The sequence below is a fragment of the Micromonospora sp. MP36 genome (assembly GCF_008119785.1).
Lineage (GTDB): Bacteria > Actinomycetota > Actinomycetes > Mycobacteriales > Micromonosporaceae > Micromonospora.
The window spans coordinates 57,672-98,409 of record NZ_VSFA01000018.1; the positions used below are offsets into that span (position 1 = coordinate 57,672).

27 protein-coding genes (1 of these 27 running past the window's edge) are annotated in these 40,738 nt (G+C 70.5%); 10 read left to right on the forward strand and 17 right to left on the reverse strand.

Going from position 1 to position 40,738, the window contains the following annotated elements; genetic code table 11:
• From FXF52_RS16080 to FXF52_RS41670, 9 genes are all read right to left on the reverse strand, one after another.
• Positions 1 to 1,083, reverse strand: partial view of an FAD-binding oxidoreductase gene (locus FXF52_RS16080; RefSeq protein ID WP_148797713.1) — the 5' portion only. The gene continues 75 nt to the left of window position 1, outside the view; 1,083 of the gene's 1,158 nt are visible here — the first part of the coding sequence; its start codon is at positions 1,081 to 1,083; its stop codon lies beyond the left edge, outside the window.
• 34 nt (positions 1,084 to 1,117) lie between these two features.
• Positions 1,118 to 1,813 carry a GntR family transcriptional regulator gene (locus FXF52_RS16085; protein ID WP_148797714.1) on the reverse strand — a complete coding sequence of 232 codons (696 nt, stop codon included), beginning with the start codon at positions 1,811 to 1,813 and terminating at the stop codon, positions 1,118 to 1,120.
• Positions 1,810 to 2,811, reverse strand: a complete 1,002-nt coding sequence (locus tag FXF52_RS16090) for a proline racemase family protein (RefSeq protein ID WP_148797715.1) — start codon at positions 2,809 to 2,811, stop codon at positions 1,810 to 1,812. Before FXF52_RS16090 ends, FXF52_RS16085 begins: the two co-directional genes overlap by 4 nt.
• A complete protein-coding gene (locus FXF52_RS16095; RefSeq protein WP_148797716.1) occupies positions 2,808 to 3,713 on the reverse strand; it encodes a dihydrodipicolinate synthase family protein in 906 nt (301 codons plus the stop codon). Before FXF52_RS16095 ends, FXF52_RS16090 begins: the two co-directional genes overlap by 4 nt.
• Complete coding sequence (locus FXF52_RS16100) at positions 3,710 to 5,071, reverse strand: aminopeptidase P family protein (RefSeq protein ID WP_148797717.1); 1,362 nt, start codon at positions 5,069 to 5,071, stop codon at positions 3,710 to 3,712. The genes FXF52_RS16095 and FXF52_RS16100 overlap by 4 nt, the downstream gene beginning before the upstream one ends.
• Positions 5,064 to 6,359, reverse strand: coding sequence for an alpha/beta fold hydrolase (locus tag FXF52_RS16105; protein WP_148797718.1), 1,296 nt, complete (start codon positions 6,357 to 6,359; stop codon positions 5,064 to 5,066). Before FXF52_RS16105 ends, FXF52_RS16100 begins: the two co-directional genes overlap by 8 nt.
• Positions 6,360 to 6,605: 246 nt before the next feature.
• Entirely contained in the window at positions 6,606 to 9,203 is a 2,598-nt protein-coding gene (locus FXF52_RS16110) for a M64 family metallopeptidase (protein ID WP_187413524.1), read from the reverse strand.
• Between the two features lie 154 nt (positions 9,204 to 9,357).
• Positions 9,358 to 11,484, reverse strand: a complete 2,127-nt coding sequence (locus FXF52_RS16115) for a Xaa-Pro dipeptidyl-peptidase (protein ID WP_148797720.1) — start codon at positions 11,482 to 11,484, stop codon at positions 9,358 to 9,360.
• Between the two features lie 266 nt (positions 11,485 to 11,750).
• A complete protein-coding gene (locus FXF52_RS41670) occupies positions 11,751 to 11,921 on the reverse strand; it encodes a hypothetical protein (protein ID WP_187413525.1) in 171 nt (56 codons plus the stop codon).
• A 25-nt stretch (positions 11,922 to 11,946) separates the two neighbouring features.
• On the opposite strand from FXF52_RS41670, the gene FXF52_RS16120 reads away from it, so the two are divergent.
• Positions 11,947 to 12,471, forward strand: coding sequence for a CGNR zinc finger domain-containing protein (locus FXF52_RS16120; RefSeq protein WP_148797721.1), 525 nt, complete (start codon positions 11,947 to 11,949; stop codon positions 12,469 to 12,471).
• A gap of 26 nt (positions 12,472 to 12,497) precedes the next feature.
• Here FXF52_RS16120 and FXF52_RS16125 read toward each other — a convergent pair whose 3' ends face one another.
• Together FXF52_RS16125 and FXF52_RS16130 are read right to left on the reverse strand one after the other, a co-directional pair.
• On the reverse strand, positions 12,498 to 13,460 hold the full coding sequence (locus tag FXF52_RS16125) for a LuxR C-terminal-related transcriptional regulator (RefSeq protein ID WP_187413526.1): 963 nt from the start codon (positions 13,458 to 13,460) through the stop codon (positions 12,498 to 12,500).
• A 202-nt stretch (positions 13,461 to 13,662) separates the two neighbouring features.
• On the reverse strand, positions 13,663 to 17,394 hold the full coding sequence (locus tag FXF52_RS16130) for a S8 family serine peptidase (protein ID WP_148797723.1): 3,732 nt from the start codon (positions 17,392 to 17,394) through the stop codon (positions 13,663 to 13,665).
• Positions 17,395 to 17,745: 351 nt separating this feature from the next.
• Here FXF52_RS16130 and FXF52_RS16135 point away from each other — a divergent pair, with 351 nt between their 5' ends.
• The gene (locus FXF52_RS16135) at positions 17,746 to 19,731 is read left to right on the forward strand and encodes an NPCBM/NEW2 domain-containing protein (protein ID WP_222870540.1); all 1,986 of its coding nucleotides are present in this window, start codon (positions 17,746 to 17,748) and stop codon (positions 19,729 to 19,731) included.
• Between the two features lie 97 nt (positions 19,732 to 19,828).
• Here FXF52_RS16135 and FXF52_RS16140 read toward each other — a convergent pair whose 3' ends face one another.
• Positions 19,829 to 21,280 carry a Gfo/Idh/MocA family oxidoreductase gene (locus FXF52_RS16140; protein ID WP_222870541.1) on the reverse strand — a complete coding sequence of 484 codons (1,452 nt, stop codon included), beginning with the start codon at positions 21,278 to 21,280 and terminating at the stop codon, positions 19,829 to 19,831.
• 235 nt (positions 21,281 to 21,515) lie between these two features.
• On the opposite strand from FXF52_RS16140, the gene FXF52_RS16145 reads away from it, so the two are divergent.
• The 5 genes from FXF52_RS16145 (at position 21,516) to FXF52_RS16170 (ending at position 29,176) form a co-directional block, all read left to right on the forward strand.
• Positions 21,516 to 22,394 (forward strand): SIS domain-containing protein, encoded by an 879-nt coding sequence (locus tag FXF52_RS16145; protein ID WP_148797726.1) that lies wholly within the window; start codon positions 21,516 to 21,518, stop codon positions 22,392 to 22,394.
• 43 nt (positions 22,395 to 22,437) lie between these two features.
• Positions 22,438 to 23,352: a 1-phosphofructokinase family hexose kinase gene (locus tag FXF52_RS16150; protein WP_148797727.1), complete on the forward strand. Its 915-nt coding sequence runs from the start codon at positions 22,438 to 22,440 to the stop codon at positions 23,350 to 23,352.
• Entirely contained in the window at positions 23,352 to 24,242 is an 891-nt protein-coding gene (locus FXF52_RS16155) for a class II fructose-bisphosphate aldolase (protein WP_148797728.1), read from the forward strand. Before FXF52_RS16150 ends, FXF52_RS16155 begins: the two co-directional genes overlap by 1 nt.
• Positions 24,243 to 24,402: 160 nt before the next feature.
• Positions 24,403 to 25,191, forward strand: coding sequence for a DeoR/GlpR family DNA-binding transcription regulator (locus tag FXF52_RS16165; protein WP_148797729.1), 789 nt, complete (start codon positions 24,403 to 24,405; stop codon positions 25,189 to 25,191).
• Positions 25,192 to 25,429: 238 nt separating this feature from the next.
• Positions 25,430 to 29,176, forward strand: a complete 3,747-nt coding sequence (locus FXF52_RS16170) for an NPCBM/NEW2 domain-containing protein (RefSeq protein WP_187413527.1) — start codon at positions 25,430 to 25,432, stop codon at positions 29,174 to 29,176.
• A gap of 111 nt (positions 29,177 to 29,287) precedes the next feature.
• On the opposite strand, the gene FXF52_RS16175 is transcribed toward FXF52_RS16170, so the two are convergent.
• Complete coding sequence (locus tag FXF52_RS16175) at positions 29,288 to 29,767, reverse strand: hypothetical protein (RefSeq protein ID WP_148797730.1); 480 nt, start codon at positions 29,765 to 29,767, stop codon at positions 29,288 to 29,290.
• A 171-nt stretch (positions 29,768 to 29,938) separates the two neighbouring features.
• On the opposite strand from FXF52_RS16175, the gene FXF52_RS16180 reads away from it, so the two are divergent.
• The gene (locus FXF52_RS16180; protein WP_148797731.1) at positions 29,939 to 30,370 is read left to right on the forward strand and encodes a hypothetical protein; all 432 of its coding nucleotides are present in this window, start codon (positions 29,939 to 29,941) and stop codon (positions 30,368 to 30,370) included.
• Positions 30,371 to 30,379: 9 nt separating this feature from the next.
• Here the strand turns inward: FXF52_RS16180 and FXF52_RS16185 are convergent, their stop codons facing one another.
• Together FXF52_RS16185 and FXF52_RS16190 are read right to left on the reverse strand one after the other, a co-directional pair.
• A complete protein-coding gene (locus tag FXF52_RS16185) occupies positions 30,380 to 31,804 on the reverse strand; it encodes an ATP-binding protein (RefSeq protein ID WP_148797732.1) in 1,425 nt (474 codons plus the stop codon).
• Entirely contained in the window at positions 31,801 to 33,459 is a 1,659-nt protein-coding gene (locus tag FXF52_RS16190; RefSeq protein WP_148797733.1) for an FAD-dependent oxidoreductase, read from the reverse strand. The genes FXF52_RS16185 and FXF52_RS16190 overlap by 4 nt, the downstream gene beginning before the upstream one ends.
• 129 nt (positions 33,460 to 33,588) lie before the next feature.
• Here FXF52_RS16190 and FXF52_RS16195 point away from each other — a divergent pair, with 129 nt between their 5' ends.
• Positions 33,589 to 33,996 carry a Fur family transcriptional regulator gene (locus tag FXF52_RS16195; protein ID WP_255472018.1) on the forward strand — a complete coding sequence of 136 codons (408 nt, stop codon included), beginning with the start codon at positions 33,589 to 33,591 and terminating at the stop codon, positions 33,994 to 33,996.
• 34 nt (positions 33,997 to 34,030) lie between these two features.
• Positions 34,031 to 36,247 carry a catalase/peroxidase HPI gene (gene katG, locus FXF52_RS16200; protein ID WP_148797735.1) on the forward strand — a complete coding sequence of 739 codons (2,217 nt, stop codon included), beginning with the start codon at positions 34,031 to 34,033 and terminating at the stop codon, positions 36,245 to 36,247.
• 156 nt (positions 36,248 to 36,403) lie between these two features.
• Here katG and FXF52_RS16205 read toward each other — a convergent pair whose 3' ends face one another.
• On the reverse strand, positions 36,404 to 38,755 hold the full coding sequence (locus FXF52_RS16205; protein WP_148797736.1) for a family 20 glycosylhydrolase: 2,352 nt from the start codon (positions 38,753 to 38,755) through the stop codon (positions 36,404 to 36,406).
• A 427-nt stretch (positions 38,756 to 39,182) separates the two neighbouring features.
• Positions 39,183 to 40,421 carry an ROK family protein gene (locus FXF52_RS16210; RefSeq protein ID WP_222870543.1) on the reverse strand — a complete coding sequence of 413 codons (1,239 nt, stop codon included), beginning with the start codon at positions 40,419 to 40,421 and terminating at the stop codon, positions 39,183 to 39,185.
• Positions 40,422 to 40,738 lie beyond the last annotated feature (317 nt).

Here is a 40,738-nt window from a genome sequence, read left to right on the forward strand (position 1 = left end):
CACGAACGCCTGGGCGATCAGCCTGCCGGTCCCGGCGGACAGGCCGACACCGGCGCCCTCGTGGCCGCAGGCATGCCAGAGGTCGGGCGCGCGGGGGTCGGGGCCGATGACCGGCAGGTGGTCGGGACAGTACGGGCGGAAGCCGAGGTACGTGCGCATCGCGCGGACCTCCCGAAGGATCGGAAACAGTGCGATGGCCTTGGCCGCGAGGGTGCCGATCGCGGTGCCGGACACGGTCCGGTCGAAACCGACCCGCTCCCGGGACGCGCCGATGAGGATGGTGCCGCCGGCGGTCCCCTCGACGACGGGCGAGGTTTGCAGGGCCGCGTCGGAGCTGGCCACGTCGCCGACGTACTCGGCGGCGTACACCTTGTGGCGGATCGTCCGGGGCGGCATCGGCTGGGTGACCAGGACGAAGCCGCGCCGGGGCAGCACGGGGACGCGTACCCCGGCGAGGTCCGCGAGGTCGCCGGCCCACGTGCCAGAGGCGTTGAGCACCGCCCCGGCGGGGATGTCGCCGTCGGTGGTTCGCACGCCCGTCACCCGGGTGCCGTCGCGCAGGAACCCCGTCACCTCGGTGCGCGTACGCACCTGCGCGCCGCGCTCGCGGGCCAGCCGCAGCAGGTGCGCCGCGACCAGCATCGGCTGAACCTGGGCGTCCTGCGGGTAGAAGGCGCCCCCGACGAGTTCCGGGGAAAGATGCGGCTCGTAGTCGCGCAGTTCGGTCCGCGTGACGTCACGGACCTCGACACCGCCCTGGCGCTGCTGGACGGCGAGCGCGCGCAGCGATGCGACACTCTGCTCCGACGCCGCGACGACCAGGCCCCCCTTGGCCTCGAACTCCCACAGGTGGGCGTGTTCCGCGAGCTCCTCGCGCCAGACCCGCTGCGAGTACAACGCCAGGTCGAGCTCGGGGCCGGCCTCCTTGTCGGACACCAGCAGGTTGCCTTCGCCGGCGCTGGAGGTGCCCCCGGCGATCGCGCCGCGATCGACGACGACCACCCGGACCCCCGCCAGCGACGCGAAGTATGCGCTCGCGGCGCCCACGACGCCGGCCCCGACGACCACCAGGTCCGCGGTCATGCCGCCGCCCGGAGACGCGGCGGCGCTGCGCTGATCATTCGCTCTGTCCCGGCGCGTCCTTGGCGCCACCTGCCCACAGGCCTCGCACGTGCCTGATGTGCCGGTGCATCAGCAGCTCGGCCCCGGACGGGTCGCGGGCCTCGATGAAGTCCAGGAGCTCGTGGTGCTCGGCAGCCGAGCGGCCCAGCCTGCCGCTCTTCAGCAGCGGGGTCAGGCCGAGCAGCCGGGTCTGCGAACGCAGGTCGGCGACGACGTCCACCAGGAACCGGTTGCGGCTGTAGCCGAGCAGGGTCAGGTGGAAGACGTGGTCGGCCTCGATGTAGCCGACCAGGTCGCCCTGCTCCGCCGCGTCGACGATGGACTGCGCGAGCGTCCGCAGTTCGGGGATGTCCTCCTTCGGGATCACCGCCACGACGTCCCGCACGGTCGGCGGCTCGATGAGCAGCCGCACGGCGGCCAGGTTGTCGAGGTCCTCCTCGGACATCTCGGTGATCCGGAAGCCCTTGTTCGGGTGGGGGACGACCAGGCCCCCCTTCACCAGATCGAGCATGGCCTCCCGCACCGGGGTGGGCGAGACGCCGAGCTGCGCACCCAGCGCGGGCGCCGAGTAGACCACGCCGGGCTCCAGCTTGCCGGAGATGATCGCGGCGCGCAGGGCCTCCCGGGTCCGGTCGCGGAGGTTTTCCCTGCGGCCGACGCCGGGCAGTTCCGGGACGGGCGCCGGGCTCACAGCAGGAATCCCGCGGGGAACGGGTCGGTGGGGTCGAGGTGGAACTGCGAGGTTGCGGTGATCCACGCCCGCCCGGTGATCGACGGCAGCACGGCGGGCAGCGACCCGACCGTGGTCTCCTCGAGCAGCCGGCCGGTGAAGCGGGTGCCGATGAACGACTCGTTGACGAAGTCCTCACCGATGCCCAGTTCGCCGCGCGCGTGCAGCTGGGCCATCCGGGCGCTCGTGCCGGTGCCGCAGGGGGAACGGTCGAACCAGCCGGGGTGGATGGCCATGGCGTGCCGGGACAAGGCGGCGGTCGAGCCTGGGGCCTTCAGATACACATGGTGGCAGCCGTTGATGTCGTGGCGCTCGGGGTGGACCGGACGGTCCTGCTCGTTCACCGCTTCCATGATCGCCATACCGGCGGCGAGCAGGTCGCCGGCGCGGGACCGGTCGAAGGGCAGCCCCAGGTCCGCCAGATCGACGATCGCGTAGAAGTTGCCGCCGAAGGCCATGTCGTACGCGACGTCGCCGAAGCCCGGCACCGCCACCTTCCGGTCCAGCGCGTAGGAGAACGACGGGACGTTCTGGATGGTGACCGACTCCGCCGCGCCGTTGCGCACCGCCACGGAGGCGACGACCAGCCCGGCGGGGGTGTCGAGCCTGATCGTGGTCACCGGCTCGACCACGGGCACCATCCCGGTCTCCACGAGCACGGTCGCGACCCCGATGGTGCCGTGGCCGCACATCGGCAGCAGGCCGGTGACCTCGATGAAGAGCACGCCGTAGTCGGCGTCGGGACGGGTCGGCGGTTGCAGGATGGCGCCGCTCATCGCGGCGTGGCCCCGCGGCTCGTACATCAGCAAGGTGCGGATGTCGTCGCTGTGCTCCATGAACCACAGCCTGCGCTCGGCCATGGTCGCCCCGGGGATGGTGCCCATGCCGCCGACGACGACCCGGGTGGGCATGCCCTCGGTGTGTGAGTCGACGGCGTGGAACGTGCGGCGGGATCTCATCGGTAGCCCTTGCCGAGGACGGCCTCGGTGTCGGCGATGATCCTCGCGGCGATCTCGGGCGCCAGTGGCAGTCGCGGCGGGCGGCAGGCACCGCCCTTGCGGCCGGAGACGTCCATCGACAGCTTGATCGACTGGACGAACTCGGTCTTGGAGTCCCAGCGCAGCAACCGGTGCAGGTCGCGGTAGACCGGCAGCGCCTTGGCGAGGTCGGCGGGGTCGCCCGAGGTGGCCAACCGGTAGAGCTCCACGGTGGTCTTCGGGATCATGTTCGGGTAGCCGGCGATCCAGCCGACGGCTCCGGCGAGGCCCAGCTCGAGCAGCACGTCGTCCGCGCCGACCAGGACGTCCAGGCCGGGTGCCAGCTCGGCGATCTCGTACGCCCGGCGGACGTCGCCGGTGAACTCCTTCACGCCGACGATCAGGCCCTCGTGGAACAGTTCGGCGAGCAGCGCGGGGGTCAGGTCGATCTTGGTGTCGATCGGGTTGTTGTAGGCGACGACCGGCAGCCCGGCCCGGGCGACCTCGCGGTAGTGCGCGACGACGGCCCCGCGATCGGCGCGGTAGGCGTTCGGCGGCAGCAGCAGGACGGAGGTGGCCCCGGCTGCGGCCGCCTGCTCGGCCCAGCGGCGGGCCTCGAGCGCGCCGTAGGCGGCGACGCCGGGCATGATGCCGAACCCGGTGGGGGCGGCCTGGACCGCCACCTCGACGACCTTCGCCCGTTCCTCCGGGGTCAGCGTCTGGTATTCGCCGAGCGAGCCGTTGGGCGTCACCCCGTCGCAGCCGGCGGCTGCGAGGAACCGGACGTGCTCGGCGAACGCGTCGTAGTCGACGGAGAGGTCGTCATGGAAGGGCAGTGCGGTCGCGACGTGAACGCCACGCCACGGCCTGGCGGGGGTGGTCATGCTGGGTCCTCCTCGGGTCGTATCGCAGTGCCGGACATGGTTTGCGCTGCCATCCACTTCTCCAGCCCGCCGGCGTCCAGCGGCAACGCGCGGGACAGCACCTCCCCGCCGTCCGGCGTGACCAGGAGGTCGTCCTCGATGCGCACGCCGATCCCGCGCAGCTCCGGCGGCACGGTCAGGTCGTGCGCGTGGAAGTACAGCCCGGGCTCGACGGTGAGCACCATGCCCGGTGCCATGACCGCGCCCTGATAGGCCTCCGGTGCGGCCCGGCCGCAGTCGTGCACGTCCAGCCCCAGGTGATGGCCGATGCCGCACACCAGATAGCGCCGGTGGTGCTGGCCGCTGTCGGAGAGTGCCTCGTCCACGGAGACCGGCAACAGTCCCCAGTCCGCCAGTCCCCGCGCGATCACCTCCATCGCCGCGTGATGGAAATCGGTGAACCGGCGGCCGGGGCCCACCGCCGCCAGCCCGGCCCGATGAGCCCGTTCCACCAGGTCGTGCACCTGCCGCTGGACGGGAGAGAAGCGGCCGGCGGCGGGGAGCGTGCGGGTGACGTCGGCGGTGTAACAGCTCCTGACCTCGACGCCCATGTCGAGCAGGAGCAGCTCGTCCGGCAGCACCGGGCCGTCGCAGCGCACCCAGTGCAGGGTGGGCGCGTGCGAGGCACTGCCGACGATCGTGGCGTAGCCGGGGCCGTTGCCGTACGCCCGGGCGTACCGGTCGAAGGTGCCCTGCAGCCACCGTTCCCCCGGCCCGGCGATCGCGGTGGGGACCTCGCGGACGACCGCGGCGAAGCCCTCGACCGTGCGGTCCACGGCCTCGCGGAGCTGCCCGATCTCCCACTCGTCCTTGTACATGCGCAGTTCGGCGAGGGTCCGGCTCACCTCCTCGTCCCGGGTCACGTCCTCGGTGAGCTCAGCGAGCGGCCGGACCTCGACGCCCAGCGCCCGCGCCCAGTCGGCCAGTCCGGGAGCGGCCCCGACCCACAGCTCGCCGTACCTGGCGTCGGTGAAGAAGCCGGGTTCGCCGGGTCGGGCGGGCGGCGGCAGGTAGAGCGTGGCGTCGCCGTCGCGCAGCACCACGACGGCGTTCTCGATTCCGCAGCCGGTCACCCAGACGAAGTCGCTGTCCGGACGGAAGTCGTACGTCGTGTCGTTGCTGCGCACGGGCGCCTCTCCCGCGGCGAGCACGATCGTGCGGCCGGGAAGCGCCTCGGCCAGCCGGGCCCGATGGTCGGCGGCCGCCTCGGCGGCGCCGGGCACGACCGGCGGGGTGCGATCCGGCACGCCCCAACCCGTGTTCATGTACTGGGTGAACGTCGCGATCTCGGCCAGCTTCGGCGGCCTGCCGTCACGCATCGGTGACTCCTCCCCCTTGTTCGCGGACCAGCTCGGTCAGCCGGGCGAAGACCCTGCCGTCCGCACGGACGCCGTCGTGTTCGTACTCGTTGGTGACCCAGGTCTGGACGTTGCCGACCCGGGCGGCGGTGTCCAGTTGCAGCCCGGCGTCGACGTACATGTCGTCGTGGTAGACGGCGGCCGCCACCGGGATCTCGTTGCCGGCCAGCCGGTCGAGGTCGTAGAGCTGCGGCCACTCCTCCCGGGCGGCCAGCAGCTCGACGGCGCCGCGGAACGGCCGCAGCTCGGCGATCTCCTCGAACATCCAGGGATAGATCATCTCGCCGGTGAACAGCAACGGCCTGGCATCCTCGGCAAACTGCGGATGCCGCGCGCGTTCGGCCTGCGCCGCCCAGCCGGTGGCGGCGGGGCCGTGTCCGTAGATGCTCTCCTGCAGGGCCGCGAACAGCGGGTTGTCGCGGTAGGCAGTCCGCTCCAGCACCTGCTGTAGAAACGTCGCCGACAGCTCGTCGCCCGAGAATGTCTCGTCGAGCAGCCAGTGCATGCGCTCGTATCCGGGCTTCATGCCGAGGTCGATGCCGAGGGACTGCAACCGCCGTACGGTGAGCACGTCGCCGTCGGGCAGCAGCACCTCACCCTCGGCCAGCCGGTCGGCGATCCGGCCGACCTGCGCCACCTGGTGCGGGTAACGCCGGTAGAACTGCCGGTTCTTCGCCTCGACACGAGGATAGGTGCGCCGGTAGACCTCGGCGGCCGACGGGTCGAGGCCGGGCAGGCCGCCGGTGACATAGCAGGCGCTCAAGCCTTCCGGGGCCTTCGACAGGTACGTCAACGTGATGAAGCCGCCGTACGACTGCCCGAGGGTGGACCAGCGGCGGCCACCGAAGACGGTCTTCCGCAGGTGCTCGTGGTCGGCGACGATCGCGTCGGCCCGGAAGCAGGCGAGAAAGTCGGCAGCGTCCGCAGCGGTCGCGAACCCGCTCATCCGGCGGCCGTCGACGCGGGTGCTGCGGCCGGTGCCACGCTGGTCCACCAGGACGACGCGCTGGTCGCACAGTGCCTGGCCGAGCCAGCCGGAGCGGTCGAGCGGACGCGGACCCTTCCCGCCGGGTCCGCCCTGCAGGTAGACCAGGCACGGCAGGTCCTCGCCGGCCCGTACCGGATCGACGATCTCACGAGCGAAGAGCTGGATGGTGCCGCGCGCCGGGTCGGACCAGTCCAGCGGCACCTCGGACACGTGGTCGCGGACGCGCATGCCGGGGATGGTGTAGCTCGCCGTAACGGTCATCGAGTCGCCCGCTCCTGCCGGCCGCGCTCGGTACCGAGCCGCCCAGATGCCATCAACATCCCCCAGTAAGGTGTGCCATTGCACTGATCCTAGCCGTCGCCGAGGAAACCGCATAGAGGGGGCAGCGGCGGGAGCAGCCGCTCATCCCAGTAAAATTGCACCAGGGTGCCGGGCGCGACGAGCAGCGATGGGCCAACGGAGCGGTGGGCCGGTTACCGACCCACCGCTCGTTTCCGTTGCCGCGCACTACAGGGCGGCGCAGTCACCGCCCTTGGCACCGTTGACCGTGTTCGGTGCGCCGAAGTCCTTCACCGCCGCACTGTTGCCCGTGCAGCTCAGCGATCCGTTGACCCGGCTACCGACCAGGATCGGCCCGTACGCGCCGGCCAGCCGGCTGAACCGGTCGTTGGCGGTCACCTGGACGTTGTCCGACAGGGTCAGCGAGCCGTTGAAGGTGCTGCCGGCGATCGTCACGTCCCGGGTGGCTCCGGTGATCCGGGCGGGCCCGTTCACCGTGCTGCCGAACAACTGCACCGCCGCGGCGCCCGTCGAGGTCAACCCTCCGTCGATCGAGCTGTCGCTGACCACCAGCGAAGCGCCGGCACGCACCGACACCCCACCGGCCACCTGGGCACCCCGGAGGCAGGTCACGCCCTCGCTGACCACGACCCGCGGCTGCTGGCCGGTCAGCGTCCTCGTGCAGTCCGGCGACGAGCCGGGCAGCACGGTGGCCCGGTACGCGCTCGGCTCGCCGACGTTGCCGGCCGCGTCGATGGCGCGGTGCTCGACCAGGTGCGTGCCGAAGCCCGGCACGAACCCGCCACCCGGGTGGTCGTCCGGCAGGGTCTGTTCGAAGGCCGCCTTCGACAGCCCGCCGGTGCCGAGGTTGCCGTACGTCAGCGCCTTGATGTTCGTGCCCGAGTGGCGGAACTGGAACGGCGACTCGGGCATCGGCTGCTCGGGGAACCCGAAGTAGTTGAACCAGCCGTCCTTGTTCAGCCGAAGCTGACCAACGACGTAACGGTCCTCGGCGTAGCCGGTGTGGTCGTCCTGCGGGTCCAGCCACATGTCCCAACCGTTGAAGTACACCGGATGCTCCATGCTGTCCGCGAGCCGGGTCAGCGGCGCCGACAGGGTACGCGGAGCGCTCGGCCGCGCGTTGTCGACGGTCCATTCGATCCGGTCGGAGACCCCACCCGGATCGGCCGGGTCGGTCACCACCGCGGCCAGCCGGTAGGTGCCCGCCGCCAGCTTCAACGCGCTGAGGTCGAGGTTGCGGCTGTTGTGCGGGTTCGGCAGCGCCTTGCCGTCGAGCGACCAGGTCACGTCGAGGATCCGGTCGTTCGGGTGGTTGGTACGCACGTAGACCACCTCGTCGCCGGCGACCGGCTGGGTGTTCGGCGTGGAGCCGGTGATGGTCGCGGCCGGCGACGACGGTGCCACCTTGGTGTCACCCACCGTCCACTGCCGGGTCTGCACGAACCGCGCCCCGTTGTAGCCCGAGTTGGTGGCCGTGTTGCCGGTCGACGGGTTGCGGACCCAGTCGATGCCGTCCGGCCCCACCGGATCCCGCACCTCGACATGCACCACGGTCCCCGCGGGCAGGTCCAACTCGCCGAGGTCGAGGTCGCGGCTGTTGTGCGTGTCGAGCACGGTGCCGTTCGGGCCACCGATCCGCCAGGTGACCTGGAGCTCGTGGTAACGCGGCTGCCCAGGCTCGACCCACAGCACGCTGTCGGACGCCACCGTGCCCAGTGGGGTGTGCCGGACGTTCATCTGCCCGGAGTTGCGCATCCCGGTCACCCTGGCGACCATGTGCTCGAGGCCGATCTGGTCGAAGTCGAACCCGATCCAGCGCATCATCGAGTGCTCACTGGGCCGGCGCTGCCCGCACGGGTACGTGCCGCCGCCCTCGTGCACCCCGATCGTGCCACCGGACCGGCTCTCCTCGCCGACCCAGCGCCACCACTTCTGCTGATCCTCGACCATCTTCTGCGGATCGCTGTAGATCGTGTGGTGGAAGCTGCTGGGCTCACCGCCGGTGTAGCAGGGCCGCACCACGTCACGCGAGGAGTACGGGTACTCGTCGGCCAGCGTGCCGAGCGAGTGGCCGATCTCGTGCAACGAGATCAGCGGGCCCTGCGGGGAGCCGCCGGACGTCGTCGCCTGGGTGCCGCCGATCCCGCCATAGGTGAACGTGTTGAAGATCGCCAAGGTCTGCAGGTTCTGCGCGGTGCGCGGGATACCCAGGACCGGCGCGACGTAGGTGTCGATGATCCGGTTGTGCGCCTGGGCGCCGGTCTCGCACGGGTTCACACCCGGTGGGTAGTAGGCGGCGTAGTTCGCGCAGTTCACCGGCGCCCCGCCGTAGACGGTGCCGCGCGACAGGGGATCGTTGCAGCCGTTCTGGAAGATCATGCGCAGCGCGGTGTTCTTGGCGTCGATCGGACCTTCACGCTGGCCGGTGTCCCGGATCGTGCCGTCCGGGTGGCGTACCCGGCCATCCGGGTCGCACCGGACGCCGTAGTCGATCGAGGCGATCTCCACCGCGTACACGTTGATGTAGTCGCGGTAGGTCCGGAACGGTTCCGTGGCCCACATGACGGCCAGGTTGCGGTCCACGTCCTTCAGGAACAGGCTCTGCTGGTCCCACTGGTAGCCGTCACCGAGAATGATCAGATTCAGCCGCTCGGCGGCGGGTCCGGTGACCTGTATCGGATGCACCTTCGGGCTGGGCAGCGGCATCGGCGGGCCGTCCGCCGGGGCGCCGCTCGCCGGTCCGGCGCCGGTCAGCAGGCCGGCCACCATGGCGAGCGCCGCGAGGATCGCGACCTTGAGTCTCACTGGCTGTCCACCTCACCTTCAATCCGCCGGCGATCCCGTACGGCCACCGGAAGCTGCCTCCGGCACCGATCAGGAATCACCGGACACCTGACAGACCTTCCGTGGGCGCCAGCCGTCCAACGAAACGTGCGGCGCCCACCGAAGTGCTACTTCGTCACCTGCCGACGCGCGACCTGGCTGCCGCCGACACAATGGACCCACGCTGCCCCGACGTGACCACCCCAGCCGCGACCAACTGGTCCACCACCTGGTTGACATGAGTCACGAACTGGCCGTGGTTCGACCACTGCTCCCCATCGAGGAGGTGGTCGTTGATGGTGCAGTTGCCAGCCAGCGGGTGATTGGGCACCCCGCTGTCGACGCCGCCGACGACCACCGTCGTCCGGGCGTCGGTGCTCACGCAGACCGGCATCGCCAGCGGGCCGCCGACCACGGGCAGCCGCAGCGCCGTCGCGGCCAGGTCGACGTTGAGCACGGTGCCTGGGGCCGGGTGCAGCGTGAACTCGTGGTCGGTGGAGAAGACCATCAGGCCGATCCGGTAGCCGGCCGGGATGACCTGGTCGTCCGGCTGCAGCGGCACGGTCACGTCGACGAACTCTCCGGGCACGAGCGGCTCGCTCCGGGTGAGCGAGTGGCGATTCTGCGGGTCCGCCCAGCCACGGGTGATGATGCTCGTCGTGGTCCCCCGGGTGCTCGACTCGCAACCCGATCCGCCGGTCCAGGGCAGCCGCACCAGCGCCACCGACAGGTTGGCCGCCGGCTTGCTCGCGCTCATCCGGAGCGTCACCTCCGCCGTACCGGAGATGTGCACCGGCGCGGTGAGTTCCGGCGTCGCGTAGAGCAGCCGATGGTCGGACACCGTGGTGGCCAGGGCGCCGGCATTGCACGCGGTGTTGCCGGCATCGACCAGCGACTCGACGCCACTGCCGGGCCGAGCCAACGAGGTCAGTTCGCCGGTGGTGTTGCCGCCGGGCTTCAGCACCATGGTGACCGGCGCCGCGGCCGGGTTGGGGTAGTCCGCGTACGGGGTGAGCTGGCTGGCACCGGTCTCGTTACGCACCACCCAGGCCCGGGCGTCGTTCTCGACACCGTTCTGGACCCCGTACAGGTAGCGGGTGAACCACCGGTTGCGCATGTCCAGCGGCGGGGCACCGCCGTGCCCACCCTGGTGGTAGTACGCCTGCACCGGCGTGCCCTGCGCCTTGAGCGCCTCGAGGATCCGCACGCTGTGCTCAGGCACCACGTTCCAGTCGTTGAACCCGTGCGCCATCAGGGTGGCGGCCTTGACGTTCCCGACGGCGTGGAGATAGTCCCGACCGGCCCAGAAGTCGTTGTAGTCGCCGTTCGCCCGGTCCTGGTAGCGGTTCATCTCGCCGACCCGGATCGTGTCGATGCAGTACGCGCGGCGCTCCGGATAGCCGCTGTTGATGTAGTCGAACAGGTAGTCGATGTCCTCGCCAACCCAACCGCCGGGATTCCGGACCAGCCCGTTGGAGCGGTAGTAGTGGTAGTACGACGTGTTCGGCGCGATCGGGATGATCGCCTCAAGACCGTCGACACCGGTGGTCGCGGCGGCGAGCGGCAGAGTGCCGTTGTACGACGTACCGGTCATGCCGACCTTGCCGGTCGCCCAACCGGTCGCCGAGACCTCCTGATCCCCGTTGACGCTGGTGTAGCCCTTCGCGCGGCCGTTCAACCAGTCGATCACCGCCTTCGGCGCCAGCGACTCGTTGGGTGCCCCGACCGTCGGGCAGCCCTGCGACAGCCCGGTACCCGGAGAATCGGAATGGACCACGGCGAACCCGCGCGGCACCCAGGTGTTGACCTCGCTGGTGGACACCGAGGTCCGACCCGGCTGGTGGGCGATCGGTGGCGGTGAGAGCCGGGCCGGTGGTTGCGCACCGAGCTCGTGGCGCACGTTCCAGAAGTACTGCGACTGGCTGGACGCCGTACCGGCGTAGTAAGGGCTGCTCTCGTAGACAACCGGCACCTTCAACCCCTGTTCGGTCTGCGCCGGCCTGGTGACGTCCACGTGCATGCGATCGAGCTTGCCGTCGCCGTCGGAGTCGAACTCGGTTTCCACCCACAACCGCTGCCGGATCCAGCTGCTCGAGTTCGAGAAATCCGGAACGATCTGAGCCTGCCCGTCGACAAAGACCGGCCCGACCCCATCCGGGCTGGCCGCGGCCGGTCCGGCAACCCCTGCCGAGAGAGCCAGCGCCACCGCACAGGACACAGCCGTGAGGCCGACCGCCCGCGGGCGCAGCTTTCGTCGCGCCATCAAGAGTCCCTTCTATCGGCAGCTGGCGATCCCGAAGGGCCCGGGCCGCCCGCCACAGTCGGTAGTTCGACCCGGCTCGTATCGACGTGAGTGAGGCGTGCTCGGTCTGGCGACCGCCGCCGCCTTCATTCACCGATCTCACTGCCGGCCACCCGACCGTAGCTGCCAGCTCGGGCTGGGATCACCAGACACCTGACGAAACTTCTGCGGCGTTCCAGCCATCCAACGTCGCAACGGGGGTGGGGCATCCCGTTGCCGGACCGGACTCAGCGACGCGGGCGGTACGTCGACAGGGGCCGGGTCTCGACCGGGATTCCGGCCTGTCGGCCGGCACGGATCCGCCACAGGCCGCAGTGGCAGGACTGGTAGTACAGAGTCCCCTCGCTCGTCCGGTGCCGGGACCGGGTCCGCCAGACGTGCCCGTTGCTGTCGCTCATGACCACAGCCTGCTGTAATGGCCTTATGCATCTCAACCCTTACGGCGCCGATCCGGTACGGCTGGCCGTTGACCTGGCCAACCAGCCGCCCCGTTCGGTGCCGGAACTCGCCCGCCGATGCCAGGCGGCCGGGGTGGTGATGGACATGCCGGTACGCGACGACGACCTCGCGGTCGCCCTCCGCCTCGTCGAGGAGTGGTCCGAGATCGTGGACGCCACCTCGGCGGACGAGCGGGCGGTGCTGCTCAACCGGATGCTGGCCAGCGCGTCGACGTACCCCCGGCTCACCAACCACGCGGACGGACCCTGGCACCTGCACTACCGGGACGACGGCGTGCCGTTGTCGGCAGTGCTCCGCGCCCTGATCAGCGTCGGCACCGCCCTGCACCTGACCAGTCGCGGCATGGACCGGCTGGGCCGATGCGCCCTCGACGGCTGCCAGACGATCTACGCCGACCTGTCCCGGACCGGCCGGCAGCGCTACTGCTCACCGAGGTGCGCCAACCGCGACGCGGTACGCCGGCACCGGGCCCGGAGCAGCCGACGTTGATGTCGGCGGTCGGCACCGAGACGGGATCAGACCCAGCCGCGTCGACTGGCCTCGACGCCGGCATGGAACCTGGACTTGACGTGCAGGGCGGTCAGCACTTCCTGGACCCGGCGCCGGACGGTGCGGGTGGTTGTGTTCAACTGTCGGGCGATCGCCTCGTCCTTGAGCCCCGCCGCCAGCAGCTTGAGCACCTGCAGTGCCTGCCCCTCCAGGGTGACCGCGTCCGCGCCGAGTGGCACCGCCCGACTCCAGCACGCGTCGAAGAGCAGGACAAGCCCGTCGAGCAGGGGCGACGGACGCAGCACGATCGCGGACACGTTCTGCGGCTCGCGGTCCATCATGATCACCGCGATCTTTCGATCGGCGATGATCCCACGAAACGGCACGTCCGGATGCAGGCGGGCCTCCAGACCCCGCAGCGCGGCGAACTCGTCCGCCAACTGCTGGGGAAGGTCGACGGGGTCACACATCACCCGGAACCGGATGCCTCGGCTCAGGATCGACTCCTCCGTCGGCGCGGGGCCCGGCGTGTACGGGCGGTGGTCCAGCAGCGCGACCTCCTCGGTCGCGTCCCGGAGGATCTGGTGGTAGCGCGCGCCGACGTTCTCCCACCCCTGCACGTACTCGGTGACCTGCCCGACCCCGGAGTCGCGGTGCGCCTGGCGGAAGCGGTCCTGCAGGTTGGGAAGCGCGGTGCGAACGTCGTGCAGCGTGCGTTCGCGGGCACGAACGAGGTCGCGTAGGGCATGGTCGGGTTCGGCGGCTGACCACCGGTCGGGAATCCCGGTGAGTGCCATGGCCTTGGCTCGCAGCACGAGACCGTGGTCGCGCAGCCACGTGAGGTTGGCGATGGTGTCGTCGGCGTCGAGACCGCAGGCGACCGCGAGGTCCGCAGTGGTCGCGGTCGGCCGCTCCAGCAGGGACAGGTAGATCGCGGCTGCGGCCTCCGGCATGCCGAGCCCGGCGGAAATGGACTCCCTCGACGCCACCTGCCCGCCTCCTCCCGCTTCCCGGCCGACCAGGCACGCGAAGCGAACGTCGATCGCCTGGTGGCAGCCGAGACGCATTATGTCAGCAGGTGGTGGGCGACCTAACCGGCGAGATCATGTTCGGGATACGGGCGAGGGGCCTGGCCCAGTGGGACCAGGCCCCTCGACGGGCGGTGGATCGGCTGCGAGGGTTGTCAGGCGATCATCGCTCGATGCCGAACGCCCTCTCGACGGTCTGCTCGACCTGGTGGCCCTTGGCGTCGGTCGCGGTGGCCCGCAGGCTCACGTAGCCGGAGGAGCCAGCGGCCGTCGGCGTCGTGAAGCGAGCCGCGTACGTGCCGGTCGTGCCGGTCGGCGTGAGGGTGAGGGCCGTCCACGTCTTGCCGTCGTCGTAGGAGGCCCACACCTTGACGTCGACGACGTCCGCGCCGCCGGCCAGCCACGGCTTGGCGTTGACGGTCAATGTCTGCGGGACGCGGGGCTTGACCCGGTTGTCGAGGCCGGTGTCGACGTCGTAGGTGACCTGTGGCATCGAGATCGGCGTGTGCGAGGCGGTGCTGCCACCGGTCTCGAAGCTCCACTTCGTGGTCGACCGCGTCGCGAAGCCCCACCCGGGCAACGACCGGGAGGCATCGAGGACGGCCTCGTACTTCGCGTCGCCGCTCGGGATCCGGAAGAAGTTGTACCAGTAGGTGCCTCGCCCGACCTCGGTTCCGTCGCGCGTGAGCTTCATCGAGTAGGTGTCGCGGTAGTCGGCGAACTCGGTGTGGGTGGGGTCGCCGTCGAAGAACGGCCGCGCCGCGAGCGTCAGGGTCGCCTGGTTGTTCCAGCTCTGGTAGCCCTGCTCAAACCACGACGACTGGGTCGAGTCGATCGTCGGGTTGTTGACGACCTTGAACCAGTCCACCGTGCGGTGGCTCCCGGGCTGGTAGGTGCGCCAGGTCTGGTCGTAGCTGAGGAACCCGGTGTCGCCGAGGGCGACGGCGGTCTGCACCTGCATGTTCGGGTCGGCGGTGACCCACTGCTCCTGCACCGCCCCGAGCCGGGTCGGGATCTCACTGGTCACCCAGTAGTAGCTGCCGGCGCGGCGGTTCCAGATGACGCTCACCGCGGTGTCGACGTCGCGGGCGTAGTTGTTCGCCGTGATCCGGGCGGTCCTGCGGCTGTCGACGGGAATCCGCAGGTCACCCTCGGCGACCGAGGCGAAGGGGGTGGCCAGGCTGTAGGCGAACGGGCTGTACGGCGTACCCGCGAGCTTGACGACGACGTCGTCGCGGGCCGCGGCGAGGCGGGCCAGCGCCGCGCCGTCCTCGCCGTACAGGGCGAAGGCGGGGACCGCCTGGGAGCCGGCCTGTGCCACCAGGCGGCCCGGCTTCGCGTTGCTCACCGCGACCGCCGCGGCGCCGCGCTTGGCCGCGGTCTCGATGACCTGGCTGATCGGCACGTCGGAGCGGGTGGCGAGCACCAGCTTGCCCTTGGCGTCGACGCGGTTGAACTCGGCGGCCGTGCCCGACCCCACAACGGCGAGTTCCAGGGACGCGCTGCCCTCGAACGTCCGGGCACCGTCGAGCTGCGTCGGATTGAGCGTCACGTCGCCGGCGCCGGCGACGGTGGCGGTCAGCTGCGGCGCGACGAGGGTCGAGTGGACCATGATCTCCTGCGAGCCGCTGGTCGGCGCCGCCGACGGGAAGAGCTGCACGTGCTTGACGTCGGGGGAGATAAGGGTCATGACGTCGTGGTAGCCACCGCGGCCGTTCCGCGTCTGGTAGCCGATCGCGCTGCCGAGGAGTTCGGTCGGCCGTCCGGCGTCGACCTGGACCTCGGCGGCCTGTCGGGCGTCGAGGGTGTAGCTGACATCGCTGCTGGTGAGGTCGACGAACGGCCGGTAGGAGGCGGCGGCGCTCTCGATCCACCAGCCTGACGCCTCGGGGGTGTAGATCATCGTCTGGACGCTGTAGACGCCCGGCTTGACCCGTGCCGTGGCGACGCCGTCGCGGAACGGGACGCGCTGGATCAGGCCGGGGACGCTCTCGGGGAGCAGGAGCGCCTGGCTCGGCCCGCCCGCCTTGGCGCCGTCCCGCGCGATCCCGGTGATCTTGAGCTCGCGGAGGAACGGCTCCAGGTAGACGGCGAACGGGACGCGCAGGCTCGCGGTCGAGTCGGCCGAGACCGCCGTGACGAACCCGCTGTAAAGCCGCTCCCGGGTCAGCCCGTTGGGGTCGAACGTCAGGGTGACCGTGGCCGTGCCCCCGGCGGCGACCGTGATCGTGGACTGATCCACGGCGAGTGTGCCGGCCGGCAGCGAGCCACCCGTGGCGGCGACGCCGGTGGCCGTCACCGAGAAGGTACGGCCGGTCGCCGCCTCGTTGTGGATCGTCACCTGCCGGCGGATCGGCTGGTAGGCGCCGTCGGCGGCGTACCGCACCGCGCCGAGGTCGAGCGTCGCCGGGGTGGCTTTGGCCTGCTGGGTGGCGGCGCGGGCGATGTTCAGCCGCCCCGAGCCGCCCTGGTCGGCACGGTAGTTGCCCTGGTCGGTCGAGTTCACCAGGGCGGTCTTGAGCTGGTCCGCGGTCCAGGTGGGGTGGGACTGCTTGAGCAGCGCCGCGGCGCCCGCGACGTGCGGCGTCGCCATCGAGGTGCCACTCGCCGTGGTGTAGAGGTCGTTGACGGGGGTGCCCATGGTCGTCCCGCTCGCCCGGGCCGCGACGATGTCGACGCCCGGTGCGGTCAGCTCGGGCTTGACGGCGTAGTCGCCGATCCGCGGTCCCGTGCTCGAGAAGCCTGCGAGGGCGTCGGACTTGCTGACCGCACCGACCGTGAGGGCGCGCGCCGCGGAGGCGGGCTCGCCGATCGTGTTCGGGCCGCTGTTACCCGCGGCGACGACGAAGAGGGAGCCGTACTGCTCCGTGAGCCGGTTCACCGCGGCGCTGATGGGCCCGTTGCCGTCGTCGGGCACCGGGGTGCCGAGGCTCATGTTGATGACGTCGGCGCCATTCTCGGCCGCCCACTCCATCCCGTCGATGATGCTCGAGTACGTCCCGGAGCCCGAGTCCCCGAGCACCTTCCCGTTGATAAGGTCGGCGCCCGGCGCCACACCCTTGGCGCCGTTGCCGGCTCCGCTGCCGCCGATCGTCGCGGCGACGTGCGTGCCGTGCCCGAAGTGGTCGCCGGCGTCCGGCGAGTCGGTGAAGTTGCGGGCCGTCGAGACGCGTCCCTTGAGGTCGGGGTGGGTCGCGTCGACGCCGGTGTCGAGCACGGCGACCTTGACGCCCTTGCCGTCGTAGCCCGCCTGCCACAGCGCGGGGGCCCCGATCTGGGGGACCGAGTCGGCGAGGGTGACCTTGACCTTGGCGTCGAGCCAGATCTTGCCGACCCGGGCGGCCTTGCGCTCCGTCGCCGTGTCGTTGGCGCGCCAGAAGGCCGATGCCTGACGCTTCGACACCCGCGCCCCGAGGGAGTGGATACTCTCCAGCTGGTTCCCGGCCTTGGCCGTGGTCGGGACGTTCGGCTCGGCCCGGCCGGCGCGGTTGTCGAGCAGGAGCGGCAGCGAGTCGGTCTTCGCGTCGTCGTAGCCGCTCTCGACGAGGCCCTCGACGTCGAACAGCGCCAGGTCCACGGCGTTGCTCGTGACGGCCTCGTTGGCCGCGACCGGCACGACGTAGGTCGCCTTGTCGGTGTGGGTCACCTCTGCGGTCCCGCGGGACGGCCCGGTCGGGTCGAGGCTGATCGCCGGGTGGTCATCGCCGGGCCGGGTCGTCAGGGTGACGACGTCACCGGTGACCAGCGTCAACCGGTGCTGCGTGAGGTCCTGTTTCGTCGGGGCCTTGTTCGCCGCCGGGGCCGATGCGCTCGCGGGTGCGGCGCTCACCGTCGCCGCGATCACGGTCATCGCGAGCGTCGCCTGCGCCCACGGGCGTCTGTTGCGTGCTGACATGCCGTTCCTCTCGATCCATACCGCCCTGAAAAAGGAGGCGGTATGGCATCCGAGGATTCCGATCCGACGGCCTCCAGAACAGGCGAGAGCGCGTCACCTTCCGGAAGATGTCCGCTTGAGGAAACGCCTCCGGGAACGCCGACAGCTGACCGAGGCGACCCGCTATGACGCTCGACCGGTCCGCCTGGCGCCCGCCGGCCCGGTCGCCACTGCCGCCGCCACCGTGACCGGTGAGGGCTGGCTCTCGTCCCACGGGTCGAACATTTTCACACACGTCTTGACGCATCCGCACACATTCATTTACGTTCCTACATGTCTCTGCATCGCACCAGCCTCCCCACAGGAGCCGCCATGCGAACAGTTGCCACCACCACCCTTGGTCTCGCCCTCGCGATGACCGTCACCCTCCCGGCGTCCGCCGCAACACCGATCCACGAAGCGGCCGCAGCGCCGATGGCCGAGCCGATCCTCGCGGCGACGCCACCGCTCGGTTGGAACAGCTGGAACACCTTCGCCTGCAACATCAACGAGAAGCTGATCCGCGACACCGCCGACGCGATGGTCTCGTCCGGGATGGCCGCGGCCGGCTACGAGTACGTCAACATCGACGACTGCTGGGCCGAGAAGGACCGCGACCCGGCGACCGGAAAGTACGTCGCGCACCACGAACGGTTCCCCAGCGGCATCAAGGCACTGGCGGACTACGTCCACGCCAAGGGGCTCAAGCTCGGCATCTACACCAGCGCCGGGACCGAGACCTGCGCTCGCACCATGCCGGGCAGCCTCGGCCACGAGGAACTGGATGCCCAAACGTTCGCCGACTGGGGCGTCGACTACCTCAAGTACGACAACTGCAACAACCAGGGCGTCCCCGCCCAACAGCGGTACCAGGCGATGGGTGACGCGCTGAAGAAGACCGGGCGGCCGATCGTCTACAGCATCTGCGAGTGGGGCGCCAACCAGCCGTGGCTGTGGGGTGACTCGGTCGGTGGCGACCTGTGGCGTACCACCGGCGACATCACCGACTCCTGGCCGAGCGTGATGTCGATCCTCGACCAGCAGGTCGGGCTCGAGGCGTACTCCGGGCCGGGCGCCTGGAACGACCCGGACATGCTCGAGGTGGGCAACGCTGGCCTGACCCAGGGCGAGAGCCGCGCGCACATGAGCCTGTGGGCGCTGCTGAACGCGCCGCTGATCGCGGGCAACGACATCCGCTCGATGCCGGCGTGGGCGCGCAACCAGCTGACCGATCCGGACGTGCTCGCGGTCGACCAGGACTGGAGCGGGCGCCAGGGCGCGAAGCTGCGGGACGACGGCGACACCGAGGTCTGGACCAAGAAGATGTCGGACGGTTCGGTCGCCGTCGTCCTGCTCAACCGGGCCTCGACGCCGGCCGTGATCGGCACCACCGCGGCCGAACTCGGGCTGCCGCCCGCCAACACCGGGTACGCGGTGCGGAACCTCTGGACCAACACCACGTCCGCCTCCGGTGGCGCCGTCCGCGCCCAGGTCCCCGGGCACGATGCGGTGATGCTGCGGGTCAGCGCCGGCGGCACGGGACTGCCGCCGATGGTCGTGGTCGAGGCCACGCCGGGGAAGCCGTATGTGGACGGCACGGAGGCGAACACCGTCACGGTGCAGGTCCACAACGACGGCACGACCGCCGTCACGAGGGCCCGGCTGCTGCTGACCGCGCCGGAAGGCTGGACCGCGACGGCGACCGGGCCGACGCAGCTCGGCTCGATCGGTCCCGGCACGACCGGTACGGCTACCTGGTCGCTCACCGCGGACCGGCCCGACCTCGGTCCGGTGAACCTGACCGCGAGCGCCAGTTGGACCTGGCGAAACCAGGTGTACAGCGGCACGGCAGCCGGGCGGTTCACCGTGGCGACCGCACCCCCCGCTGACTCGTCGCACCTGTCCGACCTGACCTGGCTGTACGCCGAGAACGGCTGGGGCCCGGTCGAGAAGGACAGGAGCAACGGCGAGACGGCCGCCGGGGACGGTAAGCCGTTGACGATCGCGGGCACCGTCTACCCGAAGGGCCTCGGCACCCACGCGCCGAGCAGGATCGGATACTTCCTCGGGTCGCACTGCAGCCGGTTCACCGTCACCGTCGGGATCGACGACGAGGTTGGTGACCGGGGCCGGGTCGGCTTCGAGGTGTGGGGAGACGGTGTCAAGCTCGCCGGTGCGGAGGCCACCGGAGCGGGCGCCGGCGTGCCGCTGGACCTCGCGGTCAGCGGGGTGGACGTCATCGAACTTCGTACGGACACCGTCGACGGCCCCAACTACGACCATGCCGACTGGGCGGCCCCGGTGGTCACCTGCACCTGAACCGTTCCGCGTTGATCGGTCCGACGGCAGGCTCCGCACCTTGCGGAGCCTGCCGTCGGCACCTGCTGCTCGGATCACTTCACCGGAGCGGGTCGCCTCAGCTCTTCTCCAGCACCGGGTCCTTGGGCTTCGGCCGGTCGAACGTAGGTCGCGCCTCCTGCCAGTGGCCGCGGGTGAAGTCGGGCACCTTGACCGGGTGCATCCGGCCGGTCTTCAACGACTCGTGGCTGAGCGGGATCACCGAGCACCATGCCGCCGAGTCGTAGACGTCGATGTCGGGCGTCATGCCGAGCCGCATCGTCTGGACGAGCCGCCAGATGGAGATGAAGTCGCCGCCGCCGTGGCCGCCGTACTGGCCGGCCAGGCTCTCCAGCGTCGGCCACAACCAGTGGTCGTGCTGCCGCAGGAGCGTGTTGTACTCGTTGCCGGTCCGCCAGCTGTGGTTGGTGTGCCCGAGCGACTCGAGGTAGACCCGGCCGTTGTCGAGCTCGATCGTCCCTCGGGTGCCGGTGAGCGTGGTTTCCCGGCTGTACGGGTGCGGGGAGTTCACGTCGTGCTCGACCCGGATGAACCGGCCGCTGGTCGTGGTGACGAAGCAGGTGTGCCGGTCGCCGGAGATGTAGGGCTCGTCATCCCACGACGAGTGGTCGGGGCCGACCCGCGGGTCCTCGGCGCGGAAGAGGGCCAGCGCCTTGGGCAGGGACGCCACGGAGATCAGCTCCTCGAAGCGGTCCCCACGGTTGATGCCCAGGGTGGCCGACACCGGCCCGAGGCCGTGGGTGGGGTAGTGCGAGGCGTTCATCCGGGTCTGCCAGCGGCGCCGCCAGTGCTCGGGGTAGTAGGCGCCGCCGAACGTGTACGGCCAGCGCAGGTCGTGGACGTATCCGCCGGAGGCGTGCTGCAGGTCGCCGAAGAGCCCCTGCCGGGCCATGTTGAACATCGCCATCTCGGGGCGGAAGTAGTTGACGTTCTCCAGCAGCAGGCAGTGCTTCCTGGTCCGCTCCGAGGTGCGGACCAGGTCCCAGATCTGGTCGAGGTACGGCGCGATCGGCAACTCGACGGCGACGTGCTTGCCGTGTTCCATGGCGGCCTTGGCCATGGGGTAGTGCCACTCCCACGGGGTGGCGATGTAGATGAGGTCGATGTCGTCGCGCTGGACCAGGTTGAGGTAGTCCTCCTCCCCCGCCGAGTAGCCGGCCGGGGGCGTGTCCTGGAAGCCTTGCTGCACGATCCGATCGATGGTGCGATTGACGCGCTCGGGACGGATGTCGCAGACCGCGGTGACCGTGCCGACCGCGCCGAAGCGCCGGTCCTGGTCGCCGCCGCGGTTGCCGAGGCCGATGAGCCCGATCCGGACTCGATCGAAGCCTTCGAACGGCACGTTGGTCATGCTCTTCTCGTCGCTGCCGCGGCGAGGTTCGGTGCCGGTGGAGCCGTCGGCCGCTGCGGGGGTGCCCACGGCGCCGCTCAGGCCGGCGGCGGCACCCAGCACGACACCAGACCGGAGCAGGTCACGACGGGACGGATTGAAGTGAGCGGATGGGGCCACGTGATCACTCCTCTGTGACGGAGACTGATCGAACCTGCCTACTTGCTCTCGATAGCGAGCAGTGTCGGTCAAAAGCTCATCGATGACAAGGCCCATCGATGCGACGTCCGCTGATCGTGCGGGACGGCGAGGGACGGATTGCTCAAGAGGCGATCGCCGATTTACGCTCGGATCGCTGCCGAACTGCGCGGTTTCGCGCTCGGATGGTTCGTCGTGAGCAGCAGGTCGGAGTGTCATGACGCACGTCGATGAGGAAATCGCCAGCCAGCCCGACTGCTGGCAACGGGCCATCGCGCTCGCGGGCTCATTCGCCGAGCAGTTGCCGCGCCGCGGCGAGCGGGTCGCCGTCGTCGGCTGCGGCACGTCCTGGTTCATGGCGATGGCGTACGCCGGACTGCGCGAACGAGCCGGTCATGGCGAGACGGACGCGTTCGCGGCGTCGGAGTTCCCGAGGCAGCGCCGCTACGACCGGGTGGTGGTGATCAGCCGTTCCGGCACGACCAGCGAGGTGCTGAACGTCCTGCGCGGCCTCGCCGGCGACACCCGCAGCACCGGCATCATCGGCGACCCTCGGTCTCCGGCTGTGACCCTTGTGGACGACGCGGTCTGCCTACCGTTCGCCGACGAGAAGTCCGTGGTGCAGACCCGGTTCGCCACGACCGCGCTGGCGGTGCTGCGCGCACATCTCGGCGAAGACCTGGACCAGGCGGTCCGCGACGCGACGGCGGCCCTGACGGCACCGCTGCCACTGGACCCCACGGCGCTGGAACAGGTGACGTTCGTCGGCCGGGACTGGACGGTCGGCCTCGCCCACGAGGCGGGGCTCAAGTGCCGGGAGGCCGCCCGCTTTTGGGCGGAGGCGTACCCGGCCATGGACTACCGGCACGGCCCGATCGCCATCGCCGCCCCTGGCCGGGCGGTGTGGGCATTCGGGGACGTGCCGGCAGGGCTGCCGGAGCAGGTGGTGGACACGGGCGCCACGTTCGTCCACTCGGTACGCGACCCGATGGCCGATCTGATTCTCGCGCAGCGGCTGGCCGTCGCGCTGGCCCTGCACAGAGGGCTCGACCCGGACGCGCCGCGCCACCTGACCCGATCGGTGGTCCTGTCGTGACCCGCGACCAGACCGACGGTCCGGTGATCGACAGGCGGCCCGGATGATCCTCACCGTCACGCTGAACGCCGCGCTCGACGTGACGTACCGCGTCTCCGCCCTTGTTCTGGGCGGCACCCACCGAGTCGCCGAGGTGGCCGAGCGGGCGGGCGGCAAGGGTGTCAACGTCGCCCGCGTACTGCGCACCCTGGACGCCCCGGTCGTCGCCACCGGGCTGGCCGGCGGTGCCTGTGGCACCCGGATCCGGTCCCTGTTGACCGCCGAGGGGGTACGGGAGTCGTTCGTGCCGATCGCGGCCGAGTCCCGCCGCACGCTGGTCGTGGCCGAGCCGGACGCGGCGACCGGGTTGTGGGAACCCGGGCCGATGGTCACCCCGGACGAGTGGGCGGCCTTCCTCGGCCGGTTCGCCGACCTGGTCGGCGGCGCGGAGGTGGTGGTGCTCTCCGGCTCCCTCCCACCCGGGGTTCCGCTCGACGCGTACGGCACGCTGATCGGGGCGGCCCGCGACGCCAACGCCCGGACGGTGCTGGACAGCAGCGGTGAGCCGTTGCGCCACGGCCTGAACGCGTGCCCGGATCTCATCAAGCCGAACGCCGAGGAACTCGCCGGCCTCGTCGGGCACGCGCTCGGCGGACCGGCTGCGGCCGCCGACGCGGTACGCGCACTCGAGGCGCGTGCCGTGGTGGCCTCGTTCGGCCCGGAGGGGCTGCTCGCCCGGACCGAACAGGGCAGCTGGCACGCGTTCCTGCCGTATCCCGTCGCCGGCAACCCGACCGGAGCGGGGGATGCCTGCGTCGCCGCGCTGGCCCACGGCATGCTCCACCGTCAGCCCTGGCCGGAACAGCTCGCCGAAGCGGTGGCGCTGTCCGCGGCGGCGGTCCGGGCACCGGTGGCGGGAAGTGTGGACCTGTCCGACTACCGGCGGCTGCGCCGGGCTGTGACCCTCAAGGAGCTGTGATGCCGCTGGTACCGACCGAACAGGTCGTCGCCGCCGGGCCGGTCTGCGCGTTCAACGCGATCAGCCTGGAGCACGCCGAGGCGATCGTCGCCGGTGCGGAGGCCGCGGGGCGACCGGTGATCCTGCAGATCAGCGAGAACGCCGTGCGGTTCCACGACTCTCGGCTCGCCCCGATCGCCGCGGCGACCCGAGCCGTCGCGGCGATGGCGGCTGTCGACGTCGCGCTGCACCTCGACCACGTCGTCTCCCCCGACCTGTGGCGCCAGGCCCCGGAGCACGGGTTCGGCTCGATCATGGTCGACGCGTCGAGGTTGGCGTATCAGGAAAATGTCGCGACGACCCGGGCGGTTGCCGAGTTCGCCCACGCCCGGGGGCTGTGGGTCGAGGCCGAGTTGGGCACGATCGGCGGGAAGGACGGCGAGCCACCGGTGGACCCGCACGCCCCGGGTTCCCGTACCGATCCCGCCGAGGCGGCGTCGTACGTCGCGCAGACCGGGGTGGACGCCCTCGCCGTCGCCGTCGGTTCCACGCACGCCATGACCACCCGCAGCGCCGTACTGGACCACTCCCTGATCGGGCGGCTGCGTGCCGCGGTCGCGGTGCCGCTGGTGCTGCACGGCTCGTCCGGGGTTCCCGACGCGGAGCTGCGTCGGGCCGTCCTCGGCGGAATCATCAAGGTGAACATCGGTACGGCGCTGAACGTGGCGTTCACCGACACCGTGCGCGACACCCTGGCCGCGCGCCCCGAGCTCGTCGATCCGCGCCGGTATCTCGCGTCAGCCCGAGGAGCGATGGCCGAGACGGTGACCCGGTTCTGCCGACTCGTGTCCGGCGACGCCACGCCGCAGCCGACGGTGGCCGGACGAGCGCTGGCCGTGACCGAATCATGAGCACTGCGTGGCATTACGTGTTCGCCGCCTCGATCGTTAGCATCGTTCCCGTGGTCATCCTCTTCGCGCTGGTAGAGAAGCGCCTGGCTGCGGGTCTGACGGCGGGAGCCGTGAAATGACCTCGACCGACGCCACGACCGGGGCCGCCGCAGGGAGCGGAATGGCCGATCGCGCTCGCCGGCTGCAGGCTCTGCTGGCGATCCTCGCCGAGCGCGGCGGGCGGCTGTCCGTCCTCGAGGCCGCCACCGCCCTGCAGGTTTCCGAAGCGACCGTCCGCCGTGATTTCACCGCCCTGGCCGAACAGCATCTGGTGACCCGCACCCATGGCGGCATCGTGGCCAGCTCGGTCGCCTACGACCTGCCGGTCCGCTACCGCCACCGCGGCGACCACAGCACCAAGGAACGCATCGCCGCCACCGCCGCCGGGCTCATCGAACCGGGCAGCGTGGTCGGGCTGAACGGCGGCACCACCACCTCGGCCACCGCCCGGCACATCGCCGCGCGGCCCGACCTGACGCAGGCCACCCACCGGCCGGCGCTGACCGTCGTGACGAACGCGCTGAACATCGCCACCGAGATGGTGCTGCGGCCGTCCCTGCGCACCGTCATCCTCGGCGGGGTCGCCCTGCCCCAGTCGTACGAGCTGACCGGCCCGCTGACCAGCATGGTCATGCAGTCCCTGTGGCTGGACACCCTCATCCTCGGCGTCGACGGATTCTCCGTCGAGGGCACGTCGTGCCACGACGAGAGTGAGGCGGGCATCGACGCTCTGATGGTCAGCCGCGCCCGCCACGTGGTCGTCGTGGCCGGCTCCGAGAAGCTCGGCCGCCACTCCTTCGCCAAGATCTGTACCGCGTCTGCCGTCCACACCCTGGTCACCGATGACGCCGCCGACGAGAAAGTCGTGGCTGATCTGCGGGCAGCCGGCGTAACCGTGCTCCTCGCCTGACAGCCGACCGACCAGCACCGACACGCCCGCCGGGTCCACCCGGGGCGTCAAACCCCAGGTCAGCCAGCCACGCCGCAGCGACGCCGCGGCGCGACGACCCCTGCCACAGAGCCGGGCCGTACCCAGCGCCCGGCCTCGGACCGACCAGGGCGAAGCGGCGCAGACACCCTCGTGACAGACGGCGCATCGTGGGATATGAATGTCATGCCTGACCATTCCTGATCGAGATGAGGGGCAAATGCTCATATCTGTTCGCTCGATCCGACGTTCAACTGCCGCCGTCGGCGTCGCGCTGATGCTTGCCGCCAGCGTCCTGGCCAGCAGGCCGGCGATGGCCGCCGAGTCCCGAGAGCTCGGGGCCGTGACCGGCTTCCACGCCGACCGGGCGACCTACACGCTCACCGCAGGCGACGCCCGGGTCCGGGTGGCGTTCCTCACCGACGACGTGTTCCGGATCTGGCTCGCGCCCGACGGACAGTTCACCGACCCGGCCAACACCCCACCCGATGACCCCGCGGCGCCGGACGCCAACATCGTGGTCAAGACCGACTACCCGAACCCGCAGACGTCGTGGTCCGACGCCGGCGGCTACTACTCGCTACGCACCAGCGCCATCGAGGTCCGGGCGTACAAGTCACCGTTGCGTTTCGCGCTGCACCGGGCCGACGGCAGCACGGTGTGGTCGGAGACCCAGCCGCTCCGCTGGACCGACACCACCACGTCGCAGACGCTGGCCCGCGGCGCGACCGAGCAGTTCCTCGGCGGTGGCATGCAGAACGGGCGGTTCAGCCACCGCGGCACCACGATCCAGGTCGCCCGGAACTTCAACTGGGAGGACGGCGGCAACCCGAACTCCTCGCCGTACTACATGAGCTCCGCCGGCTACGGTGTGCTGCGCAACACCTTCGCACCGGGTACGTACGCCTTCAACGACCCCGTGGTGTCCACCCACAACGAGAAGCGCTTCGACGCCTACTACTTCGTCGGTGACTTCAAGACCGCGCTCAACCGGTACACCGAACTCACCGGGCGACCGTTCCTGCCGCCGATCTACGGCCTCGAATACGGCGACTCGGACTGCTACAACCGCGGCCACTACGGAGTGGACCCCGACCCGGGCAACAACGGGAAGAACCACCCCGACAAGCAGACCACGCCGGACGCGGTGAAGATCGCGCAGAAGTTCGTCGACAACGACATGCCGGGTGGCTGGATGCTGGTCAATGACGACTACGGCTGCGGCTACTCCGACGACCTGGGCTACGAACTCGTCGACGGCACGTACTGGGGCAAGCGAGAAATCAGCCCGCTGCGGCAGACCGGTGACGAGCTGCGCAACCGCAACATCGAGATGGGGCTGTGGACCCAGTCCGCGCTCGACCGGCAGCCCGCAGAGGTCGGTGAGGCTGGTGTCCGAGTCCGCAAGCTGGACGTCGCCTGGGTCGGCCCGGGCTACCGGCACGCGCTCACCGCCTGCGACACCGCCCACGAGGGCATCGAGCAGTACAGCAACGCCCGCGGGTACGCCTGGATGGTCGAGGGCTGGGCCGGCGCGCAGCGCTGCGCCGTGCAGTGGACCGGCGACCACAGCGGCACCCTCGACGCGATCCGCTGGCAGATCCCGGCGATCCACGGATCCGGCAACTCCGGCATCGCCTACACCGCCGGCGACGTCGACGGAATCTTCGGTGGCTCCCCCCGAAGCTACGTGCGGGACATGCAGTGGAAGGTCTTCACGCCGGCACTCATGACGATGAGCGGCTGGGCCACCCCGGCGGTCAAGCAACCATGGGCGTACGGTGAGCCGTACACCTCGATCAACCGCCGGTACCTGAAGCTACGCGAACGGCTCCTGCCGTTCTTCTACTCGTACGCCGCCGAGGCCCACCGCACCGGCACGCCGATCAACCGGTCACTGCCGATCGAGTACCCGAGCGACCCGACAACGTACACCGACGCCGCCAGGTACGAATTTCTCGCCGGTCGAGAATTCCTCGTCGCCCCGATGTGGGGCGGGGACGAAACCAAGAACGGCATCTACCTGCCGGCCGGCACCTGGGTCGACTACTGGACCGGCCAGATCCACCGCGGGCCCACCACACTGAACGGCTACCACGCCCCGCTCGACACGCTGCCGCTGTTCGTCAAGGCCGGCGCCGTGGTGCCGATGTGGAAGGCCGGCATCAACCGGCACGCCGAGCAGGCACCGGGCGACCGGCTGACGCTCGACGTCTACCCCCAAGGCAGCTCGTCGTTCCTGCTCTACGAGGACGACCGGGTCACCCGCGAGCACCGCACCGGCAGGTCGGCGACCCAGCGGTTCGACGTCACAGCGCCGGTCGACGACCGCGGCGACGTCGTCCTCACCATCGGCGCGAGCATCGGCTCATACACCGGCAAGCCCACCCAGCGGCCCTACGAGGTGACCGCGCACACCAGCACCAAGCCGCAGGTGGTCAAGGTCGGCGACCAGCCGCTGCGAGAACTGACCGACAAGGCGGCGTACGACGCGGCAACCACCGGCTGGTACTACGCGCCCGGCGACCGCGCCGGCGTGGTGTGGGTGAAGACCCCCGCGATCTCCACCAGCGCCAGCGCCACGGTCACCCTCGCCGGCACCAGCTCGGTGGGCGGCGCCAAGCCGACCGACACGCTCGGCACGGTCGAACTGACCGGCCCCCAGCTGTGGAACCCGCCGGGCCAGCCGACCGAGCTCACCGCAACCTTCCGTAACGACGGCACGCACGCGATGACGAACGTGCGACTGTCCCTCGCCCCGCCGGACGGCTGGACATCGAGCGGCCACGCCGACTTCCCGCGTGTCGAACCCGGCGAGACCGTCACCGCGCCGCTGAGCGTCACACCGGGACCCGGCATCCGGCCGGCCCCGTACACGCTCCAGCTTGACGCCGCCTACACCGCCCGGAACACGCCGCACCGCACCAGCGCCGTCACCACAGCGGAGCTGCCCTACGCCTCGATATCCGCCGCGGCGAACGTGGTCGGCATCACCGACGCCCAGACATTCGCCAAGGGCAACTTCGACGGCGCCGGCAACAGCTTCCACGGCGAGGCGCTGGCCGCCGCGGGATTCCGCCCCGGCGCGACGGTCACCGTCAACGGGGTCGAATTCGGCCTGCCGACCGGCGCGCCCGGCACCCCGAACGTGGCGAAGGACATCACCGCACCGATCCTGGTGACCGGAACCGGCAGCCACCTCCACCTGCTCGGTGCCGGCGCCAGCCTGAACGCCCGCGGAACCGTGACCGTCCTCTACACCGACGGCACCCAGTCCCAGCACACGCTGCAGTTGCCGAACTGGTGCTGCCAGGATCCGGCCACCGGCGGAGCCAAGCCCGCGGTCACGGTCAAGGGTCGCTACACCCCGGCTGGCCTGGCCAACACCACGACGGACTACCGGGTGTCCTACCAGGCGCTCCCACTCACGCCCGGCAAGACGGTCCGCGCGATCCGCCTGCCGGGTGGTCCGCTCGGGTTCTTCGCCGCCACCGTGGCGGACAAGCCGTTGCCGCCGGCGCCGAAGGGCGAGGCGTGGGTCAGTGACCTGGAATGGATCGATTCGACGAACGGCTGGGGCCCCGTCGAGCGGGACCGCAGCAACGGCGAGAGCGCCGCCGGCGACGGCAACCCGATCACCCTGAACAGGGTCAGCTACGCCAAGGGCCTCGGCGCCCACGCAGCCTCATCGGTCAAGGTCAACCTCGACGGCCGGTGCACCCGGTTCACGGCGAAGGTGGGCGTGGACGACGAGATGGCCGACCGCGGCTCTGTCGCCTTCCACGTGCTGGTCGACGGTACGACGAAGTACGACTCACCGGTCCTGACCGGGACCGCCGAGACCGTGAGCGTCGATGTCGACGTGACCGCGGGGAAGGTGCTCGACCTACTGATCACCGACGGCGGCGACGGCGTCGGCAGCGACCACGGCGACTGGGCCGAGGCCAAACTGTCCTGCAACCCGTAAGCCGACGGGGCCGTTCCGCGGGTTGATTCCGCTACGGCGCCGGCACCACGTTCCACTCGGCACGTGTTGCCGGCGCCGTAGTCGGCTCGCTCGCGCGAGCCTTAACAGGCCCTAGATGCGGACCGCAGGTGCTGGCCGCCGGAAACGCCGCCAGATCGAACTGGCTTTCAGCACGCCGTGGGCGACGCCGACGTAGACCGCAGTGGGGCCAAGCACAGCGACCACGCCGCCCAGGCACGCCAACAATGTGCCGACGACCGGTACGTCGGTTGCTACTGCCACGACGGCCACGTAGCTCGTGGCCAGCACGGCGGCGACGGCGAACGCGATCAGCAACTTCAGGGGAAGACGCCCGCTTTTCGTGGCAACCTCGCCGACCAGGCCGGCTGGCACGAACAGCAGCGGCACCAGGGCGGCGCCCACGCCGCCGGCAAGCAGCACCAGCAGTGGACCCGCGAGCGGACCACCCGGATCCGCATCGGCCATCACCGCGAACGCGAGCAGTACGACGTATATGACGGCCCCCTGCACGACGAACACCAACCAGGCGGCAGCCGCCCCAGCAAGGTGCCGGGCGATCTTTCCGATCATGACGCCTCCTCGCACAACGCTTAGGAGGCTATGCCACGCCGCGTCTTCCTGCGGCCCGGCGCAGGGGAGCATGAATGCGTGGGCCGTCCGATCACCCGCGCACCGTCCCCAAACGGGGACCCGTGGGGCCGGTACGATCCGCCCACCGGCTCGCCGAGGAGACTTCTGTTGATGGACGTGGTCGAGACACTGTTGCGTCTAGCCAGCTCGGATGACTACTCGGAGCGGGCGCGTGCCGGCACCGAGTTGAGCCGGTTCGCTGGATCGGGGGCCGTCGACCAGGTGCTGCTGAAGCTCTTGCTGGATGACGACAACACCTTTCCCGTTCAGGAAACTGCGGAAGCCCTGATCAAGCGCGGCGACAGAGCAGCGCTCCGTCCGTTCGCTGCGGCCTGGCACATAGCTGACTCAGCGCAGGGCAACACTCACTTGACCGAGATCGCTGACTACCTTTATGGCGCCATCAGTTACGGCCGCTGGCTTGACTCGACTGATCCTCAGCGCGCCGGCCTCAGAACGGTGCTTGCGGCACTGCTCGATGACCAGGACCGGGCGGTCCGCAAGGGCGCCGACAGCCTGCTCGCCACGCTCCCAACGCGATAGGTCAACGCATTAGGCCGAGGCCATCGGCAGCAGCACGATGAACCGGGTGTCGCCGGGCTGCGACTGCACCCGGATGTCACCGTGGTGTTTGTTCACGATGATCCGGTAGGAGATGTCCAACCCCAGGCCGGTGCCCTCGCCGACCGGCTTGGTGGTGTAGAACGGTTCGAAGATCCGCGGCCGGATCTCCGGCGGGATACCGCTGCCGGTGTCGCGGACCTCCACGATCAGCCGGTCCTCCTTGCGGCCGGTCCGGATGGTCAGTGTGCCGGTTCCGCCCATCGCGCCGAGCGCGTTGTCGATGAGGTTGGTCCAGACCTGGTTCAGCTCGGCGGCGTACGCCGGGATGGCGGGCAGGGTCTCGTCGTACTCCTTCACCACCTGCACCCCGGACGGGATCTTGGCCTGGAGCATGACCAGGGTGGCGTCGAGCAGGTCGTGGACGTCCACGGTCTGGTAGGGCGCCCGGTCCAGCTGGGAGTACTGCTTCGCGGCGCCGACGAGCCCGGAGATCCGGCCGACCGCGTCGTCGATCTCGCCCATCAACAGTTCGGTGTCGATGGTGTACGTGATCCAGTGGATCGCCGACTCCAGGTCGTCGGCCCCGACCGCGGCGTCGACCTGGCTCAGCCACCCCGCGTCGATGCCGCCGGCGACCAGCGTCGGGGCGATCTCCCAGGCCCCGCGGACACCGTGGTCGTCGAGCCAGTCGGCGAGCTCGTCCTCGGCGTCGCTGGCGGCCAGCGGGGTCAGCGGCGGCGCGGCGCCGGCCCGCTTCACCGCCTCCTCCTGCAGGGCGACGAGGTCGTGCAGGCGCCGGCCGTCGAGCCGACCGTCGGCGATCAGGGCGAGCTTGTGACGCATCTTCGCGACCCGGCCGCGCAGTGCGGAGGTGGCCCGGACGGCGGCCGCCGCCGGGTTGTTGAGCTCGTGGGTCAGCCCCGCCGAGAGCGCGCCCAACGCCAGCAGCCGTTCCCGTTCGCCGACGATGGTCTGTGTGTTGCGCATCCCGATGAACAGCCCCTCTAGGAGGTGGGTGGCCATCGGGAACCAGGCCCGCATCGCCTCGGCGATGATCTCGGCGGGCAGCGCGAAGACCTCGCAGTCGGTCACCGCGAAGAGGCTGTTTGCGTATTGCTGCTCGGCCAGGTCACCGATGTACGCCTGCATCGCGCCGCCGTACACGCCGCGCTGGCTGGTACGGCTCACCTCGACGTCGTCGCCCTGCACCCGCCGGCGCATCGCTACCGTGCCGCTGAGCAGCACGTAGAAGCAGCTCGCCGGCTCGCCCTCGACGTACACGGCGTCGCCGGCGCGGCGCTGTTCGACCCGGCCGTGTTCGGACAGGTGCGCCAGTTGGTGCGGGGTGAGCGCCTCGAAGAGGAAGAGGCTCCGCAGCTCGTCGGGGGTGAGCCGGCCGTCTGCCGTGGTCACTGTGCCTCCAGGTAGCGGTGCACGAGCGACACCGCCATCGCGCCCTCGCCGACGGCCGAGGCGACCCGCTTCACCGATTCGGCCCGCACGTCACCGGCGGCGAAGACGCCGGGCATGCTGGACTCCAGGTGGTACGGGTCGCGCGGCAGGGTCCAGCCGGGCGGCCGCCGGCCGCCTCTGGTCAGGTCGGGGCCGGTGAGGACGAACCCGCGCGGGTCGCGGGCGACGGCCCCGTCGAGCCAGTCGGTGCGGGGCTCCGCGCCGATGAACACGAACAGCCACGAGGTGTCGACCTGGCGGACCTCGCCGCTGCGGATGTCGCGCAGGGTCACCTGCTCGAGGTGCTCCTGGCCGGCTCCGGCGGCCACCTCCGTGTGGGGGTGGACCTCGATGTTGTCGATCCGCGCGATCTGCTCGATCAGGTAGCTGGACATCGACCGGGTCAGGTCGGCGCCGCGGATCAGCAGGTGCACCCGCCGGGCGTACCGGGAGAAGTGCACGGCGGCCTGGCCGGCGGAGTTCGCCCCGCCCACGATGTAGACGTCCTGCCCGGAGCAGCTCGGCGCCTCACTCGCCACGGAGCCGTAGAAGCAGCCGCGGCCGGTCAGCTCCGCCAGGCCGGGTGCCGGGAGCATCCGGTACGAGACGCCGGTGGCGAGCACGACCGTGTGGGTGGCGATGCTGCTGCCGTCGGCGAACCGCAGCACCCGCGCCGCCCCGGCGTCCTCCAGGGCCACCACCTCGCGGGCGGTGAGCAGTTCGCTGCCGAAGCGCAGCGCCTGCCGACGTGCCCGGTCGGTCAGCTGGGCGCCGGAGACGCCGTCGGGGAAGCCGAGGTAGTTCTCGATCCGGCTGCTCTGCCCGGCCTGGCCGCCGGTGGCCCGCCGCTCGACCAGCACGGTCCGCAGCCCCTCGGAGGCGCCGTAGACGGCGGCGCCGAGCCCGGCCGGGCCGGCCCCGACGACCACCAGGTCGTAGAAGTCCGCGGCGGGCGCCGTGGTCAGCCCCACGTGCGCGGCCAGGTCGGCCTCGGTCGGCTGCACCAGCGACTTGCCCTCGGTCGTGACGATCAGGGGTACGTCGTTCGCGGTCACCCCTGCCGCCGCCAGCAGCTCGGCGCCCTCGGGCTCGTCGGCGAGCACCCAGCGGAACGGCACGAGGTTGCGGGCCAGGAAGTCGCGCGCCTTGAAGGACGGAGCCGACCAGCGGTGCCCGACCACGCGCAGGTCGGTGGTGGGCGCCGTAGCGGTGGCCAGCCAGGCCTCCAGCAGCGAGTCCAGCACCGGATAGAGCTTCTCCTCCGGCGGGTGCCACGGCTTGAGCAGGTAGTGGTCGAGGTCGACGACGTTGATCGCGTTGATCGCGGCGTCGGTGTCGGCGTACGCGGTCAGCAGGACCCGACGGGCGGCCGGGAAGAGATCCATGGCGGCCTCGAGGAACTCGATGCCGTTCATCTGGGGCATCCGGTAGTCCGCGATCAGCACGGCGACCTGCTCCCCGCGCAGTTTCAGCTCGCGGAGCGCCTCCAGCGCCGCCTCGGCGGAGTCGGCCCGCACCACGCGGTAGCGGTCGCCGTAGCGGCGGCGGATGTCGCGGGCGACCGCCCGGGAGACGGCCGGGTCGTCGTCGACGGTGAGGATCGCGGGGTTGGGCATGCCGTCAACTAAAGCACCCCTCGCGAGGTGGGTCCGAGCGGGAAGCCGCGCGACGCCGTGTTCTGGATGCAATCAAGAACAAAGCGGAGCATACTGCGCAACGTGGCCACGATTCCGGACTTCGAGCGCATGCTGCGCGGCGCCGCGCTCCGGGTGACCCGTCCACGGCTGGCGGTGCTGAGCGCGGTGCACGCGCATCCACATGCCGACACCGCGTCGATCTTCGGCGCCGTACGCAGGGCACTTCCCGAGGTGTCCCACCAGGCCGTGTACGACGTGCTGCACGCGCTCACCGCCGCGGGGCTGGTGCGGCGTATCCAGCCCGCCGGCTCCGTGGCGCGCTACGAGTCGCGGGTCGGGGACAACCACCACCACGTGGTGTGCCGGTCGTGTGGCGCCATCGCCGACGTCGACTGCGCCGTCGGCGAGGCGCCCTGCCTGACCGCGTCCGACAACCGGGGCTTCTCGGTCGACGAGGCCGAGGTCACCTACTGGGGTGTTTGTCCCGAGTGTCTCGCGGCACCAGCAGCCAGTTGACAGAACGAGTCATCAAGACGGGAGAAGGAGCGACGTGTCTGACAAGAAGGCCGCGACGGAGAGTGTCAGCGAAAGCGAGAACCCAGCAATCCCCTCCCCCACTCCCAAGCCGATCCGGCGACCCAGAACCAACCAGGACTGGTGGCCGAATCAGCTGAACCTGCAGGTTCTCCACCAGCACGCGCGGCGGGTCACTCCGATGAGTGAGGACTTCGACTACGCGGAGGAGTTCAAGAAGCTCGACGTCGAGGCGTTGAAGCGGGACGTCTTCGAGGTGATGACGACGTCGCAGGACTGGTGGCCGGCCGACTACGGCCACTACGGGCCGCTGTTCATCCGGATGACCTGGCACTCCGCTGGCACGTACCGGATCGAGGACGGCCGCGGCGGTGGCGGCGACGGCGCCCAGCGGTTCGCCCCGCTCAACAGCTGGCCCGACAACGCGAACCTCGACAAGGCGCGCCGGCTGCTCTGGCCGGTCAAGCAGAAGTACGGTCGGAGGATCTCCTGGGCCGACCTGCTGGTCTTCGCCGGCAACTGCGCCCTGGAGTCGATGGGGTTCAAGACGTTCGGCTTCGGCTTCGGCCGGGAGGACGTCTGGGAGCCCGAGGAGATCTTCTGGGGGCCGGAGGACACCTGGCTCGGCGACGAGCGCTACAGCGGCGACCGGGAGCTCGCCGGCCCGCTCGGCGCCGTGCAGATGGGGCTGATCTACGTGAACCCGGAGGGCCCCAACGGCACTCCGGATCCGCTGGCCGCCGCCCGGGACATCCGGGAGACCTTCGGGCGGATGGCGATGAACGACGAGGAGACGGTGGCGCTCATCGCCGGCGGCCACACGTTCGGCAAGACCCACGGCGCAGGCCCGGCCGAGTACGTCGGCCCGGAACCCGAGGGCGCCCCGCTCGAGCAGCAGGGCCTGGGCTGGAAGAACAGCTTCGGCATCGGCAAGGGCGGGGACACGATCACCAGCGGGCTCGAGGGAGCCTGGACACCCACCCCGATCACGTGGGACAACAGCTTCTTCGAGACCCTCTTCGGCCACGAGTGGGAACTGACCGAGAGCCCGGCCGGCGCGAAGCAGTGGCGGCCGAAGGGCGGCGCCGCGGCGGACGCCGTACCGGGCGCCCACGACCCCGCGGTCAGGTACGCCCCGATGATGGCGACGACCGACCTCGCGCTACGGGTCGACCCGATCTACGAGCCGATCTCGCGGCGGTTCATGGCGAACCCGGACCAGTTCGCGGACGCGTTCGCCAAGGCGTGGTACAAGCTGCTGCACCGCGACATGGGACCCGTTTCGCGCTACCTCGGCCCCTGGGTTCCGGAGCCGCAGCTGTGGCAGGACCCCGTCCCGCCGGTCGACCACGAGCTGATCGGCGCCGACGACATCGCCGCCCTCAAGCGCACGGTCCTGGCCTCGGGGCTGTCCGTCTCGCAGCTGGTCGCGACCGCCTGGGCGTCGGCGGCCAGTTTCCGCGGCACCGACATGCGCGGCGGCGCCAACGGGGCGCGGGTCCGCCTCGAGCCGCAGAAGAACTGGGAGGTCAACGAGCCGGCCCAGCTCGCCACGGTGCTGCAGCGGCTGGAGCAGATCCAGCGGGAGTTCAACGACTCGCAGTCCGGCGGGAAGAAGGTGTCCCTCGCCGACCTGATCGTCCTCGGCGGGTGCGCGGCCGTCGAGCAGGCGGCCAGGAACGCCGGGCATGAGGTCACGGTCCCGTTCTCGCCCGGACGCACGGACGCATCGCAGGAGCAGACCGACGTCGAGTCGTTCGCCGTGCTCGAACCCAAGGCGGACGGATTCCGCAACTACCTGCGAGCGGGACAGAAGCTGTCGCCGGAGACCCTGCTGCTGGACCGGGCCAACCTGTTGACGCTGACCGCTCCCGAGATGACGGTCCTGATCGGCGGCATGCGGGTGTTGAACGCCAACGTGGGACAGGCACGGCACGGCGTCTTCACCGACCGGCCCGAGACGTTGACGACCGACTTCTTCCGGAACCTGCTCGACATCAGCACGGAGTGGAAGGCCTCCGCCTCGGCCGAGAACGTGTACGAGGGCCGGGAACGCGCCACGGGCGAGGTCAGGTGGACGGCCACCGCCGTCGACCTCGTCTTCGGCGCGAACTCTCAGCTCCGAGGCATCGCGGAGGTCTACGGCAGCGCCGACGGGCAGGAGAAGTTCGTCCAGGACTTCATCGCGGCCTGGGTCAAGGTCATGAACCTGGACCGCTACGACCTCGCCTGATGGGCAGCGGGGCCCGGTCCGGCGAGGAGCCAGCCGGGCCCCGTGTCCGTTCGAGCCGGCGACGGAGTCGGGATCGTCCTCGTTCCGATGGGTTTGGTGCCCACAGCACAGGGGGCATGCCTGGTGGGCATGCCCCCTGAACGCTCCGGTGGCCTGTCAGCGCATGTCGACGCCGATCTCGGCGGCCGACGCCCACGGGCCGCCGTTGATCTCGGTCAGCGCGACGAGGCGCACGTACCGGGCGTCGCGTTCGGCGAACGGCGTCCACTTCTCGCCGCTACCCGGGGCGAAGGTGCCGCTGGCGACGGGGCTGCCCCAGGTGGCGCCGTCGGTGCTGAGGTAGACCTCGAACCGACTGATGGTGCCGTTGACGCCGCTCTGCCGGGGCAGATAGCGGAAGGCGCAGACGGCGTCGGTACGGCCGAGGTCGACCTGGATCTCGTGCGGGTAGCCGGCCCGGGGGGTGCTGTACCGGGTGTGCCAGATGGTGTCGACGTTGCCGTCGATGGCGTTCGCCGCCGCACCGTTCTCCGCCGCGGTCTCCTCGCTGTCCGCGTGAACGACGGCCGTCGGCGTGGTGGCGTGGGGCGCGCAGGACAGCCGCAGTGCCGCCTGGTACCGCACTTCGCCGGTGCTGCCGTCCGGCGCCTGCCAGGTGACGCTGGTCCGCGAGCGGCTGTCCCGCGCCCCCGCGGCGTCCGGGAAGGTCACTGCGTACGTCACCTGCCGGCTCTTCCCCGCGGGCAACCGCGGCAGCGTAGCGCCGCCGGTCGCTACCGCGCTGGCGCCATCGATATCCAGATCCACGACGACGTCGCTGAGCAGAGCATTGCTGCGGTTGGTGACCGTCACCGTGACCGTTGCGGTGCCGTCCTCGGCGTAGACGACCTGCTCGTCCGTCGCGACCGTCACCGGCGCGGGCTCACCCCATGCCACCTCTGGGGACCGGTAGTAGTTCACCGACATCACGTCCCAGCGGGGCCCGTGCGCGCCCAGCCGCACTCGATACTCGTCCCACGAGCGCCCCTGTGCGCTGGACCAGCCACGCTCGGCGACCCCGGGGATCCGGGGAAACGCCAGGAACTCGACGTCGTCGATATCCTCGACCGTCTCGCCCCACAGCGGCGCCTCGACGCCCCGGATCCGTGCGGGGTCGAGGCCGCTGACGAAGCTGCCCGGGTCCCACTCGTAGTTGTCGCGCACTGTGGTGTAGCCGGCCCAGCTCAGGCCGAGCGGGGTGCTCGCGTCGTACTTCATGTCCAGGTAGACCTTCTGAGCCGGGGACATCACCACGTCCAGGCCCTTCTCGGCGGCCTGTCGGGCCTCCGCGGCGGTCCACCAGTACTGCGCCATCGAGGGCGACTCGACATCGGCCGCGCTGATCTCCTCCCAGCCGAGCATCGCCTTGCCGTGCCGGTTGACGATGTCCTCGACCCGGTTGATGAAGCGTACGTAATCGTCGTGCGGGGTGACGTGCGCCTCGTCGCCGCCGATGTGGATGTACCGGCCCGGGGTCATGGCAGCGAGTTCACCGATGACGTCGTCGAGGAAGTCGTACGTGACCGGCTTGTCGATGCAGAGCGAGCTGAAACCGACGCTGGTGCCGGTGTACAGCGGCGGTGCTACGCCGTCGCAGTTGAGTTGCGCGTAGGACGCCAGGGCCGCGTTGGTGTGTCCCGGCATGTCGATCTCCGGCACGACCGTGATGTAGCGCTGCGCGGCGTACGCGACGATGTCGCGGTACTCGTCCTTGGTGTAGTAGCCGCCGGGCCCGCCGCCGACCTCGGTGCTGCCGCCGTAGGTGGCCAGCCTGGGCCAACTGTCGATCTGGATCCGCCATCCCTGGTCGTCGGCCAGGTGCAGGTGCAGCGTGTTCATCTTGTAGAGAGCCAGCAGGTCGATGTACCGCTTGACCTCGGCCGGGGTCAGGAAGTGCCGGGCCGGGTCGAGCATCGCCGACCGCCAGCCGAAGCGAGGCTGGTCCACCACGTGCACTGCGGGGATCGTCCAGGGTCCCGGCTGCTGGGCGACCGCCTCGATGGTGGCCGGCAGCAGCTGGCGCAGCGTCTGCACGCCGTGGAAGAGCCCCTCGGCCGTGCCGGCCCGAAGCAGGACGCGGCCGGGCGTGACGTCGAGCCGGTACCCTTCCCGGCCGAGGTCGGGGTCGTCGTCGAGGTGCAGCGCGATCGCCCCGGCCTCGGCGGTGGCCGTCTCGTCGGAGACGGGCAGCGGGTAGCCGGTCGACGGCCGCAGCAGGCCGGCCAGGTAGTTGCCCACGGCCCGCGCGTCGTCCGAGCCGTGCGTGACGACCTGGGTGGACGGCGCCAACGCGAACGACTGGCCGGGCACGACGGTCAGGGACGTCGGCTCGGGGATCACCGCCGGTACGGTGACCGAGGCCCGGCCCGGTTGGCTCGCCGTCACCGCGGTGGCCGGCAGCACGGCGGCTCCGGTGGTCGCCAAACCCAGCGCGGCTCCGGTGAGCAGTGTCAGGAATCTGTGTGGCATCGGACCTCCTCGTTGCAGGCAGGTGTTTTCACCACATCGCACGGTGGGCCGAGCCTCGTCCGGCTCGGCCGGGCTGACGACACCGCAGGCAGTCGGGAGCGGAGCGGTCATCCGGTGCACGGCGGATGATGCGGGGACTCCGACGCGGCGCGTCTCGTCGGGCTTTGAACGTTTGTGATTGATCTGCTGCCAGACTAGGCAGATTCAGTCATCTAGCGCAATATTTAAATGTGACGAAACATGGGGCGCTCGAACTGGCCGGCTGCTTTCCGGCCTCGGAGCTACCCACCGGAACGCCCGGCGAGCAGCCCGAACCGACCAGCGCCACGCCCCGGAAGCCGGCTGACCAGCGACACCGCACCGCCGACCGGTACAAGATCTTCGATCTCGGCGTTGGCCGATCCTGTCCGCCGGTGCGGTGCCCGCTTCACGCGACGGTCAGTCTGCTCCGCCACACCTCGTCCAGGGCCATCCGGAGCGCTCCGGTGAGCACCGTCTCCTCCGCCAGCCCGGACAGCTCGACATTCAGCGAGGTAAGCGTGAGGCGGTCGAGATGGCGCGCCACGGCGTCCCGCAAGACGCTGCCGGCCCGGGCGATGCCCCCGCTGATGACCATCGTGTGCGGGGACAGCACCAGGACGCAGGGAGCGATCGCCTGGGCGAAGACGAAGGCGATGCGATCCACGACGTGGTGTGCGCACAGGTCACCGTCCGCGGCAGCCCTGAAGACCGTGGCGGGGTCGGTCGAAAGGGAGCCAAGGCTCGACTCCGGGTGCTCGGCGGCGTACCGACGGGCGAGATCGGTGATCGCCTCGGCCCCGATCGCACGCTCCAATGGCCCTCGGCCGTCCCCGGTGTCGTCGGGCAGGTCGCCGACGGGGCGGATGAAGCCAATCTCACCGGCCGCCCCCGCACCTCGATGCAGCCGCCCGTCGATGACGACTCCGGCACCGAGCCGCTCGCCCCAGTGGACCGCGAGCAGGGTGCCCGAGCCGGTGTGTTCGTGGGCCACCGCGAGCGCGGCCAGGTTGGCGTCGTTGTCAACCATCACCGGGCACGTGAAGCGTTGACGCATGCGGTCGACGAGGTCGATCGCCGACCAGCCGGGCACGCTCGGCGCGAACAGCACGCGGCCGCTGGTCGCTTCGACGATGCCGGGGGTCGCCGCGGTGACCGCGGCGATCTGGTCGGCGGACACCACGGCCGCCGACAATGCCTCGCTGATTGCCTCGTCCACCACTTCGAGCAGCTGACGTGCACCGGGACGGCGGACGGTTCGGTGGACCACGCCGAGACGTTCGCCGGCGAGGTCTGCGACACCGGCGGCGACGGTGTGCGGCCCGACGTCGAGCCCGAGGACCGGGGCTGCCCGGCCGTTCAGGGAAAATCGTGTCGCCGGTCGACCCACCGCGGACGGTTCCGGTGCGTGCTGCTGTAGCCAGCCGGCCGCCAGCAGGTCCTCCACCGCCTGAGTGACCGTCGGACGGGTCAGGGCGGTCATCCGGGTGAGTTCGGCCAGTCGGACGGGATCGGGTGCGGACTGCCGGAACGCGTCCAGCACCGCGGCACGGTTGATCCTGCGCAGCACCGGCGTCCCGGCCGGCCGTCCGTCCTTCATCCCGCCCCCAAGCCCGTCATCCTCAACCTCGACGTTGACGTCCGTCATTACGTCTTGACGGTGCGCTCGCCATAGGGCGAGGATATTTTGCAGTGACTTTACGAAAGAACTTTGAATAACGCCCACCCATGCTTTGCCCCCGCTTGGAGGTGGCCGCCCAATGACCCCCAATCAAGGAGTGCAAAGGTCTGTCCGCACCAGACTGCCAAGTCGATGGCGGCGAGATCGACGGCGGCCAGCCCGTGTGGTGGTGCTCGCCGTCCTACTCGCGTTGGTTGGTGCTCCGCTCGCGGCCCCGCCTGCTGTGGCGGCCGGAGTACCGGCGCCGTCGCACCAGCCGGGGGTCGACAAACCGGCCGCCCAGG

Bases quoted from the DNA above. Each gene is read 5' to 3' on its own strand.
- FXF52_RS16090 (WP_148797715.1), bottom strand. From the start codon at position 2,811: ATGAGATCCCGCCGCACGTTCCACGCCGTCGACTCACACACCGAGGGC.
- FXF52_RS16095 (WP_148797716.1), bottom strand. From the start codon at position 3,713: ATGACCACCCCCGCCAGGCCGTGGCGTGGCGTTCACGTCGCGACCGCA.
- FXF52_RS16100 (WP_148797717.1), bottom strand. From the start codon at position 5,071: ATGCGTGACGGCAGGCCGCCGAAGCTGGCCGAGATCGCGACGTTCACC.
- FXF52_RS16105 (WP_148797718.1), bottom strand. From the start codon at position 6,359: ATGACCGTTACGGCGAGCTACACCATCCCCGGCATGCGCGTCCGCGAC.
- FXF52_RS16115 (WP_148797720.1), bottom strand. From the start codon at position 11,484: ATGGCGCGACGAAAGCTGCGCCCGCGGGCGGTCGGCCTCACGGCTGTG.
- FXF52_RS41670 (WP_187413525.1), bottom strand. From the start codon at position 11,921: ATGAGCGACAGCAACGGGCACGTCTGGCGGACCCGGTCCCGGCACCGG.
- FXF52_RS16120 (WP_148797721.1), top strand. From the start codon at position 11,947: ATGCATCTCAACCCTTACGGCGCCGATCCGGTACGGCTGGCCGTTGAC.
- FXF52_RS16130 (WP_148797723.1), bottom strand. From the start codon at position 17,394: ATGTCAGCACGCAACAGACGCCCGTGGGCGCAGGCGACGCTCGCGATG.
- FXF52_RS16135 (WP_222870540.1), top strand. From the start codon at position 17,746: ATGCGAACAGTTGCCACCACCACCCTTGGTCTCGCCCTCGCGATGACC.
- FXF52_RS16145 (WP_148797726.1), top strand. From the start codon at position 21,516: ATGACGCACGTCGATGAGGAAATCGCCAGCCAGCCCGACTGCTGGCAA.
- FXF52_RS16150 (WP_148797727.1), top strand. From the start codon at position 22,438: ATGATCCTCACCGTCACGCTGAACGCCGCGCTCGACGTGACGTACCGC.
- FXF52_RS16155 (WP_148797728.1), top strand. From the start codon at position 23,352: ATGCCGCTGGTACCGACCGAACAGGTCGTCGCCGCCGGGCCGGTCTGC.
- FXF52_RS16165 (WP_148797729.1), top strand. From the start codon at position 24,403: ATGGCCGATCGCGCTCGCCGGCTGCAGGCTCTGCTGGCGATCCTCGCC.
- FXF52_RS16170 (WP_187413527.1), top strand. From the start codon at position 25,430: ATGCTCATATCTGTTCGCTCGATCCGACGTTCAACTGCCGCCGTCGGC.
- FXF52_RS16175 (WP_148797730.1), bottom strand. From the start codon at position 29,767: ATGATCGGAAAGATCGCCCGGCACCTTGCTGGGGCGGCTGCCGCCTGG.
- FXF52_RS16180 (WP_148797731.1), top strand. From the start codon at position 29,939: ATGGACGTGGTCGAGACACTGTTGCGTCTAGCCAGCTCGGATGACTAC.
- FXF52_RS16190 (WP_148797733.1), bottom strand. From the start codon at position 33,459: ATGCCCAACCCCGCGATCCTCACCGTCGACGACGACCCGGCCGTCTCC.
- FXF52_RS16195 (WP_255472018.1), top strand. From the start codon at position 33,589: ATGCTGCGCGGCGCCGCGCTCCGGGTGACCCGTCCACGGCTGGCGGTG.
- FXF52_RS16205 (WP_148797736.1), bottom strand. From the start codon at position 38,755: ATGCCACACAGATTCCTGACACTGCTCACCGGAGCCGCGCTGGGTTTG.
- FXF52_RS16210 (WP_222870543.1), bottom strand. From the start codon at position 40,421: ATGACGGACGTCAACGTCGAGGTTGAGGATGACGGGCTTGGGGGCGGG.